Annotated in this window: 54 protein-coding genes and 4 tRNA genes (1 of these 58 cut by a window edge); 27 read left to right on the top strand and 31 right to left on the bottom strand. The window is 55.5% G+C overall.

Annotated features, from left to right (window positions below):
* On the top strand, positions 1–765 hold the 3' portion of the coding sequence (locus AB4090_RS05810) for a flagellar brake protein (protein ID WP_369572926.1). The gene continues 45 nt to the left of window position 1, outside the view; 765 of the gene's 810 nt are visible here — the last part of the coding sequence; its start codon lies beyond the left edge, outside the window; its stop codon occupies positions 763–765.
* 17 nt (positions 766–782) lie between these two features.
* Here the strand turns inward: AB4090_RS05810 and AB4090_RS05805 are convergent, their stop codons facing one another.
* Positions 783–983, bottom strand: a complete 201-nt coding sequence (locus AB4090_RS05805; RefSeq protein ID WP_369572925.1) for a hypothetical protein — start codon at positions 981–983, stop codon at positions 783–785.
* Positions 984–995: 12 nt separating this feature from the next.
* Here AB4090_RS05805 and AB4090_RS05800 point away from each other — a divergent pair, with 12 nt between their 5' ends.
* Positions 996–2,072, top strand: a complete 1,077-nt coding sequence (locus AB4090_RS05800) for a flagellar hook-length control protein FliK (RefSeq protein ID WP_369572924.1) — start codon at positions 996–998, stop codon at positions 2,070–2,072.
* The gene (locus tag AB4090_RS05795) at positions 2,047–2,331 is read left to right on the top strand and encodes an EscU/YscU/HrcU family type III secretion system export apparatus switch protein (protein WP_369572923.1); all 285 of its coding nucleotides are present in this window, start codon (positions 2,047–2,049) and stop codon (positions 2,329–2,331) included. Before AB4090_RS05800 ends, AB4090_RS05795 begins: the two co-directional genes overlap by 26 nt.
* A 74-nt stretch (positions 2,332–2,405) precedes the next feature.
* Here the strand turns inward: AB4090_RS05795 and AB4090_RS05790 are convergent, their stop codons facing one another.
* The 5 genes from AB4090_RS05790 to AB4090_RS05770 form a co-directional block, all read right to left on the bottom strand.
* Positions 2,406–2,558: a hypothetical protein gene (locus AB4090_RS05790; protein ID WP_369572922.1), complete on the bottom strand. Its 153-nt coding sequence runs from the start codon at positions 2,556–2,558 to the stop codon at positions 2,406–2,408.
* Between the two features lie 22 nt (positions 2,559–2,580).
* Positions 2,581–3,321 carry an META domain-containing protein gene (locus AB4090_RS05785; protein WP_369572921.1) on the bottom strand — a complete coding sequence of 247 codons (741 nt, stop codon included), beginning with the start codon at positions 3,319–3,321 and terminating at the stop codon, positions 2,581–2,583.
* An 83-nt stretch (positions 3,322–3,404) separates the two neighbouring features.
* Complete coding sequence (locus AB4090_RS05780; RefSeq protein WP_369572920.1) at positions 3,405–3,971, bottom strand: HdeD family acid-resistance protein; 567 nt, start codon at positions 3,969–3,971, stop codon at positions 3,405–3,407.
* 23 nt (positions 3,972–3,994) lie between these two features.
* Positions 3,995–4,507, bottom strand: coding sequence for an AAA family ATPase (locus AB4090_RS05775; protein WP_369572919.1), 513 nt, complete (start codon positions 4,505–4,507; stop codon positions 3,995–3,997).
* 126 nt (positions 4,508–4,633) lie between these two features.
* Positions 4,634–4,720 (bottom strand) — tRNA-Leu (locus AB4090_RS05770).
* Between the two features lie 38 nt (positions 4,721–4,758).
* On the opposite strand from AB4090_RS05770, the gene rnr reads away from it, so the two are divergent.
* The gene (gene rnr / locus AB4090_RS05765) at positions 4,759–6,996 is read left to right on the top strand and encodes a ribonuclease R (RefSeq protein ID WP_369572918.1); all 2,238 of its coding nucleotides are present in this window, start codon (positions 4,759–4,761) and stop codon (positions 6,994–6,996) included.
* Between the two features lie 24 nt (positions 6,997–7,020).
* Here the strand turns inward: rnr and ppk2 are convergent, their stop codons facing one another.
* The 3 genes from ppk2 to AB4090_RS05750 are packed head-to-tail and all read right to left on the bottom strand — an operon-like array spanning position 7,021 to position 10,372.
* The gene (gene ppk2, locus AB4090_RS05760) at positions 7,021–7,794 is read right to left on the bottom strand and encodes a polyphosphate kinase 2 (protein ID WP_369572917.1); all 774 of its coding nucleotides are present in this window, start codon (positions 7,792–7,794) and stop codon (positions 7,021–7,023) included.
* A 55-nt stretch (positions 7,795–7,849) separates the two neighbouring features.
* The gene (locus AB4090_RS05755; protein WP_369572916.1) at positions 7,850–9,436 is read right to left on the bottom strand and encodes a diguanylate cyclase; all 1,587 of its coding nucleotides are present in this window, start codon (positions 9,434–9,436) and stop codon (positions 7,850–7,852) included.
* 33 nt (positions 9,437–9,469) lie between these two features.
* Positions 9,470–10,372: a GGDEF domain-containing protein gene (locus AB4090_RS05750; RefSeq protein WP_369572915.1), complete on the bottom strand. Its 903-nt coding sequence runs from the start codon at positions 10,370–10,372 to the stop codon at positions 9,470–9,472.
* A gap of 587 nt (positions 10,373–10,959) precedes the next feature.
* Between AB4090_RS05750 and fliL the strand changes: the two genes are divergently transcribed.
* The 4 genes from fliL to AB4090_RS05730 all read left to right on the top strand — a co-directional run bounded on the left by fliL (position 10,960) and on the right by AB4090_RS05730 (position 14,122).
* Positions 10,960–11,460: a flagellar basal body-associated protein FliL gene (gene fliL / locus AB4090_RS05745; protein ID WP_369572914.1), complete on the top strand. Its 501-nt coding sequence runs from the start codon at positions 10,960–10,962 to the stop codon at positions 11,458–11,460.
* 12 nt (positions 11,461–11,472) lie between these two features.
* Entirely contained in the window at positions 11,473–12,333 is an 861-nt protein-coding gene (motA, locus tag AB4090_RS05740; RefSeq protein ID WP_369572913.1) for a flagellar motor stator protein MotA, read from the top strand.
* Between the two features lie 3 nt (positions 12,334–12,336).
* Positions 12,337–13,299 (top strand): flagellar motor protein MotB, encoded by a 963-nt coding sequence (gene motB / locus AB4090_RS05735; RefSeq protein ID WP_369572912.1) that lies wholly within the window; start codon positions 12,337–12,339, stop codon positions 13,297–13,299.
* Positions 13,300–13,414: 115 nt separating this feature from the next.
* Positions 13,415–14,122: a hypothetical protein gene (locus tag AB4090_RS05730; RefSeq protein WP_369572911.1), complete on the top strand. Its 708-nt coding sequence runs from the start codon at positions 13,415–13,417 to the stop codon at positions 14,120–14,122.
* Positions 14,123–14,144: 22 nt separating this feature from the next.
* On the opposite strand, the gene AB4090_RS05725 is transcribed toward AB4090_RS05730, so the two are convergent.
* A complete protein-coding gene (locus AB4090_RS05725) occupies positions 14,145–14,981 on the bottom strand; it encodes a hypothetical protein (RefSeq protein WP_369572910.1) in 837 nt (278 codons plus the stop codon).
* Between the two features lies 1 nt (position 14,982).
* The gene (xseA, locus tag AB4090_RS05720; RefSeq protein ID WP_369572909.1) at positions 14,983–16,323 is read right to left on the bottom strand and encodes an exodeoxyribonuclease VII large subunit; all 1,341 of its coding nucleotides are present in this window, start codon (positions 16,321–16,323) and stop codon (positions 14,983–14,985) included.
* Between the two features lie 85 nt (positions 16,324–16,408).
* Between xseA and trxA the strand changes: the two genes are divergently transcribed.
* On the top strand, positions 16,409–16,789 hold the full coding sequence (trxA, locus tag AB4090_RS05715) for a thioredoxin (RefSeq protein WP_369572908.1): 381 nt from the start codon (positions 16,409–16,411) through the stop codon (positions 16,787–16,789).
* On the opposite strand, the gene AB4090_RS05710 is transcribed toward trxA, so the two are convergent.
* Both AB4090_RS05710 and AB4090_RS05705 read right to left on the bottom strand, forming a co-directional pair.
* Entirely contained in the window at positions 16,786–16,956 is a 171-nt protein-coding gene (locus AB4090_RS05710; protein ID WP_369572907.1) for a hypothetical protein, read from the bottom strand. The two genes, trxA and AB4090_RS05710, sit on opposite strands and share 4 nt — an antisense overlap.
* A 12-nt stretch (positions 16,957–16,968) precedes the next feature.
* Positions 16,969–17,802 carry an energy transducer TonB gene (locus tag AB4090_RS05705; protein ID WP_369572906.1) on the bottom strand — a complete coding sequence of 278 codons (834 nt, stop codon included), beginning with the start codon at positions 17,800–17,802 and terminating at the stop codon, positions 16,969–16,971.
* 229 nt (positions 17,803–18,031) lie between these two features.
* Between AB4090_RS05705 and AB4090_RS05700 the strand changes: the two genes are divergently transcribed.
* Complete coding sequence (locus AB4090_RS05700; RefSeq protein WP_369572905.1) at positions 18,032–19,246, top strand: Nramp family divalent metal transporter; 1,215 nt, start codon at positions 18,032–18,034, stop codon at positions 19,244–19,246.
* A gap of 95 nt (positions 19,247–19,341) precedes the next feature.
* On the opposite strand, the gene AB4090_RS05695 is transcribed toward AB4090_RS05700, so the two are convergent.
* Complete coding sequence (locus AB4090_RS05695) at positions 19,342–19,518, bottom strand: hypothetical protein (RefSeq protein WP_369572904.1); 177 nt, start codon at positions 19,516–19,518, stop codon at positions 19,342–19,344.
* 451 nt (positions 19,519–19,969) lie between these two features.
* On the opposite strand from AB4090_RS05695, the gene ppsA reads away from it, so the two are divergent.
* The 5 genes from ppsA (at position 19,970) to atpC (ending at position 27,176) form a co-directional block, all read left to right on the top strand.
* Positions 19,970–22,372, top strand: coding sequence for a phosphoenolpyruvate synthase (ppsA, locus tag AB4090_RS05690; RefSeq protein ID WP_369572903.1), 2,403 nt, complete (start codon positions 19,970–19,972; stop codon positions 22,370–22,372).
* A 189-nt stretch (positions 22,373–22,561) separates the two neighbouring features.
* Positions 22,562–23,551 (top strand): 2-hydroxyacid dehydrogenase, encoded by a 990-nt coding sequence (locus AB4090_RS05685; protein WP_369572902.1) that lies wholly within the window; start codon positions 22,562–22,564, stop codon positions 23,549–23,551.
* A gap of 15 nt (positions 23,552–23,566) precedes the next feature.
* Complete coding sequence (locus AB4090_RS05680) at positions 23,567–25,993, top strand: phosphoketolase (RefSeq protein ID WP_369572901.1); 2,427 nt, start codon at positions 23,567–23,569, stop codon at positions 25,991–25,993.
* 41 nt (positions 25,994–26,034) lie between these two features.
* Positions 26,035–26,661, top strand: coding sequence for an alpha/beta hydrolase (locus AB4090_RS05675; protein ID WP_369572900.1), 627 nt, complete (start codon positions 26,035–26,037; stop codon positions 26,659–26,661).
* Between the two features lie 2 nt (positions 26,662–26,663).
* Positions 26,664–27,176, top strand: coding sequence for an ATP synthase F1 subunit epsilon (gene atpC, locus AB4090_RS05670; protein WP_369572899.1), 513 nt, complete (start codon positions 26,664–26,666; stop codon positions 27,174–27,176).
* A gap of 17 nt (positions 27,177–27,193) precedes the next feature.
* Here atpC and AB4090_RS05665 read toward each other — a convergent pair whose 3' ends face one another.
* Entirely contained in the window at positions 27,194–29,497 is a 2,304-nt protein-coding gene (locus AB4090_RS05665; protein WP_369572898.1) for a plasma-membrane proton-efflux P-type ATPase, read from the bottom strand.
* 385 nt (positions 29,498–29,882) lie between these two features.
* On the opposite strand from AB4090_RS05665, the gene AB4090_RS05660 reads away from it, so the two are divergent.
* Both AB4090_RS05660 and AB4090_RS05655 read left to right on the top strand, forming a co-directional pair.
* Positions 29,883–30,275, top strand: coding sequence for a hypothetical protein (locus AB4090_RS05660; RefSeq protein WP_369572897.1), 393 nt, complete (start codon positions 29,883–29,885; stop codon positions 30,273–30,275).
* Complete coding sequence (locus AB4090_RS05655) at positions 30,256–30,825, top strand: hypothetical protein (RefSeq protein ID WP_369572896.1); 570 nt, start codon at positions 30,256–30,258, stop codon at positions 30,823–30,825. The genes AB4090_RS05660 and AB4090_RS05655 overlap by 20 nt, the downstream gene beginning before the upstream one ends.
* A gap of 353 nt (positions 30,826–31,178) precedes the next feature.
* Here AB4090_RS05655 and AB4090_RS05650 read toward each other — a convergent pair.
* Positions 31,179–31,254 (bottom strand) — tRNA-Glu (locus tag AB4090_RS05650).
* 114 nt (positions 31,255–31,368) lie between these two features.
* Here AB4090_RS05650 and AB4090_RS05645 point away from each other — a divergent pair.
* A complete protein-coding gene (locus tag AB4090_RS05645; protein ID WP_369572895.1) occupies positions 31,369–32,901 on the top strand; it encodes a DHA2 family efflux MFS transporter permease subunit in 1,533 nt (510 codons plus the stop codon).
* A 2-nt stretch (positions 32,902–32,903) separates the two neighbouring features.
* Here AB4090_RS05645 and AB4090_RS05640 read toward each other — a convergent pair whose 3' ends face one another.
* The gene (locus tag AB4090_RS05640) at positions 32,904–33,815 is read right to left on the bottom strand and encodes a D-alanyl-D-alanine carboxypeptidase family protein (RefSeq protein ID WP_369572894.1); all 912 of its coding nucleotides are present in this window, start codon (positions 33,813–33,815) and stop codon (positions 32,904–32,906) included.
* An 83-nt stretch (positions 33,816–33,898) separates the two neighbouring features.
* Between AB4090_RS05640 and AB4090_RS05635 the strand changes: the two genes are divergently transcribed.
* The 3 genes from AB4090_RS05635 to AB4090_RS05625 all read left to right on the top strand — a co-directional run bounded on the left by AB4090_RS05635 (position 33,899) and on the right by AB4090_RS05625 (position 35,822).
* The gene (locus AB4090_RS05635) at positions 33,899–34,678 is read left to right on the top strand and encodes a sulfite exporter TauE/SafE family protein (RefSeq protein WP_369572893.1); all 780 of its coding nucleotides are present in this window, start codon (positions 33,899–33,901) and stop codon (positions 34,676–34,678) included.
* A 19-nt stretch (positions 34,679–34,697) separates the two neighbouring features.
* Positions 34,698–35,705, top strand: a complete 1,008-nt coding sequence (locus AB4090_RS05630; protein WP_369572892.1) for a trans-aconitate 2-methyltransferase — start codon at positions 34,698–34,700, stop codon at positions 35,703–35,705.
* 41 nt (positions 35,706–35,746) lie between these two features.
* Positions 35,747–35,822 (top strand) — tRNA-Ala (locus tag AB4090_RS05625).
* Positions 35,823–36,015: 193 nt separating this feature from the next.
* Here the strand turns inward: AB4090_RS05625 and glgP are convergent.
* Positions 36,016–38,541, bottom strand: coding sequence for an alpha-glucan family phosphorylase (gene glgP, locus AB4090_RS05620; protein WP_369572891.1), 2,526 nt, complete (start codon positions 38,539–38,541; stop codon positions 36,016–36,018).
* A 107-nt stretch (positions 38,542–38,648) separates the two neighbouring features.
* Between glgP and AB4090_RS05615 the strand changes: the two genes are divergently transcribed.
* Complete coding sequence (locus AB4090_RS05615; protein ID WP_369572890.1) at positions 38,649–40,031, top strand: dihydrolipoyl dehydrogenase; 1,383 nt, start codon at positions 38,649–38,651, stop codon at positions 40,029–40,031.
* A 24-nt stretch (positions 40,032–40,055) separates the two neighbouring features.
* On the opposite strand, the gene eno is transcribed toward AB4090_RS05615, so the two are convergent.
* From eno to AB4090_RS05555, 12 genes are all read right to left on the bottom strand, one after another.
* On the bottom strand, positions 40,056–41,351 hold the full coding sequence (gene eno, locus AB4090_RS05610) for a phosphopyruvate hydratase (RefSeq protein ID WP_369572889.1): 1,296 nt from the start codon (positions 41,349–41,351) through the stop codon (positions 40,056–40,058).
* Complete coding sequence (gene pyk / locus AB4090_RS05605; protein ID WP_369572888.1) at positions 41,335–42,804, bottom strand: pyruvate kinase; 1,470 nt, start codon at positions 42,802–42,804, stop codon at positions 41,335–41,337. Before pyk ends, eno begins: the two co-directional genes overlap by 17 nt.
* Before the next feature lie 7 nt (positions 42,805–42,811).
* Entirely contained in the window at positions 42,812–43,729 is a 918-nt protein-coding gene (locus AB4090_RS05600) for an aldolase (RefSeq protein WP_369572887.1), read from the bottom strand.
* Positions 43,730–43,741: 12 nt separating this feature from the next.
* Positions 43,742–44,707 (bottom strand): 1-phosphofructokinase, encoded by a 966-nt coding sequence (pfkB, locus tag AB4090_RS05595; RefSeq protein ID WP_369572886.1) that lies wholly within the window; start codon positions 44,705–44,707, stop codon positions 43,742–43,744.
* Positions 44,704–45,621: a bifunctional enoyl-CoA hydratase/phosphate acetyltransferase gene (locus AB4090_RS05590; protein ID WP_369572885.1), complete on the bottom strand. Its 918-nt coding sequence runs from the start codon at positions 45,619–45,621 to the stop codon at positions 44,704–44,706. Before AB4090_RS05590 ends, pfkB begins: the two co-directional genes overlap by 4 nt.
* A gap of 45 nt (positions 45,622–45,666) precedes the next feature.
* Positions 45,667–47,130: an MFS transporter gene (locus AB4090_RS05585; protein ID WP_369572884.1), complete on the bottom strand. Its 1,464-nt coding sequence runs from the start codon at positions 47,128–47,130 to the stop codon at positions 45,667–45,669.
* Positions 47,131–47,172: 42 nt separating this feature from the next.
* A complete protein-coding gene (locus AB4090_RS05580; RefSeq protein WP_369572883.1) occupies positions 47,173–48,432 on the bottom strand; it encodes an NRAMP family divalent metal transporter in 1,260 nt (419 codons plus the stop codon).
* Between the two features lie 161 nt (positions 48,433–48,593).
* Entirely contained in the window at positions 48,594–48,899 is a 306-nt protein-coding gene (locus tag AB4090_RS05575) for a DUF2459 domain-containing protein (RefSeq protein WP_369572882.1), read from the bottom strand.
* A gap of 332 nt (positions 48,900–49,231) precedes the next feature.
* Positions 49,232–49,648, bottom strand: a complete 417-nt coding sequence (locus AB4090_RS05570) for a DUF2459 domain-containing protein (protein ID WP_369572881.1) — start codon at positions 49,646–49,648, stop codon at positions 49,232–49,234.
* 98 nt (positions 49,649–49,746) lie between these two features.
* Positions 49,747–50,442 carry a CDGSH iron-sulfur domain-containing protein gene (locus AB4090_RS05565; protein ID WP_369572880.1) on the bottom strand — a complete coding sequence of 232 codons (696 nt, stop codon included), beginning with the start codon at positions 50,440–50,442 and terminating at the stop codon, positions 49,747–49,749.
* A 10-nt stretch (positions 50,443–50,452) separates the two neighbouring features.
* Positions 50,453–50,938, bottom strand: a complete 486-nt coding sequence (locus AB4090_RS05560; protein ID WP_369572879.1) for a VOC family protein — start codon at positions 50,936–50,938, stop codon at positions 50,453–50,455.
* A 41-nt stretch (positions 50,939–50,979) separates the two neighbouring features.
* Complete coding sequence (locus AB4090_RS05555; RefSeq protein WP_369572878.1) at positions 50,980–51,474, bottom strand: DsrE family protein; 495 nt, start codon at positions 51,472–51,474, stop codon at positions 50,980–50,982.
* Positions 51,475–51,959: 485 nt separating this feature from the next.
* Here AB4090_RS05555 and AB4090_RS05550 point away from each other — a divergent pair, with 485 nt between their 5' ends.
* The 5 genes from AB4090_RS05550 to maiA all read left to right on the top strand — a co-directional run bounded on the left by AB4090_RS05550 (position 51,960) and on the right by maiA (position 56,362).
* Positions 51,960–52,871 (top strand): extracellular solute-binding protein, encoded by a 912-nt coding sequence (locus AB4090_RS05550; RefSeq protein ID WP_369572877.1) that lies wholly within the window; start codon positions 51,960–51,962, stop codon positions 52,869–52,871.
* 117 nt (positions 52,872–52,988) lie between these two features.
* Positions 52,989–54,311, top strand: a complete 1,323-nt coding sequence (locus AB4090_RS05545; protein ID WP_369572876.1) for an OprD family outer membrane porin — start codon at positions 52,989–52,991, stop codon at positions 54,309–54,311.
* 221 nt (positions 54,312–54,532) lie between these two features.
* Positions 54,533–55,246, top strand: coding sequence for a cytochrome P460 family protein (locus AB4090_RS05540; protein WP_369572875.1), 714 nt, complete (start codon positions 54,533–54,535; stop codon positions 55,244–55,246).
* Between the two features lie 23 nt (positions 55,247–55,269).
* A complete protein-coding gene (locus AB4090_RS05535) occupies positions 55,270–55,488 on the top strand; it encodes a hypothetical protein (protein WP_369572874.1) in 219 nt (72 codons plus the stop codon).
* Between the two features lie 187 nt (positions 55,489–55,675).
* A complete protein-coding gene (gene maiA, locus AB4090_RS05530) occupies positions 55,676–56,362 on the top strand; it encodes a maleylacetoacetate isomerase (RefSeq protein ID WP_369572873.1) in 687 nt (228 codons plus the stop codon).
* A 355-nt stretch (positions 56,363–56,717) separates the two neighbouring features.
* Here maiA and AB4090_RS05525 read toward each other — a convergent pair.
* Positions 56,718–56,793 (bottom strand) — tRNA-Lys (locus AB4090_RS05525).
* Between the last annotated feature and the right edge of the window lie 181 nt (positions 56,794–56,974).

Here is a 56,974-nt window from a genome sequence, read left to right as displayed (position 1 = left end):
GAGTTCCAGATCGGTACGGGAAGCAAGGCGCTGCATATTATCGCGCGTATTTCGCGTGAGCACCTTTTCTGCACGCTCTTCTTTGCGGACCGTGATCACAGTTATACCTCCATGCTCCTGCCAAATGCCAATTCGAACACCTTGGCTCTTGACCTTCCTCTTGATCTGCCAACGCAACTCAGTTTGGGCGCTACGGTCACGGTATTGGTGCGTATTGACGGGGTGATCACTGGTTTTCGTTCGACTCTACGCGAACGAACCCAGGAGGAACTCCTGATTGACTTCCCTGATGCCCTTTATCAGATGCAGCGCCGACAGGTCTACCGGGTACCACCAGCAATAGAAGACCCTGATCAGGTATCGATTACCCGCCAAGGCGCCGAAAAAATGCTTGGTACAATGCAGGACATCAGTATCGGCGGTTTGCGCGCTCTTTTCCGTCCTGCGCCTCGAGATTTTCCGGTTCAGGCCGGGGAATTTTTCCCTGATGTCCGGTTTCAGCTGCGTCAAGACAACGAGCTGTCGCTCCCTGCGACAGTTCGTTTTTCGGATCTGCACAGCCAACGGGGAGATGCCCTTATCGTTGGTCTTGAATTCGCAGAGGCTCCCACCACGATCCGAGAAATCATTGCCCAGTATGTTCAGGCACGCGATCGCGAGATTCTCAAGGCACTTGGGATTGGTCTCGGCGGTACTAGAACTACTGATACCGCGGAGAAAACTGCGGGGTTGGGAAGAAAGCTGCGTCGCTGGTGGCAGGGTTAGCTTTGTTTTTCTTGATTTTACTGTTGTTTCTTGGTGTGCTTTTGCAAATTGTACTTGCCTGGATTTGGTATGGGCACCCGACAGATTCGCGTGCACTGCACTGGCACAAGTTGTGCCGTCAGGCCAAACTCCTTGCGAGAGAGGGGTTTGTCGTTAGTGAAATCGCGCAGCGCATCGGCATAGGAGTTTCTCACGCCGAGCTGATTCTCCGTCGGCAACGGTAATTTCCTGTGTCCACTACTGCCCCCGGGAACCTCCTAGATCAGCTGACCGCCGTGCAGGGGCGTGCGTTGCCAGGAAGCGGCGCTGGGGGCGGGAATTTTTCATCGCTTATTGCCGCTGGTACGCTGGTCTCTGGGCAAATCGTGGGCCATTCTGGTGAGCAAAGCTTGGTCCGTGTGCGCGGCCAGGATTTTTTGATGCAGCTTCCAGAACGTTGGCCGAGTAATGTTCGTCAGCTTTCTTTGGTCTACCTTGGTGGTCAGGATCAAGCCAAGTTTCTCCTGCTACGGCCCCAGGAAGCACAGGCCTCGCGCGACTCCAATCTATCGCTCCTCACCAGAACGATATTCGCCTCGGCAGAGGGACGTGCGCCTGCGACGCTTTCCCTTCTTAGCCTCGATGCCAGCGGGCAAATTTCGGGGGGATCCTTGGCTAGCGCACTACAAAGTAGGGTTGAAGGCAGCGGGATGTTTTATGAGAGCCATCTGCATGCGTGGGTACAGGGAAATTATCCTTTACAACGTTTACTACAAGAGCCACAAGGAAAATTAAGTGCGCTGCTCAGTAGTAACGCCGTGAGCAAGGAGACGCCGAGTCTGTTCTCTACCAACACCGTTATGGTTAGATCTTGGCAGGGAGAGCAGGCACTTGGCATGTACTCGCAGATAGCCGCGCAGGGCTCGCCCCCGCTTACCGTGCCGGCGGCCTTGCAAACGCTGGTACAGCAGCAGGGGCAGGCATTGCTCCAGCAGCAGATGATATGGACGGTAGCGGTATGGCCAGGGCAAAGCGCCTTATGGACGGTGAGCCGTCGCGACGCGGACGCTCGCAACAAGCAACACGCAGCGGATGAACTAGAGCGTTGGGATAGCAGGTTGGAAGTGGATTTGCCATCTTTGGGACACCTCGACGCGCGCTTACGTCTACAGGGCGAAACCCTAGGATTACGCTTGCGGGTGGCACCGCAAGCAGTGGCGGCCCTGCAAAGCGCAGTTGAGAAATTGCAGACAGCCTTCGCAGCCCATGGCTTGCAATCGAACATTATCGTGGAGCCAGAAAATGAGCGAAGCACGCGGCCGGAATAACAAAAAGACTGCCGTGGCCCTGCGCTATCGTCCGGGGGATGCAGCGCCGGCGTTGGTGGCCAAGGGACAGGGATTGATTGCCGAGCAGATCATTGCCGCGGCAACATCGGCCGGGGTCTATGTACACCAATCGCAGGAGTTGGTCGGCTTGCTCATGCAGTTGGACTTGGATAGAGAAATTCCCCCGAAACTTTACCAAGCGGTGGCAGAATTGTTGGCTTGGGTATATCGCCTGGAGCATGAGCATACTGTTCGCTGACATAGCGAAAACTTAGGGCTCTGTTTTTCTGCACAAGTGTAACGCTTTTGTGGCCTTGCTGCCGTGCGCGGAGGCTACGTTTCGTTGGAGATCGATTTGTGGCGCCCATTTTCTTGGCGTGTGTGCAGGGCACCATCATCTGCCCATCGGTAAATAGTCTTGGTGACCTTGCCGGTGAGCAGGCTGGCATTTTGGGTGCTGATCCAAATGGGTGCGGTGTTCTGCAAGGGTTTTATCCCTTTTTGGTACTTACGGATGTTCTGGCTGTGGTGCAGCGATAAAACTAGTCATTACCGTGCCTTTGGAATTCAGCAAGAGAAGTTTTCCTTGGTCAAAGCGAAATGCAGTGGTCATTGTCAATGTTTTAGAAAACGCCTGATCGACGGTCACATCCATACACGCCATACGCGTAGATATCATCGGTCCAAAGTGTAGTTTATGATCTTTCGCCACGGTATAACTACCCGCAATCCGATTACAGCCGTCCCATCCGCTTACCCGCTGTGAATCGGGCAGAAAGACGATGTATGGTGCCTTGCCTCCGGCACCAAGTACAGATTTGGCTCCCGCCAGGGACTGCAACTGCCAACGGAAACTGGCATAGAGTTCGTGCGTACTGGAAAGTTCGCTGACTTTGTGCAAGCGCCAGTGTTGGTCGCCAATGGGAGGTATGGGTTGCCCATTGGCCATGAGTGGTAATAATCCATTTTCCTGTACTTGATAACGAGTCAGATGGCCATGTTTGTTGAGCAAGTCGACTACTCTACCTCCATCAGTCCACTGAAATTGTCCGGTCTCCCGGAAAATCCCTGAATGATCAGCATACTGGCGGGTCAAGAAATATTTTCCATTTTTTTCTAGGACTATGGTAACGCGAATTTCCGAAACATCGGCCCCTGGCAAGTCGCCAGCGTAGCTGCCTTGCCAATCTAGGGCTGTTTGACTCGTGCTTTGGTCAGGAACAGCCATTGCGGTTGTTGTGTTTTCCATGTTGGCACAAGCACTGAGGGTAAAAGCTGGCAGAAAGGCAAGAGTCAGTACCTGAAGTTTCATCCGTTGTTCTCCTTGGGTGTTTATGCTTGATTGTTGCCTCCGCCTTTTAGGAATCGGCTTAATAATAATAACGCGATGCCATCGAAAATCAGGTTGATGCCGACAAAAATACCAACTAAAACCAACGATCCACCTGGCCAAGTCAGCAAGAACAACAAGGCAATGAAGACATCAACGATACCGCTGAAAATGAACCAAGGGCGGCCGATACCACCAGAGCGTTGATGTGCGGTAAAATTACGGTAGGCATCCAAAAGAAAATACAGAATAAACAGTAACCCGAGGCTGGCGATCCCGGCAGCGGGTTCCCAAACGATGATGAGGCCGGTAATGAGTAACAGCAGGGGCCGCAGCCAGTCGGAAAAATGCCGTTGGCTATTGCCATAGATGTGCACAGACCAAAAAATGCCGCCGAGAATCAAAATAGCGGCGACGATCCCGACGGTGAGGGTGGAAAGAAATACCGGGCTGATGAGGCCAATGAACCCGACAACGATGAGAAGTATTGCTACCGGACGGGTGAATTTCCCTAACCGTTTCTGCTCTGCCTCAATGATGGTGGAGAGATCTGGCGGTTTGAGGTTCATGTTTTGACTCCGCTAGCAAGTACCTATACTTCTAGCTTAGCACAGCTTGCGCTTGCTGCCTCCAACGCCCGCCAATATGCATCTTCTGGACGAAGCCGCTGAATTTGTTCGCGCAATACCGCTGCACCAACGGGGTAATTACGGCTTTGGTCGTGGCGGATCAGTTCTACCAGGGGTTGGGCGGGAAAATACTGCAATGCCATTTCCCGAACACCCAACTCTGCCATAAGGGTCGCCTCGCGTGCCAATTGCTCGGGGTCGATGTGGGTGTCCGCTAGTACCAGCACGTCTGTCTCCAGTAGGCCCTGTACCCGTTGCAACCAACGCTCCTGAATCTCGCTTTCTTGCTTTGTGTCCCAGTCGGCCCAGGAAAATGGGGTATTGTGTCTCTCGGCATGTAATTCTCGGCGCAACTGATCCCGCTCAAGAATTTGTACTTGTACGTGCGGGAAGCGACGGCTAAGACCTTGTGCCCAGGTCGATTTGCCCGACGCGCTAGTTCCTGCTGTGAAGAGTACCAAAATTTCCGGATTCATCGCTGATTTCTTTGTAGGTGGATGCCCGCCATACGCGGGTGCATGGACAAAAGTCTCGCCTTCAGGGATAGTAAGGCAAGCACATTGCAAACATTGAATGAAATGATCAAAAAAATTCTAGGAGAGTGGTACCGAGGACTGGATTCGAACCAGCACAAGCTTTCGCTCACTAGGACCTGAACCTAGCGCGTCTACCAATTCCGCCACCTCGGCAATAACGCGCATCATCTATTAGCAAGGAGTTTTTGTCAATGCCGGAGCAAGAGTCGCCCAGCCTGTCCCTGCCAGAGCGGGACCCCATGTATGAACGAGAAAAAGAAAAATATGAGCGCCCCATCGTCAGTCGCGAATTCATTCTGAGTTATCTTGAAGGATTAGGGCAGCCTGCAAGACTGGAAGATCTCATCGAAGACCTGGATGTTACTGAGGAAGATCAGGAGGCGTTGCGGCGACGCCTGCGCGCCATGGAGCGTGATGGCCAGTTACTGCGTAATCGTCGTGGGGCCTATGGCCTTGCTGCGGCGATGGAGCTAATCCGTGGTTCCGTCATCGCCCATCCCGACGGCTTTGGTTTTCTCTCGCGCGACGATGGTGGCAAAGATCTGTTTCTTTCCCCACGCGAAATGCGCAAAGTTTTTCATGGCGATCTCATTCTCGGTCGAGTGGTCGGAGAGGACCGCCGGGGGCGCCTCGAGGGCTCCGTTGTACGGATCCTTGAGCACGCGCTAACCCAGGTTGTGGGACGGTATCATGCTGACGGCGAGAGCCGCTATGTAGTGCCCGAGGACCGCCGGCTCAGTCAGGAGTTTGCGGTAACTGGCAGCGGTGCGCTAGCGCCGGTGCATGGTCAGATCGTGGTGCTGGAAATTGAACTGTATCCCGACGGGCGCAATCTCCCCGAAGGACGCATCATCGAAATACTTGGCGAGCATATGGCACCAGGGATGGAAGTGGAGATTGCGGTGCGCAGTTATGGTCTGCCATTCCAGTGGCCGGAGGCCGTGGAACAGGAAGCAGCCTTGATCGCGCCAGAGGTTCCTGAAGAGATGAAACAAGGTCGTCGCGACCTGCGCGCTCTGCCTTTGGTGACGATCGACGGGGCCGATGCTAAGGATTTTGACGATGCCGTCTATGCGGAACGTCTGGCCGAGGGTGGATTTCGGCTCTATGTTGCCATTGCCGATGTGGCAAGTTACGTGCAACCGGGTTCGGCGTTGGATCAGGAGGCACAGCGCCGCGGCAACTCCGTATATTTCCCGCGCCGCGTCATTCCCATGTTACCCGAGGTGCTCTCTAACGGCCTCTGCTCGCTCAACCCGCATGTAGACCGCCTCTGCATGCTTTGTGAAATGGAAATCGACACGCAGGGCGAGGTACAGCGTTTTCGCTTTGCGCGTGCTGTGATGTGCTCACAACGACGCTTTACCTATGATGAGGTGGCCGCGTTTGTAACCGGTCAGGTTGCCGCAGAGGGGCCGGATGCGGATTTACTAGCGCATTTGCAGAGCTTGCATGCACTCTATCACGCCCTGGCGAAGGCGCGCGAGGAACGCGGCACCATCGAATTCGATAGCCAGGAAAGCCGGATTCTGTATAACGAGCAGGGGCGGATTGATGCCATCGTACCGCTGCAACGCAACGTCGCGCATCGCATGATCGAAGAATGCATGCTGGCCGCGAATGTGTGCGCGGCACAGTATTTCCGCATCCATCAGTTTCCCATGCTGTACCGCGTGCACCCCGAACCGAACACCGACAAGATCGAAGATCTACGCCGTTTTCTGGGGGAGCTAGGGGTGCCAGTGCGATTGCCCACACGCCCGCGTAGTGCCGACCTCGCGCAAATCATTGAGGCGACGCGTGAGCGCGCTGATGCCACATTGATCCAAACCATCATCCTGCGCAGCCTGTCGCAGGCATTTTATACTGTTGATACCAGCCTGCATTTTGGTCTTGCCTTCCCGGCGTATACCCATTTTACCTCGCCCATTCGCCGGTATCCTGATTTGTTGGTGCATCGTGGCATTCGGGAAATGCTGGATGCGGCGGCGGCGGAGCGACCGGTCAAAGTACCCCCGATCGCGGAGTTGAAAGACCTGGGACAGCATTGCTCCATGACGGAGCGCCGTGCCGACGAAGCCTCGCGCGAGGCCGTGCAGTGGCTGAAATGCGAATTCATGCTCGACAAAATAGGCAACGAGTACACGGGTATCATCACCGGTGTGACGGGTTTTGGCCTCTTTGTTGCGCTGCGCGAGGCGTATGTTGAGGGGTTGGTCCATATCAGTACCCTGGGTACCGATTACTATCATTTTGATGCCAAACACTATCGTATTGTTGGCGAGCGCAGTGGTGAAATCTTCCAGTTGGGTGAGGAAGTGCGGGTGCGGCTGGTGCAGGTGAATCTGGACGAACGCAAGATCGAGTTTGAGCGGGTAGTTGCGGAGGGGGAGGGGAGCAGCGGACGCCGGAGCCGTCGTCGTGGCTGAGGCGTGCTGCGCATTTGGGCGTTATTAAGAGGCAATACTACCGTTTTCCACATAGCTCGGATCGTAGTCAAAGATGATGTTGCGATCCGGGCTCACCAACTCCGTATCTTTACCGTCGTACTCCAAGCGCAACAAGGTATCCTTGATAATTTGTAAACGTGCCATTTTTTTGTCGTCGGCGCGCACAATGGTCCACGGGCACAGGGTACTGTGGCTACGCGCAAACATCTCGTTGCGTGCCTTGGAATAGCTTTTCCAGTGCTTCACCGCCTGTAGATCAATGGGGCTGGTCTTCCATTGTTTTAGCGGATCATCTTCCCGTGCTGCTAGGCGCGCCTTCTGTTCTTTCCGGCTAATGTCTAAATAAAATTTGCGGAGATGAATGCCCGAGCGCATCAGCATACCCTCGAGTACTCCCACTTCCTGAAAAAATTCCTCAAGTTGTTTTTCTGTACAAAATCCCATCACCCGTTCCACACCAGCGCGGTTATACCAACTGCGGTTGAACAATACGAATTCCGCCGCTGCGGGCAAATGTGCGATGTAGCGTTGAAAATACCACTCGGTCTGCTCCCGATCCGATGGTTTGGGTAGGGCAACTACGCGGGTTTCCCGTGGGCTCAGATGTTCGGTAATGCGCTTGATGCTACCATCTTTGCCAGCGCTGTCGCGCCCCTCCAGAATGATGAGGATTTTATCCCCGCGGCTGATGATATGCCGCTGCAGTTTGACGAGCTCTACCTGCAGGAGGTGTAACTCTTCCTTGTAGTGCTCGTGTTTTTCTATGTTCTTACTCATCTCAATTCCTCGGATGATTCTGTCTTATTAGTTGTAGATCTCGTATGGGATCGCGTCAAGTCGATCTTGCATTTCCTGGGGCTTGCTCGTTGTCGTTGAGATAAATCCTTTGGCGCCCATCTCGCTTGGCCCGATACAAGGCGTGGTCAGCAGCGGAAAGCGCGGATTCTAGGTTGGTAGCCGGTCGCCATCCTACGATCCCGGCGCTGAAATTTACCGTGATGTGCTGCTGGTCAGTAGTCACCAAAGGGTGCGTGCGCAGAGTGCTTTGCAGGCGTTCCAAAATTTGTATGGCAAGTTTGGGAACCGCGCCTGGCATGAGGACGACAAATTCCTCACCGCCATATCGAGCAATTGCATCTTCCGTACGTAGGCTTTGGCGCAAAAGTCCAGAAAAATGACGCAAAATTTCGTCCCCTGTTTCGTGTCCAAAACGATCGTTGATTTTTTTGAAATGATCGAGATCTAGTAGTGCAATACTGAGAGTACCTTTTTGCCTCTCAGCCCGCGCCGTTTCTCGTTCGAAGACGAGATGCAGTCCGCGACGATTGAGCAGGTGGGTGAGAGGGTCTTCATGCACCAGGAGGTTGAGCTGGGAAATCTCTTCTTCCATGTCCTGTACGCGACTACGTGCCCCTTCTAATTGTGCGCGAGCTTGGCGCAAAGCGTCGCGAGAATCGCGCAACATGTCTTGTAAACTTCGGCTGCGCTCAACCAGTTTGCCAACCAAGCTGCGAATATGCTTTGGGTCGTCACTGCGTTCGATCTCCGTACTTATACGCACGAATTCGTCATAGGTATCACTGCTTCCTTCGCTTAATGTCTCGATATATTGGAAGACGAGTTGCAGAAGTTCCTGAAGTGCCCGGTCTACGTCGGTGACGGGCGCGCGGCGTTGTTCTTGCCGATAGAGTAGTTCCGTCAATCCGGAGAGTAGTTCTTGTGCTTGCAGCGCGGTTGCTGGCGGTGTGCTGAATGCCTCACCTAGCGTTTTTAGTTGTTCGCTAAACCAAGGGTCTTTGGTGAATAACTCGGCACTCCCCGAGAAGAGCAAGCGTAATGCGCGACGATAGATGTCCTGAACTTTCTCTTTCTCAATCTCATCATCGTCCAAGCGCTCCCAGAGATTCCGTAATAGTTGGATAAAGTCTTGAGCAGGCGCACCATGATTAGACAAAAGGTTATCAACGGTTTCAATTATGGCTTGCCCTCGGGAATCATTTTTAAGCGGAACGGTGAAGCCGGAACGTAAGCCACGGACCCAGATCTGCTGCATAGCATTGGAATTTTCGTTGGGCTCTTCAGTACCAGAACTCCCTCGAGTTGCCAGAGTTCGCCAACGCTCCACAAGCTTCACCATCGCCGCGAAGACTGCGGCATCTTGCTCTTTGGTGAAAAGCTCATTTCGCTGCTGAATTTTTTGTAAGTGGCTGAGCCCAGCTTGGCTACGATCCCATTCCTGCAGAAAATTCTTTAGGGTCTCTTTCCAGGCATTTGGTAATGCTTGCCCAGCAGTATCGCTTTCAGCACTGAATATTTGATTGTAGACAAGGCGATAGTTTTCGGGGTCGGCTGGTAGGTTTTCCCGCAGTAAGGCCTTTAGGACGGAAATTCCAATCTCTTTCGGATCGTTTTCGATCATGATTTATAAGCCGTGCGTCGAAATGGGAGACTATCATGATGATACGGCGTGTTGATGATTTGCGAAAGTCCCGGCGGAGCCCAACATTGCTTTGCCGCGCCCGTCGGCTTTGGCTTGATAGAGCGCTGCGTCCGCTGCGGCGAGAACACTTTCGAGAGCGGCGTTCGGTCCCAACGCTGCAATTCCAATGGAGATGCTCAGCTGGAAAGGAACCCCATCGTCAAAATATAGTCGCGTAGCAGCAAGGCGCTCACAGAGTCTATTGGCATTTTGTAGCGCGCAGGATTCCTCCATTCCGGGAAGGATCAAGATGAATTCTTCCCCACCATAGCGATACACGCCGTCGTAGGGGCGTAGGGCTCCTCGCAAAAAATCGGCCACTGCACGCAATGCTTGATCCCCGGCGAGGTGCCCATGCTGGTCGTTGAAGGTCTTGAAATGATCCAGGTCAATGATGGCGATACAAGCGGCCGCACCACGTAGAACTCTCGATTCCTCACGCAGGAGATCCTTCGCAAGGCGTCGTCGATTGGGTAGACCGGTTAGTGCATCCGCTTCACTTTGTGCACGTTGGCGCTGTATTGATTCGTTCCAACAATCGTTCTGAAACTGGGTGACTTCACGAATGAGTGTTCGGTTACAGAGATCCTGTCGGTTTTTTGACGTTTGTGTGGCCCGTAGCTTATGCAGCAGTTCGTGACACTCTCTCTCCAGTGATGCCCAAGCGCTGCGGTCCTCTTGGTCGAGAGAGGCCTCTGGATCATGCAGAGAGCGCATCAGTGCCCGCTCTGCCGTGCTCGTCTCCCCCTGGTCCAGCCATGCAGACCAATAGATGCTCCAGGCGTTGATGAGCCTATCTAATGCATCTTGGTAGAAGTCCTGACTTTCTGTAGCCATCCGCAGGGACTTGGGCTGTTGCCATGTGCGCGTTTCCATAAAGCTGATCCTCTCACGACAGTATGCAGTCCTAAGCATAAGCCGTGCCAGTTTTTTTCTGAGAGGATTCAAGAAATTTCCCAGATGTGCCGCTATTCGCTTCAATGGTCGACTTTCCCGAGGTGAAAGGTGTTGAACAACTTGCGAGAGGATGGGAAATATGGGCAGAAATCTGGAGGTTACGACAAGAGAGATGTCCTGCCTTTAGTGATAGTTGGGGTTGAGCAAAGCCTGCGACGGGTGCAGACGCGCGCGGGTTGCAAGGCAGCCCTTGAGCCCTGGCCAGAGCTCGCCCATGCCGAGCGGATTGTGCAGCATCAGCTTGCTCAGCTGCCACCCTGCTGGGCACGAGACCGGCAAAATCTTGCCGATCGACTATGTAGGTTACTGCTATTGCGTTTTGCCCATACTCGGATTTTTGCGGACACAACAGCACTGGAGCAGTGCCCTGCGATTCTATTGGCTTTATCTCGGGTGTGGCGGGGAGAAAGCATTGTTGAGCAAGAGCAGAGCGTGCACACGCTTTCTCTCGGATAGTTGGGCTTGTAGTATCAGAAATTGTTTTTGCACAGGGATTGGCACGGAAAATGTCAGGAAAAGAGAAAGCAGGTAAGGGAAAAATACTTCTGCTGGCAATCATTGCAATTTTATTGCTGCTGATTGTCTCGGGCGGCGTCTGGTGGTTTATGCTGCGCGCAAGCGCTCCACCAAGTAAGGCGCAGTTGATGCAGGAGCGTGCGCAGCAAACCAAATTCATCGACCTGGGTTCGCTGGTAACTAATCTGCAGAGTAATGATGGTGGAACGCACTACATACAAGTAAAAGTGGAGTTAAAGACGTATGACGCAGACTTGGATAAAAAAATTCAAGCCTATTTGCCAGAAATTCGAAATCAGATATTGCAACTACTCGCAGCACAGCAAGCTGATAAAGTCAGCGACCCGAGTGTTCGGAGTCAGCTGCTGAGCAAAATAAAAACAGACGTGAATCAGGTTTTGGAAACTGATGGTGGCGCATTGCCGGATCCGTCGGGTAAGTCGCCGCCACCAGTCGTTGCCGCATATTTTAGTAGTTTTGTGGTCCAGTAAGCGGAGAGCGATATGTTTCTCATCATTGGTTATGTGATTGCGCTTGGTGCCATCTTTGGTGGATTCGTGGCAGAAGGCGGAAAGCTTACTGCACTCATTCAACCTTTTGAAGCCCTCATGATTATTGGTGGGGCATTTGGGGCGTTTTTTGCTTCCACTTTTCCCAGAAGCTTTAAGGCAGTGTTGAAAATGCTGCCCCTGGCGCTCAAGGGAAGCAAATACACTCGTGCTGCTTACATGGAGTTACTGAGCCTCTTGAACGAAATTTTTGGCCGTATTCGGCAAGGGGGATTGATGTCCATAGAAGCTGATGTCGACGACCCACAGAACAGCGAAGTGTTCAAGAAATACCCGGTAATTTTGGGAGACCATCATGTTTTGGAGTTTCTTACCGACTATCTGCGGCTCATGGTAGGTGGCACACTCGGCGCTTTTGAGATGGAAAATCTCATGGATGTAGAGATCGATACGCACCACCGGGAACTGGAAGTACCCATCCATGCACTTACCCGTGCGGCGGATGGCATGCCAGCTTTCGGTATTGTTGCCGCAGTGATGGGGGTGGTCAATGTGATGAGTTCGGTGGACAAACCCCCTGCAGTATTGGGAGAGCTTATCGCCGCAGCCCTGGTAGGAACATTTCTTGGTATTTTGCTGGGATATGCAGTTGTGTCACCTATCGCCGCGCGAATGGAAGACCGTGCTGCTGAAAGCAGCAAAATGTTGGAGACCATTAAGGTTGCCTTGCTCGCGACAATGAACGCATATCCGCCGCAGGTTGCCGTCGAATTTGGGCGGAAGGTCTTATACTCCACTGAACGACCGAGCTTTCAGGAGCTTGATGCTCATTTGCGGGATTTAAAGGGCAAATAAGCGATGGCTGAAGGGAAAAAAGACCAACCCATTGTCATTAAACGTATCAAAAAAGGCGGTGGTAGCCACGGGGGTGCGTGGAAAATTGCCTACGCGGATTTCATTACCGCGCTCATGGCCTTTTTTCTGCTTATGTGGCTATTAGGATCAACGACCAAAGCTACTTTGCAGGGGATTGCGAACTGGTTTAAAAATCCTGAGCGCGTTTCGCTCATGGGAGGGCCAGGGACCGGTTCTTCTAACTCCATACTCAATGGTGGTGGTAGCAACCTGAATAAAACGGTTGGCCAGGTGCAGCGTGGGCAGAAAAATCAAACAATACCAAGTCCCGAGGCCCCAGGTTCTACTGCCCAGGAAATTGATCGACACAACTTGGAGCGTTTGAAACAAGAGTTGGAAGCGCAGATTCGTGAGAATCCCGCTCTTGCTGCATTTCGAAAACAATTGTTGATTAACATTACCCCGGAGGGTTTGCGCATCCAAGTGGTGGATAGCGCCAAACGATCAATGTTTCCTAATGGTAGTACCGAGCTGGAACCCTATGCCCGCGTGATTTTTGAGGCGATTGCGCCAACTCTTAATACTCTTCCGAATCGGGTAAGTATTACCGGGCACACTGATGCTCTACGCTATCTAAATGAGGGACGAGGGTATAGCAATTTCAACTTGTCCGCCGGCCGAGCTAATTCGGTGCGACAAATTATGGTGCAGCATGGCTTGGCTGAAGCAAAGATACTCCGTGTCATGGGTATGGGGGCGGCGGTGTTATTCGACCGTCAGAATCCTGACTCACCACTAAACCGGCGGGTGACGATTGTCGTGCTCAGTAACACCGCATCCGATCGGATCATCAAGAATCAGCAAGCAGTAATGACGGTGAGTGGAGCTTCTTCCGCGAACGTTGCCCTGCACAGCGTGGTGGAAACTACGCGCTCGTCACCTCCGGCAGAGAAGCTGGCAGGGTAATAGGTTTCTTCCTCGTTTATGGCTATGTTATCGTCTCATCCTGATAAGCCAGCACAATCACCCGCAGGAATGCCTGGGGAGTAGAGCTTGGCCAGAGAATGGGAGGAAGCTGATAATGGGTAAGCCTGATCCTCAGGGGGATACCCTGATCGGCGACGCAATAGTCGAATACCTTCTATATTTACGAGAGAGCGCGGGCGCGATTGCCCTGAGCGATCTAGGCCATGGGATTCATAGCATCGGTCGAGTCGTTCGTCTTTCCCCTACGGGCGTGACAATTTCCTGTCAAGACTTAGGTGGGAGCGATATCAAGTTGTTGGTGGCTCACTACGAGCCTAGCCGCTCGGTTCATTTTCTCCTACAGGATGGTAAAGAAGCAGACCCCGGTTTTTGGGTCTTCCCTTACCCGGGTAGTATTCAGGTGCGTCAGGAACGTAGGAATCTGCGGTACACCCTGAACAACGCAGTTCTTGCGTGTTGGCACAGCCCGTGCAGTACGGAACTGGTACGCGGAGATGTGGTTGACATCGGGCTGGGGGGATTCCTCGCGAGTATTTATGTCTCGAGTGAACAGCTCGCAGACACCGGGGGCTGTGAGGAAGGCGATCAAGGCGTGGTCGTTCTGCGCCGCGATGATCTGCGTGAGTGGAGGGGGCAAGCGGAACTCCGACGCCGTGTGCTCCTTGATCCGCCCTCCGACGAGAAAAAAGGTAAACATACCCCCGAATTTGTGTTGCTTGGTTTTGCTTTTCAGTTCGCTGACCGGCAGGCAATGAACGAGTTGACGGATTTCTTTCAGGGTATCCTGGGTCCGATTGCCTGAGTGGATTCTCAGCTTGCGAAAATCAATGCGGTAGGCTGGGTACCGCGTGCGCCTTGCGCACGCGCTGGCGTTGGGTCTGTCGCTGTTTGGGCAAGCCAAAAGTTTCTTTGGCAAAGCACCAACCAAAGAGTCCTACCCAGAGCAAGAGCATGACAGATAAGGCGGCAACCAGTGCCGCAGCGGCCGGTTGATGGAGAATGTTGGCTAGGTAGCTGATGGCACCCTGCAATAGCAGGCTGGCAAGCAGGAATACTAGCCAGATGCGCACGTTACGCAATACCGCCAGAAAACCGGCCAGGAGAGCGAGATAGCCCTGCCGCGCCAGGCCGAGCACGACCGCGCCCACGGAGAGCATCAGGAATACGTTGCCGAGCAGGGTTTGCGCATTGCCGAGACTGTTGCTGAGGAGGTTCTTAAGCCACAACGGCAGGCTTTCCCAAGCATGGGTATGCAAATTTTTCAGGGTGGCCGCCGAAGAGATATGGTCGTGTACCAAAATCCCTTGCAGATAGTGATGCAGAGACCAGAGCAACAAAAGAATGAGGAAAACCAGGAGCGCGAGGGCCACGCCGAGGCGAATTAGGGGCAACCAGGGTAGGTCGCGAAAGGCCAGAAGCAAATCACGTATCTGCCAACTGCCAAGTTCTACGGCCATGGCGGTGGCAAAAATGAGAGCAGTTTCCAGGCAGGCGAAGGGGATGGTCAGAATCAGTGGCTGGTGACTGAGATTCAGCAAAATCAACAGTCCCGAGAGAAAGGTGAAAGCGACGGGAGCCTCCTTTTGCAAAGCCCAAGACTCTTTCGACCAGCGAACAAACCAGCCCGGTGGTACGGAATGTGGCTGCAGTGTCGATGCCACCCTAGTCCTCTCGTTCCAAAACCTGGCTGCGTAGGCGACCGTGCCATAGCTGGATATCGATCTTTGCCCCAAGCTCCACACTTTCGCTCGCGCGAAGCACATTTCCATTGTGATTGCGTACTATGGCATAGCCTCGTTCGAGAACGGCAGTGGGACTCAGGCCACGCAGGCGCAAGCGATGCCGGTCCACTTCCTGTTCCTGCTGGCCAAGCTGGCGCTGGATGGCAAGCCGCAGGCGCGCACCTAGTCGCTGGATCTGCTCCGCGTGGAGACGAAAAAGTCGTTGGGGGTCGAGGCGCAGCAGCCGGGCGCCGAGTGTATTCTCGTGTTGCTCCCAGCGTGTCAATTCCAGGTGGATTTGCCGTCGCAGGCGCTGTTGCAGTTGAAAAACTTGCGCCTCTTGCTGCCGCAGGATGGTGCTCGGATTGCGCAGGCGGGCGCGTAAGTGGTCCAGTCCTAGGGTGGCTTCGCGCAAGTGGCGCTCCATGCCGCGCTGCAGCTGCTGGCGTTTGCTGTGGATGCGTTGTTCCCATTCCACGCGATCTGGGCTGATGCACTCTGCGGCAGCGGTAGGCGTGGCGGCACGCCAATCGGCAACGAAGTCGGCAATGGAAAAGTCGATTTCATGCCCGATACCGGTCACCACTGGCAATGCACTGGCGTGGATGGCGCGGGCGATCCGTTCATCATTGAAGCACCACAGGTCTTCCGCGCTACCGCCACCGCGGGCGAGGATAATGAGGTCCTCGGTCGTGCGCCGATTGGCGGTCTCCAGCGCGGCAACAATCTGTGCTACCGCAGCGTCCCCTTGTACTTGCACTGGGTAGAGCAAAAGCTCTAGCAGTGGCCAACGCTTGTCCAGGGTGACGCGGATATCGTGCCAGGCGGCACCTGTCGCCGAGCTAATGACTGCCACCCGGCGCGGATTCTGCGGCAGCGGGCGTTTGTGTTCGTTGGCGAAGAGCCCTTCTGCCGCAAGCTTCTCTTTGATGCGCTGAAATTCGGCTGCAAGGTTGCCAGCGCCCAGCTCTTCCATCTGCTCGACGATCAGCTGAAATTCTCCACGCCCCTCATACAAAGTCGGCTGCGCGACGACCTGTACCTGCAGACCATCGCGGGGGCGCCAGCTCTGCAGGCCATTGCGGTTGCGAAACATCGCGCAGCGCACCTGTGCTTGGGCATCCTTGAGAGAAAAATACCAATGCCCAGAACTCGGGCAGGCAAAATTGGAGATCTCGCCCTCCACGCGTAGAGACGGAAAGTTCCCTTCAATGATCTCGCGCACAGCGCTATTCAGGTCGCTCACCCGCAGAATCGGCATTGACGTGGCGAATTCGCTCATTTGTCCTCATCCCTCGGCATTTGCCTTGACCTTACGGGGAGCAGGTCTTATGGTCAACCAAGAATTCGCTACGCAAGGAGGCCTCATGGCCGTTGTCGAACTGACGCAGGACAACTTTGAACAGATCATCACCGGTAATGAGATGGTTCTGGTAGATTTTTGGGCGCCTTGGTGTGCCCCGTGTCGGGCCTTCGCGCCCATTTTCGAGGCCGCGGCCGAGAAGTATCCAGAGGTAATCTTCGGGAAAGTGAATACCGACGAAGAACAGGAATTGGCTGGCGCCTTTCAAGTGCGCTCCATTCCGACGTTAACGATTTTCCGGCAACAGATTGGTATTTTCTCGCAGGCCGGTTCCCTGCCAGCAAGTGCTCTCGATCAGGTTATCGAACAGGCCAAGGCCTTGGATATGGAGCAAGTGCGGGCCGAGATTGCCGCGCAACAACAGGAAGGCGAGGCACAGCACTAAGATCCATTTTGTGTCGGGGCGCTCGTACTGTGCTGCGTAGCCCCGGCCTTACCGATACCGGCTGGCTGAATACTGGTGAAGCCAATGATCACCAATGCCACCATCGCCACGGCCCAGAGTAATAAAAACAAAAACATCAGTAGGCTAGAACGCTTGGGCTTCTTCACAAAGTCTCCTTGTCACCAGACATTTACCTGGCGTACACCGAGGAAATGCATGTTCAGTGGGATCTCAATCCTTCGCGTTTGTTTCCGCAGTTGCTCCGAAAACCTGGTGTAGGGGAAGGACAGTCGAATGATTTGCTCCGCTGCGGCGTCGAGCTTGGGGTTGCCAGAGGAATGCACCATGATAATGCGCTGTAATCCGCCCTCGGGATTCAACACCACCTTGACCTTTAAATTGCCCACCATTTCACCGGGGTAGTTCAGGTCGCCAATGCGTTCCAATTTTTGAATCCAGCCGGCAATGTAAAAATCGGCTGCGGGGGTTTCTGGATTGCGAAATTTGGGCAAAGCAGGACTCGTCGTCGCACTGCGCGCGGCATTGTCTATTTGCTCTTCCAGACGACCAAGGCTGATGTGCGGGACGGCTTTGCTGGTGGGGGCGCTACTCGGTGCCGGGGAGATCTGGCGCGGCGCAACCTGCTCTACCGGTGCTGGTTGTGCGCTGGGCCGCGGTACGGGGCGGATCTGTGGGCGCGGCTTGGGCACAACCTGCGGCCGTACGACGGGATGTGGTACCGGCTGCTCCCGGCGTGGCGTAGGTACAGCCGGTTGCACTTTGGCCGGCCGGCTTGGGGCGACGTGCCGAGTTGGCTCGGGCATGATCTGAAACGTCTTGTATTTTTCTTGCTTTCCCTGCAGTGCGAGATGTTTGGGTGGGATTTGGTAGAGGACCAAGAAGAGCAGCAGCGCGATCAGAAGGGCTGCGGGCACAATCCACGGTAGCAGACTGTCGCTCCAGTGCGGCTTCCCTTCGGGAACCAAAAAATAAAAGTGACTGCCGACGCTCACCCTACCACCCACCAAGTCTCTTGGAACCTAAGCATGGTGCAAGATTGAAGCATCCACTGCTCTGAGTAAAGCCGGAGAGATCATTGTTCATATTTTTTCTGGCGTTGTATGCGGTCCGTGATTTCTCATTATCACCTCGATAGCCTAAGCTTATAAAAGGTCACTTATTATGACGAAAGTCTGAGCTGCGTCTTTGGCTGAGTCCATTGCCCCTCCACAGGATCATTTCATGAGCAAGGTCAGGGATTGGCTGAAGGCACTGGGACCCGGGCTCATCACGGGTGGCGCCGGCGATGACCCGTCCGGGATTGTTACCTATTCTGTGGTTGGTGCCACCACCGGCTTTTCCCTGCTTTGGCTCATGTTGCTCAGTACGCCCATGATGATCGCCGTGCAAAGCATCGCCTCGCGAATTTCCATCATTACCGAGAAAAGTCTGCCCGAGATCATCACTTCGCGTTTTTCTCGGCGCACTACCATCATTGTCATTAGCGCCTTGGTGATCGTCAATGTCATCACCATTGGCGCAGACCTTTCGGGGATGGCAACGGTACTCGGTATTTTGACCGGCACCAGGCCCGGTCTCTTGTTAATCCCGGTAACGGTGCTGATTGCCTACCTGGTAATCTTCAACACCTATCGGGTGGTCAAGACAGCACTTCTGGGCCTCACCCTGATCCTGGTGGTATACGTCATCTCTGCCCTGCTCGTGCGACCAAATCTACAGACTCTGCTGGTTAATACCTTCGTCCCTCACTTCAGCTTCAGTTCGGGCTATGTACTTGCGGCGTTGGGCTTATTGGGGACGACCATCTCGCCATATATGCTGTTCTGGCAGGCAGCCGAAGAGCGTGAAGAAAAGCGCAGCGTGGTGCAAGCGGCAGAAGCAGATTTCGATACGATGGCCGGCATGCTCTATTCCAATTTGGTGGCCTATTTCATTATCGTCTCCGCAGCTTTGGTCTTGTACGGTAGGCGCCTACCCATCCAGACGATGAGAGACGTTGCGCTGGCTCTGCAACCCCTGGGTGGGGAATATACCTTTGCCCTGTTCAGCGCCGGCGTGCTGGTGGCGGGTTTTTTGGCGATCCCCGTCCTGGCAGGTTCTAGCGCCTATGCCATCGCAGATACCTTTGCTTGGCGCGAGGGCATGGACTACAAGGTCTCGGACGCTCGGGGATTTTATGCAGTGTTCCTGGGCTCACTCTTGGTTGGCGACCTCATCTACCTGTCTCCCGTTTCCACGGTAGATGCCCTGTATTTCAGCCAGGTATTGGATGGCGTCTTGCTGCCCTTCCTGGTTGCCCTCCTGCTGATTCTGGGCAACGACAAGAGGATCATGGGGCAACATACTAATTCTTGGCTCAATAATGTATTTGGCGTATTGACCTTGTTGGTGAGCTTGGCTTTGTCCATCATCCTGTTCTACAGGCTGATATTTTGACAGAGGTGATGGTTGTGCAGGGCGATAAAAATTACCGCGCCAATTTCTTTGCCTATGCCAGAATCAGACGTAATCCCCTGCTGCCGATCTCCTCACTACGCACTGTTCAGGACAGCCGGTTTCAACGAGCAGATCTGCAGACTGAACGGCATGTCAGGTGTCCAAGAGAGTGACCCGCGCTTGGTGTCGGGAAGTGTAGCCACCAGATGGGTGTTGCAGCTTGCACAGCGGATGGCTACCGAGGTATCCAAACCCATTTGGGTCAATTCCATAGAATCTCCAATTGCCCGATCTAGAGCCCGGAGAGTCGGCGTGCTCAGCAGGCCTTTTCGCGCGTCGTTGCGCGATCGGCCTTGCGCTGCCGACCAGATAATAGGCCCCAGCCGTCCCGGTCACCGGCACACCGCCACGCCCTCGTTGGGGCGCAGACGGCGCACTCGTCTCCCGAATGACTCGACGCCAACCATGCGGCACAGCACGCGCCTGCACTCCCGGCTTCGCGGTCGCTTCGGCGGATGCAGTTCGCCGCGTTGCCTTCTGGGGACTACTCGCCCCCACTTCGCTCTCCTGGCTCGCAGTGATGGTTCGCTATGTACACACTAGGACCCCTGGATCCTTTTTGCGAAATCCACTGCTGTGGTCTACCTTGAAAGGGTAGAAAAAAATATTGCGAGGCGTTTATCTTGAATCCGCCGGTTTCATCGGTGCTAGAGGAGGGAGATAATGAACACATTCCAATACATCCGGTTTTTTTCTGAGATCGGTATTCACGATGTCCCCCTGGTCGGCGGGAAGAACGCCTCCCTGGGTGAGATGTACCACAAGCTCTCAGGCGAAGGCATCCGTGTTCCTTACGGCTTTGCCATTACCGCCGACGCCTATCGCTATGTGCTGGATGCGGCAGGCGCCTGGGACGCACTGCATGCGGCGCTCGACGATCTTGATCCCAACGATGTGCGCGATCTGGCACGGCGTGGTCAGCGGGCGCGGGAAATTGTGTACGGAGCAGGCCTGCCCAACGATCTGTCAGCGGAGATCCTCAGCGCGTATCGCCAGCTACAGGAGCAGTATGGTGAGGATCTGAGCCTCGCAGTGCGGAGTTCGGCTACTGCCGAGGATCTGCCCACTGCCAGCTTGGCCGGACAACAGGACACCTATCTCAACATCTCCGGCGATGAGAGCCTGCTGGATGCCTGTCGGCGAGACTTCGCCAGCCTCTTTACCGACCGCGCGATTCATTATCGCGTCGATCAGGGATTTGATCATTTCAAAGTGGCTCTCTCAATCGGGGTGATGAAAATGGTACGCTCCGATCGTGCCGCCTCTGGCGTAATGTTTTCGCTGGATACGGAGTCGGGCTTTCGCGACGTTGTCTTCATCACCGGCGCGTACGGATTGGGGGAGAATGTCGTGCAAGGTGCCGTAGACCCCGATGAATTCTATGTGCACAAGCCGACTTTTATAGCCGGGCATCGCAGCGTGCTGCGTCGGTCGCTGGGCGATAAGGCATTGAAGATGGTTTTCGTTGCCGGAGATACTCAGCGCACGACCCGCAACGTTCCGACTCCCAAGAGTGACCGAGAACACTTCTGTATTGCCGATGCGGATGTCCTGGAATTGGCGGATGCCGCCATCAAAATCGAAAAGCACTATGGTCACCCCATGGACATGGAATGGGCCAAAGATGGTCTTGATGGCCAGGTATATCTGGTGCAGGCCAGGCCGGAGACGGTTGCCTCGCAACGGCGGGCCAGTGAGATCAATCGCTACGTGCTCGACGGTAAAGCAGAGGTCGTAAGTACGGGTCGCTCCGTTGGCGAAAAGATTGCCAGTGGACAAGCGCGGGTGATTGCCGATGTAGCGCATCTCCCCGAATTCCAGGTCGGGGAGGTGCTTGTAGCCGACACGACCACTCCCGACTGGGAGCCGGTGATGAAAAACGCTGCTGCCATTGTCACCAATCGTGGTGGTCGCACGTGCCACGCGGCGATCATTGCCCGCGAATTGGGGATCCCCGCTGTAGTAGGTGCTGGCGATGCTACCAGCGCAATACCGAGTGGTAGTACCGTGACCGTATCTTGTGCGGAGGGGGATAGCGGTAAGGTCTATCGTGGTGAAGTGCCATTTCATGTGGAAAAGACAGAAGTGGGAGATATCCCCCGTCCTGCCACCGGCATCATGATTAACCTGGGGAATCCGGAAATCGCCTTCAAGACCTCTTTTCTGCCGAATGACGGTATCGGTTTGGCGCGCATGGAGTTCATCATCAGTGAATATATCAAGGCCCATCCCCTGGCCCTACTCCACCCCGACCGCGTGAAAGATGCCGTGGCACGCAAGAGCATTGATCAATTGCTTCGGGGTTATGCGAACGGAGAAAGCTTTTTTGTGCAGCGTTTATCTGAGGGTATCGGCACCATTGCGGCAGCCTTCTGGCCCAAGCCTGTGGTTGTGCGCATGTCGGACTTCAAGTCGAATGAATATGCCAGTCTGATCGGTGGCGTCGATTTCGAGCCAGAAGAATCCAACCCCATGCTCGGGTTCCGCGGTGCGTCGCGCTATGCCCATCCTGCGTATGCCGAGGGCTTCCACTTGGAATGTCTGGCGATGAAACGGGTGCGCGAGGAGATGGGGCTGCGCAATGTCATCGTTATGTTGCCTTTTGTACGGCGGATCAAAGAGGCGGATGACGTGCTCGCCAAGATGGCCGAGTTTGGCCTCCAGCGCGGCGACGAGGGCTTGCAGGTCTACGCCATGTGCGAAATCCCGAACAATGTGATCCTGATTGACCAGTTCGCCAAACGCTTCGATGGTTTTTCCATCGGTTCCAATGATCTCACCCAATTGACCCTGGGTGTAGACCGGGATAGTGAAATCGTTGCCTTTGATTATGACGAGCGGGACGATGGCGTAAAGGAGATGATCCGTCTGGCTGTCGAGGGATGTCGGCGCAATGGCATCCATTCCGGCTTGTGCGGCCAAGCCCCCTCAGATTATCCAGAAATGGCCGAATACTTGGTGGAATTGGGCATCGACACCATGAGTCTGAATCCTGATACCGTCATTGCCACCACCCAACGAGTACTGGAAATCGAGGCGCGTCTGGGCCGCAAGCCGGCAGGCTAATGACCGGCTCGCTATGGTCTATGCTTGATGAAAAGGTTGGTTTTGGTTCCTCTACCTCGTAGGAGATATCGCATGGAAAATTCCGCACAAGAGCGAGTTTTCCTTGATCTGCGCCGCAGGGAGAAGTGTCAAACCAGGAAAGCATAACGTAAGCGTATTCTAATTGGATAACTTCTAAGGGGGTGTCTGATGCGTTGCTTAGTAACCAGTAGCCGGAATTATGATCAAGATTTTTTGCTTGCCGCAAACAACGGGCGACATGAGCTGGTTTTTACCGAGACCACTCTTATCGCGAATACGGCCTTCATGGCACAGGGGTTTCCCGCGGTTTGTCCCTTTGTGGATGACCGTATCGATCAAGATACGTTACACACCCTTGCCAAACTAGGTACCAAATTGCTCGTCTTGCGCAGTACCGGATACAACCACGTGCATTTACCCACGGCCAAACAATTGGGAATGACCGTGATGCGGGTACGGGAGTATTCCCCGTACGCGGTGGCGGAATTCGCCCTTACCCTGATGCTTTCGCTTAACCGCCACTTGCACAAGGCTTATAACCGAATTCGTGAAGGTAATCTTCTCTTGGACGGCCTGCTGGGCTTCGACATGCACGGCAAGACGGTTGGTATTGTTGGCACCGGGAAAATCGGTATGGCCTTGGCGCGGATCCTGCGGGGCATGGGGTGCCATGTACTGGGCTATGATCTGTATCCGAATCCAGATGCGCAGGAACTGGGGATGGTTTACCTGCCCTTGGAAGAGTTGTTACGACAGAGCCAGATCGTGAGCCTGCACTTACCGCTCCTACCGGAGACGCAACATCTATTGAATGCAGAACGTCTTGCGTTATTGCCGAAAGGCGCCATGGTGATCAATACCGGCCGTGGTGGTCTCATCGATACTGTGGCATTGATCGGGGCGCTCAAATCTCAGCATTTGGGGGCGGTCGGGCTGGATGTGTATGAAGAAGAGGCGGAATTGTATTTCCGCGACCACTGCGATGACATCATTTGTGACGATACCTTTGAGAGATTGTTGACTTTTCCGAATGTGATCGTCACTGGTCACCAAGCATTTTTTACGCGAGAAGCATTGCAAACCATCGCGGCGACCACCATACAAAATCTCACTGATTACTGTGAGGGGCGCAGTAACGATAACGTGGTGTTTGCCTGAAGCAAGGAGGGCAGAATGATGTCGGATTTGCAGGAAATTACCGTTTACGGCCCGACACGCGCCAGCATCTCCGGATCTCCACTGAGCGACGAGGAACTTGGTCGGATCCATGCCTACTGGCAGGCCAGTCTCTATCTCTGCTTGGGGATGTTGTATCTGTTGGACAACCCCTTGCTCGAAGAACCACTACAACGCCAAGATCTCAAGCCTCGTTTGCTAGGACACTGGGGTTCGGACGCCGGCCAGTGTTTCACCTATATCCACTTCAATCGCTTGATTCAAAAATATGATCTCGATGCGATGTACATCGCCGGCCCGGGCCATGGGGCCCCGGCCATTCTCTCGCAAGCCTACCTGGAAGGAACCTATTCCGAAGTGTATCCCGATATCACTCAGGACAAGGAAGGCCTGCAGCGATTTTTTCGCCAATTTTCCTTTCCCGGTGGAATCGGCAGTCACGCTACGCCAGAGGCACCGGGAAGCATCCATGAAGGCGGAGAACTTGGGTACAGTCTCTCTCATGGCTTTGGTGCGGTATTTGATCATCCCGATCTGATCGCCTTGACGATGGTGGGAGACGGCGAAGCAGAAACCGGCCCTTTGGCGACAAGTTGGCATAGCAACAAATTTCTCAACCCTGTGACAGACGGTGCGGTACTCCCTGTTCTCCATTTGAATGGTTACAAGATCAACAACCCGACGATTCTTGCGAGAATTAGCCATGAGGAGTTGGCGGATCTGTTCCGCGGGTATGGATATACTCCCTATTTCGTGGAAGGAAGCGAGCCAGGCAGTATGCATCAGGCCATGGCTGCTACCCTGGAACATTGTGTACTCGAGATTCGCCGAATCCAGACACAAGCGCGTCAGCATGGCCAACAGGAGAGAGCGCGCTGGCCAATGGTCATTTTGCGTAGCCCCAAGGGCTGGACCGCGCCGCGGCAGGTCGATGGTCACTACCTGGAAGGTTTTTGGCGCGCCCATCAGATCCCCCTTCCCGATGTGGCCAGCAACGATGTCCATCTCGCCTTGTTGGAATCCTGGATGCACAGCTATCGACCAGAGCAGCATTTCGGCCGGGAGGGACGTTTGCGCCCCGAGCTGCGCGCCTTGGTGCCACAAGGTAGTCGCCGAATGAGCGCCAACCCTGTAGCTAACGGCGGTTTGCTCCGGCGACCATTGCGATTGCCGGATCTTTCCGAGCATTCCATCGCCGTAGCGCAGCCTGGACAAGGCTCTTGCAGCAGCGTACGGACTTTGGGTGGCTACCTGCGCGAGGTCATTCGCTGTAATCCTAACAATTTCCGCGTTTTTGGTCCGGACGAAACCCAATCCAACAAACTTGATGCCATTTACGATGTGACAAATAAGGTGTGGGAAGGGGTTTCTTTTCCGGAGGATGCCGATGGGGGGCATCTGGCGCCACAAGGACGCGTAATGGAGATGCTCAGCGAGCACACCATCGAAGGTTGGCTGGAAGGCTATGTACTGAGTGGGCGACATGGATTTCTCAATAGTTATGAGTCATTCATTCACATCATCGACTCGATGGTCAACCAACATGCCAAATGGCTGGAAAAGTGTAATCAGGTCTCCTGGCGAGCTGACATCTCTTCCCTCAACCTCCTGCTCACGGGCCTAGTGTGGCGCCAGGACCACAACGGCTTTACCCACCAGGATCCGGGCTTTTTGGATGTGGTGGCGAACAAAAGCCCGAGTGTTGTTCGTATCTACTTGCCTCCTGATACCAACTGTCTGCTCTCGGTGGCGGAACACTGTTTGCGCAGTATCAATTACGTAAACGTCATGGTCGCCGACAAGCAGGACAATCTTCAATACCTGACGCCGGAAGCGGCCCAGATTCATTGCAGTAAGGGTATCGGGATCTGGCATTGGGCGAGCAACGATGTCGGCGAAGAACCAGACGTTGTCATGGCCAGTTGTGGTGACCGGGCCACTTTGGAATCCCTGGCCGCCACGGCTTTGTTGCGCGAATACTTTCCGGAGCTGAAGGTTCGCTTTGTGAATGTCGTTGATCTCTTCAAACTGCAACCCGCCAGCGAACATCCTCATGGCCTCACCGATCGCGAATTCACAGCACTATTTACCAACAGCAAGCCAGTGATTTTTAATTTTCATTCCTATCCGTGGCTTGTCCATCGACTCACCTATCGGCGACCCAACCAACACCATATCCACGTCCGTGGTTACAAGGAAAAGGGAAACATTAACACGCCCCTGGAACTTGCAATCCTGAACCAGACGGATCGTTTTAGTCTGGCCATTGATGCCATCGACCGCATCGCTTCCCTCCAAGAGCGCGGCTCTGGTATTCGGGACCGATTGTTGGATCAACAGTTGGTGTGTAAAGACCATGCATATCGATATGGCATTGATCGCAAGGACATCAGTGCCTGGACGTGGCCTTATCCATCCCCCTGATCTGCGCGGCAAGCCCATAGCAGCGAATGGAGACAGTCAAAATGAACGACCTACGTATAGAAACCGCAGATCATGTAACCATCGAAGCAGATTGGTATCCTGCCTCTCAACCGTGTTGCATTCTTGCGCATGGGAAGGCCTATGAGAAAGGTGCCTGGCAGGACTTGGCCGGTCACTTGCAGGATTGGGGCTGGTCATCCATTGCCGTCAATTTTCGCGGATATGGGGCATCAGAGCGTGGGGATGGTACCAGCTTTGACCAGGATCTTGTCGCTGCCATTAACTATGCCAGCGCTAGGCAAGCCAAACCCTTGGTATTGCTGGGTGCTTCAATGGGGGGTGCCGTGGTGCTGAAGGCACTGGCAACCTCCGAGACCAGCATAGATGCGGCAGTTTTACTGTCTCCGGCGGGGGGCGCGGAATATATGGCGGCAGTAGCGGGGAAGATCTCCTCACTGCAGTTGCTTTTTAGTCGGAATGAAGAATACGCAGCGATCGCGCGCGATATCGCGCTTCGCAGTCCCTGCCTGACTTGGCTACGACAGTGGCCGGGGATCCTGCATGCACATCGCCTGCTTGATGACCCGCATACGGGTAGCGCTGTGCGTGAATGTATACACAGCTATCTGGATTTTTGTCGGCAGTCGCTCAATTCCGAGGAAATGTAACCATGGTAGATGCAAAAAAAGTTTTTCCGCTGCAAATAGTCGACGTTCATGGTCTGGTGTATTCCGGACAATGTGTTTTCTTGGTTCTGCCCGGTGAGCTTGGAGAACTGGGTATACTCGCACATCACGCGCCCCTCTTGACCATGTTACAAGCGGGGGAAATGCGCATGCATCTGGTAGATGGCAGCATGGAAGTGGCATTCCTCGAAGGAGGCTTTGCGGAAATCCAGCCCAATGGGGTGACGGTTCTTGCTGATGTGAGTCTCCGCATTCCGGACCTGAATCCCACTGCTATCAAAGAAAACATCGAGAACGCCAAGACTGCAGTTGCCGAAAATAAACATAGCGAGATAGATTTTCTGAACGCCGAGCAGGAGCTTAGACGCGAGCTGGCCAAATATCGCGCCTATCAAAAATACGCTACCATCCCTCCAGATGAGAAAAATGAATACGATTGGCAACGACCACCGGCACCCGAGGCGCCAAAGATCCATCCCTCAGCCCTGGAGGACTGATTTTCCCGGCTATCGACTTACCTGGTGAGATGGCGCAGCAAAGGAACCTTGATCTGATCCAATAGCAGCGTGTAGATCATGGTTGCCAGAAGCAGCGCTCCAACGAGTTCGGCGGGAACAGGTGCTAACAGCCAACCAAAGATGGCCAGGAGACTGACGATGACGATGTCGACCAGGCTCGCAATGGCCAAAAATTTGCCGGGACTCGCTGCCCACAAATGGCCTCGTTCCCGCACCAAAAATACATTGGCGAGCCCGGAGTAGACTAAACCGAGAAAGTCCAGGCTCTGCACGGCGCCTTCGGGTAGATGCAATAGGAAACGTCCGCTGAGATAGACAGCAAAGATATAGAGCAGCCAAGCCCCCGCTACGGCCAGAGACGACCAAATCAGTGTTTTGACATTCCAGCGATCGGGCTGCATCGATGGTCGGACATTGTCCTCAGCGAGGGACATGGTGACGAAATCATTGGCAAAGAGGAGGAGGAGGACGAGGAGAGGAGTCACGACGAAGCGATCGAAAAGCAGGAATCCCAGACTCAAAAATAGCGCCACCTGAAATACTTTTACGATCTTGTTTAACGTGTAGGTGAGCATGCGCTGATAGACCCGTCGACCGCTCATGACCGCCGTGAGCACACCCTCCAGACCGGGAGTGGTCAGCACGATACTGGCGGCGGCTTTGGCGACGTCCGTGGCGCTTTCCACTGCCACGCCCATTTCCGCCTGTTTCAATGCGGGGGCATCATTGACGCCATCGCCCGTCATGCCGACGATCTTGCCCTTTTTTTGCAAGGCCTGTACCAAGTGAAACTTGTCTTCTGGGAACACGCCGGCGTAGACCCCGCAATCCTCGCTCTGGGCATCGCGCGCACAGACGCTGCCACCGATGCCCAGCGTTTGTGCGACATAGGTGGCGGTTGCCACGCTATCGCCGGTAATCATGCGCACGTGTACGCCAAAATTCTGTAATTGCTGGATCACCTTCGCAGCATCGGGGCGGACCGGATCGGCTAGGGCCACGAGCCCCAAAAAGCGCGGTGTGCCGACCGGCCCAGCCGCGATTGCCAGGACACGCGCGCCGTTGCAGGCGAGCTCTTGGGTCGCTTTTTCCCAATCCTTCTCGCGACAGAGCGGCGCTACAATCTGCGGTGCTCCCTTGATCGCCTCCCAGCTCTCTTGATTTTGCGTGAATTGCCCCGCCGAACGCTTACTACTGGGGTCAAAGGGTAGGAATCCGGTACGCGCGGGCCGCGTAACCTGAGCAGCAGTGGCGGCGGTCAGAATGGCAAGGTCCAGAGGGTCCTGCGTGGAACTGTCGCTGGCCATGGCTGCCATTGCCAATAATTCCGCTTCTTCCACCTGTGGCCATGGCGAGGTTTTTTCCAGACTCAGCAGATTCTGCGTCAATGTTCCAGTCTTGTCGCTGCACAGATCCTGCATGGCAGCGGCTTCCTCGATCGCCGCCAGGCGTGTTACCAAAACCCCTTGCTGCGTGAGGCGAAGTGAGGCCAGGGCGGTGGCCAGGGTAAAAGTGGCAGGCAAGGCGACCGGCACGGAAGCCACGAGGAGAATCAAGGCAAAAGGCAGAATGGTGGCAAGAGAAATGCCCTGTGCCATAGCGTAGGCAAAGATTGCAAAAACTAGAAACACATCCATCGCCACCAAATAGCGGACAATGTGCAGCACCAGTTCTTCCAAATGGCTTTTGGCGCCGGCATTGCGCACTAGCTCGGCCGTTTTGCCGAAATAGCTGTGTGCCCCTGTGGCCGTTACCGTGCCCGTTGCTTCACCGCGGCGAATGATAGAGCCGGAATACAGGGAGTCGCCGGGATTTCGATCTACCGGGATGGATTCGCCGGTGAGGGCCGACTGGTCTACCAGCAGGTTGCCATCTGCTAGCTTGAGGTCGGCTGGAACGATATCCCCGAGGCGTACATGAATGCTGTCGCCGGGAACCAACTCGGCGGCTGGCAACACCTGCCAGGCCCCATCGCGGCAGACACGTGCCTGTATGCGTAAGCGCTCCCGTAGCATGTCCAGCGCATTCTGCGCTTTACGTTCCTGGCTGAAACCTAATAGGGCATTGAAGAGCAACAGTAAACCAATGATGATTGTCTCCGGCCATTTGCCGAGAATCGCCTCCAGGAGCAGCGTCGCTTCCAGCATCCAGGGCACTGGCGCCCAGAATTTGTGCAGTAATAAAAGCAGCGTGTTCGGTTTCTTGTCGACAACCTCGTTGCGCCCATATTGTGCCAGAAGTTGTTTTGCTTCATCGCTGCGTAACCCGGTGCAGGTCGATTCTTGGGTATTTTCTGTCACGGAAAATATCTCCTGTCTCGCGGAACCAGCCTCTGATGATCTATCAATCATACAAATTTAGTTTTTGTTGGGATGAGGCGTGGGATGTAATCAGATACTAGACGATGATTATCCAGATTGTGACGGCTTATGCAATTAATAAAATTACCGGAGATCTTTTCATGGCCAGAAAAAAGGCTCTAGGTTTTCACCTAGAGCCTTGATTTTATTTGGCGTCCCCAGGGGGTTCGAACACCAGTTTCCGCCGTGAAAGGGCAGGCGGCCATGGCAACCCTGCAAGCCGCTACCCAAAAGACGTGGTGTTCTGGTTGTGACATACCAGCTCAGGAGGCGGTATTATCCCCCACTGGAGTGGTACGGGGACGCCTAAAGGGGGAGTGTGGGAATGTCGATCTCTCAGGAAGACATCCGACTTGTGGACGCGGACTTGATGCGCCACGACGCCAAGAGCCTGGCCCTGTTCCGGGCGATTTATGCAAAGCTCATGGCGGTGCCGGATCGGGATGCGGTGCTTCGCGCTGCCCAGGCGTGGGCGCGGCGCTTCTCCCAAGAGCGCCCCAATGACGCGGCGCTGTCCGAATGGATTGGTATTCTGGAACGGGCGCTCGCCTCTGATGCGGGCATGGACGCGATGGTCGAGCGGATGCTTGCCAAGGATGACCATGCCATCACCTTGCGGAGCAGTTCGCCCTTTGCTGGCGTCCTGACAGTAAAAGAGCGGACAGCGGTTTTGCTACGCTTTGAGCAAGAGTGGAGAGATGACCGAAGAACAGCTTGAACACCTGATTCGTGCGTCGGGTGCCATCGTGGGGGATCACGCCGTTGTGGTGATCGGTAGCCAGTCGATTTTGCCGTGGTTGCGTAAATTGGCCGGCAAACCTCCCCGCAGTTGGCCGGGCGTCTTTACGCTTTCTACCGAAGCAGACATCATCCCGATAGACAATGATGACCACAAATCTGACCTTATCGACGGGTCGTTGGGTGAGGATTCGCACTTTCACCAGAGTTTTGGCTATTACGCCCAGGGGGTTGCCATGGAAACGGCCAAGGCACCAGAGGGGTGGTTTTCTCGCTGCTATCCATTGGTCAATGAAAACACCCACCGAACGATTGGGTATTGTATGCACCCGGCGGATCTCTTTATTGCCAAAACTGTCGCCAATCGTGAAAAAGATGGCCCTTTTCTGGACGCCATGATCGAGCAGGGCTTGGTGAAGGAATCCGCCATCTTGCATGTGTGCGGAAAGATTCCGGGGCTATCCACTGAAGAAGTTGATGCGGTGAAGGGCCGGATCGCTGGACGATTCCATCGCGTGCGAGCGTATTAGTCCGCAGGGAAACCGTCGAAAAGTCTGCGCAAGGTCATCGCACCTCGCGGGGCTCTCCGGCCTTGGTTTTAAACACCGGAAGCACCCCAGTCGAGCAATAGGCATGGAGCCGTCTTGCCGTTCCGCCCATTCGGCAGCTTCCGTTAGCCGACTTTCCTTATCCGCCCGTGCCTGTAATCGTCTATCCCACTTGTCTTGTACCTTGGGGCGGCGGGTATGCAGGTTTCCGTTGTGGTCGGTTCGCTCGGCGAATGTTGCCATAGAGAATACCTGTGGGACCGTGGCTTACTGTCCCTAAAAAGCAAATCGCAAAGAAAAGGCCCTAGCTTTTACGCTAGAGCCTTGATTTTATTTGGCGTCCCCAGGGGGGTTCGAACCCCCGTTACCGCCGTGAAAGGGCGGTGTCCTAGGCCGCTAGACGATGGGGACCTGGAAGCGCGCACTTTACTCGGAAAGAATTTGTGATGCAATAGACCTGTGATGCAATAGACCTTGCATACCGACCGATCGGTCAGTAGACTTGCGCAGATCTGGGGAGGGCCCATGAGCGAATTCGAGAACACTTCCGTAGTGGCCATTACGGTGGCGGTTATGTTGGCAGTGGTCATGCAGGTGCTCGACTTGACCATCGTCAACGTGGCCCTTACCTATATGCGGGGCTCCCTACAAGCCAATAGCGACCAAATTACCTGGGTTCTCACCAGCTACATGATCGCCAACGTGATCCTTCTTCCCCTTACCGGCCTCTTGGTGGAGCGTTACGGCCAACGTACGGTCATGCTGTGGAGTGTGGCGGGTTTTGTCGTGGCCTCGGCGCTTTGTGGACAGGCGCACAGCCTGCCAGAGATTGTCCTTTGGCGTCTCCTGCAGGGGTTTTTTGGTGCGTCCCTGGCACCAGTGGGCCAGACCATCATGCTGCACGCCTACCCCGCGCGCAAGCGAGGGCAGGCGATGGCCATTCTTGGCATGGGGATTATGCTCGGCCCGATTTTGGGGCCGACGCTGGGTGGCTGGTTGACCGATACCTTGAGCTGGCGTTGGGTATTTTACGTTAACATCCCTTTTGGCATTCTTGCCTTTGTCTTACTCCAGGTGGTACCAAATATTGGTCGGAGTGAGCATCCGCGACCCGTAGATTGGTTGGGGTTTACTCTCATGGCACTGGGCTTTGGCGCCCTGCAGGGGGTGCTGAGTCTGGGTAACGAGGATGACTGGTTCAGCTCCCACACCATCATTGTTCTCGGCCTGGTGTCCGTCCTGGGGCTCGCGTTTTTCGTGTGGCGCTCACTTTCGGTGGAGCATCCCGTGGTGAATCTGCGCTTGCTGAAGGACGCCAACTTGTCTCTCGGAAGTGCTGGGATTGCCATCTTCGGCCTTGCCTTGTTTGGTGCGATGGTCATTTTGCCGATCATGCTTGAAGACCTTTTTGGTTATGAGGCCTTTACCACGGGCTTGGTGATGGCGCCGCAGGGTGTTGGTGCAATGATTGCCATGATGATTGCCGGGCGGCTCTTGTCCCGCAACGTCAATCCGCGGAATATTGTTTTGCTTGGCATTGTTTTTGGCGCTATCGGGAGCTGGTACACCACCAAGTACAACCTCGACATCAGCATGGCGTGGGTGATCTGGCCCTCCTTTATTCGTGGCCTGGGCCTAGGCCTAGTCAGTATCCCACTCTTTACTTTGGCCTTCTCGACGATTGCTAAAAAAGATCAGGCTGAAGGTTCCGGCATCTTTAATCTCATGCGTACTTTGGGCGGCAGTATTGGTATCGCTATCGTATCGACGGTGATGACACAAGGAAGGCAGATGGGCTGGAATCAAATGGGAGGATACATCAATCCATTCAACCCCGCCTTTCATCGGTTTATCGCGGCGATGGGTATGGGAGAAAGCCCGCGCGCGTGGCAGGTATTAGGGCATGTGGTGGTTTTGCCCCAAGCCGGGATGCGTGGGGTGCTCGATGCCTTAATTCTGGCATTTTACAGTTTTCTGGTCTTGATTCCTCTGGTGTTGCTCTTGCGCAAGCCGCCGGAGCCCACGGAGAGCGAGGAAAAAGTGGCGCCTGGGCACTGAGATTATTGCTCTACGGCGGTATTCTCCAAGCCGGCGCTAGGTAACCATAGGGTACGGGCAAAGCCCCAGTCGAGAAGCTTGAGCCCCGCCCAGGAAGCCTTCCAGAAACCACGGCCTTCGTCGGTGAAAGATGGAACGCCCAATACGACGGCAATCAATTTTACGTTGCCTTGGGTGCCAGTCACTACCAAGCAGTGGCCGGCGGCATCTGTGTAACCGCTTTTCATGCCGGTAACGAAGGGCACGCGCCCAACGAGCAGATTGGGATTGGGGTTGGTGATGCCCGCGTAGGTAAAGTTTTCGTGATTGAAAAAATGCATGAAATTTGGGAAGCGCTGCATAATGTTACGAGTGAGGACGGCCTGATCGTAAGCACTGGAAAAGTTGTTGGGATGTGGCAGGCCGTCAGGATTGTTGTAGGTGGTGGAGAGCATGCCGAGGCCTTTAGCTGTGGTATTCATGCTTTGTACAAAATTGGGCACCGTGCCGCCGACCATGACGGCGGCTTCTACAGCAGCATCATTGCCGGAGGGCACGGTCATGCCCAGAATCAGCTGCGCCAGGCTGAACGGCAAGCCGGCGCGCAGAAACATCGATGAACCTCCCGTCTGCAGGGCCGCAGGGCAAGGCGTGTACTGGCCGTGCAATTGCAAATGCCCGGCATTGATATCTTGAAAGAGAAGATACAGGGTCATCAACTTACTCAGGCTGGCAATGGCATAGGGCTTGTATGCGTTTTTGGCGGCCAGGATTTGTCCGGTTTCGGCGTTTATGAGGATGTAGGAGCGCGCGTCGATGGGGGGCAGAGAAGAAACGTCTTGTGCCTGTGCCTGAGTTTCCAGACCTAACAGGCAGGAAAGGGAAAAAAATAGGAGATACAATAGGTTGCGAATCTTTTTCTGCGCCGGGGCCATGGCGGTACCGCTCCATGCTAAAGTAATGGATTAGAGTTTAGGCGTTTTTCTCTATTTTTCAATAGATTTTTCTGGAGGTAGGTATGTATTCTCTGGCTGGGTTCCCTGCTACTGCCAGTTTGGCCGCCAGCGGCCTGTGGGGACATCCGATATTGTGGGCCATTGCTGCCTTCATTGTCTTCCTCGCCTTTTATGTGCGCGGCGTGATTGGCTTTGGTTCTGGCCTGATTTCGGTAGCATTGCTGACGTTGTTGTTCCCCATCAAGGAAGTCGTGCCGGTGGTTTTGTTGCTTGATCTGCTGGGTTCGGTGCTTCTCGGCGCCTATGATTTCCACGAGATTCGCTGGCCGGAACTACGCTGGCTTGTTCCGGGAAGTTTGCTCGGCCTCCTCGTGGGCGCCTTTATCCTGGCCGATAGCAATGCCCAGGATCTGACCCGCTTTTTAGGGTTGTTTATCCTTGCCTATGTCGCCTACGCTACCTTGCTCAAGCCAGACAAGTTGCCGCGCTTATCCCTGCCGTGGGGCTTGCCGCTGGGTACCTTTGGCGGGGTTATTGGCAGCCTCTATGGTGGTGGCGGGCCACCCATTGTTGCCTATCTGCAGATGCGCCATCTCGACAAGCGAGCCTTCCGTGCAACCTTCCAGGGCATTGCCTTGACGGACAATATCGTACGCGGTCTCATGTATTTTTTCCTCGCCCTGCTCACCGGGCCATTGGCGCTAGGGTTCCTTCTCTTGGTTCCACCTACCTTACTTGGGCTATGGGCCGGGAATCATTTGCACTTTAGAATTAATCAAAAGATATTCTTGCGTGTTACCCTGATCGTGCTAGCCATTGTTGGCATCAAATATCTCGTGTGACGGAAATAAGGAGCGACTCATGATTTCAGCAGAAGAGCTGCGAGCCCGGTCCCAGGGGGCCATGTCCCTGCATATCGCCTTTATTGGTGTGGTGAACGGGTTGTTTTCTACCTTGCATCGTTTGCAGTCGGCGACTCCTGCCGCCCTGGCAGAGGCGACCGGTCTGGATGCCGGTTATCTGCAGCGCTGGTGTGATGCTGCCTATGCCTTTTCCTGGCTGGAGAAAGAGAAAGATTCCTTTTCGTTGAGTGAAGATGGCGATAGCATGCGCCCCGAGCGTGCGGATAGCCGTATGTCAGCCGCAGTGGGCACGGTGCTGAGCGCCCATATGGCAGAGCGCGCTGCGGGCCTGATGCGCACTGGCGAGCGACCCGGCGAGAAGGTGCTCGCTGAGCGTGACACCATCCTGCCATGGTTTGGGATCATGCTCGAACACAATTTCCGTCGCACCTTCGAAGAAAAAATCGTTCCCCATATTGCGATTTTTGCGGAGATGAATGCCCGTCAGGGATTTGCCGTGGACTTGGGTTGCGGGAATGGCTGGTATCTGCGGGCCTTGCTGGGCAAATGCGCACAGTTGCGCGGCTTGGGTTTGGATGGATTTGCCGAAAACGTGCGTCAGGCCAGTGCCTTGGCAGCGGAGGAGGGGCTGTCCGAACGCTTACACTTTGCCGAAGGTGACATTCATCAGTTCCAGCTTCCGGAGCCCGCCGACCTGATTGCCATGAATCGGGCGTTGCATCACGTATGGGAAGAGGGTGGTGAGCTGTTCGCACGCCTGCACGATGAGCTACGGCCCGGTGGTGCCTTGGTGATCTGGGAGCCTGCCTGGCCGGATGACACGATGGTCCTGCGCGAACCGGCTTATCGTGGTATGGCTTTCCAAAACCTGACGGAGCACGTGCAAGGAAATCACTTCCTGCGACCAGCAGAAATTTCTGACGCCCTTGCCTCGGCAGGTTTGCTCGCCACCATTCACCCCATTGGCAGCGATGTGGTCATCGTCGGGCGGCGCAACGGCGCTTGACAGCAGGGGCGGCTTTTGGAATAGTACGCCGACCAGAAATTGGGGCTATAGCTCAGCTGGGAGAGCGCTTGAATGGCATTCAAGAGGTCAGCGGTTCGATCCCGCTTAGCTCCACCAATATAGAAAACGAGTTACGCTGTTTGTGCGTAGCTCGTTTTTTTATGGAAAAGACGCGATTTCATATGCTTCGGTAAAATTGCCTGTCTGTAGGTAGAGCCCCCGGAAGTGTACATACAGTCCCGGCTAATCGATCACTGGCAAAGACATCAAATAGCACTTCGCTGAAGATGATCCAGTTTTGCTCCCTATCTTAGCGGTACCAAAGAATGGCGTTATTTTCCAGCGGCACCCTACACAGCGGATGCCGCGCAACAACGCGTGGGGTATAATCTGAGACCGGGCGGCGTTTGGCGAGATTGCAGCGATAGGTAAAGCCATTGACTGCGCCGGCCAAGGACTCCGAGCGCTGCATTGGATGCAATTCGGGAGCCGAACTCTCTATTCCATTGGCAAACAACTCCACCTGAACCATTTCCGGCGGAATATCATCCAGATAGACATGCATTTGGAATTGAAACTCTGCGCCGCTATCCTCGCAGTGTAGTTCGCCAAAGCGCAATCCGTGCCAGTGCGCCCGCAAGTGATTCTGCCACGCGCAAATGCCTTGCAGTTGTTTCTGGGAGGATCGCTCGCGTAGCAGTTTGGCTGCGGGCAAATACAGTTTTTCTACGTATTCCTGCAACATGCGATGGCTACTGAACTGCGGTGTCAGTTCAGCCATGCTGGCACGGATTTTCGCTACCCAATCGCATGGGCAACCACTATCGTCGCGCCCTTGGTAAAAAAGTGGGGCAATTTCCTGTTCGATCGTTTGATAGAGATGCTCTGCTTCTTGCCGATCCCAGGCGGGGTCGGCATTGTGCTCGTGGCGGTCGCCCAAGGCCCAGCCGACCTCCGAGCTATAGGCCTCCGCCCACCAGCCGTCCAATTCTGAGAAATTCAAACCGCCGTTGACCAAAACCTTCATACCGCTGGTACCGCTGGCCTCCCAGGGCCGCCTAGGGGTATTGAGCCAGACATCGACACCCTGTACCAGTTGCGCGGCGACGAGCATGTCGTAGTCGGCAATAAAAACGACATTGTGGAAGATGTCGGGATGACGGCGGAGAAATTGCGTCCACTCCTGAATCATCGCCTTGCCATCACCATCACGCGGATGTGCCTTGCCGGCAATCAGTAGTTGTACCGGATGGCGCGGGTCGCTAAGGATGCGATACAGACGTTCTGGATCGCTGAGCAGGAGGTTGGGGCGTTTGTAGGCAGTAAAACGGCGCGCAAAGCCAATGGTCAGGGTGTTGGGATCAAGAACCAGTGCTGCAGCGTCGATCTCCTCCTGCGGGCGGTGCGCCATGGCGAGCTGGCGTTGCAGGCGATGCCGGGCAAAATCGATGAGATGCTGGCGCCCTTGTCCGCGCAGTTGCCAAATCTCCGCATCACTCACGCCGCGAAAGTGTGCGCTGATTTCCTGCAAATCTTCCAACCAGCGCGGGGCGCCACAGTGTTTCGTCCACAGGGCATCGGCTTCCGCATTGTCCCAGGAGGGAACATGGACGCCGTTGGTGATGGCGGAAACCGGTACCTCGTCTGTCGGCCAGCGCGGGAAGAGGGGCTGAAATAGTTGCCGGCTCACCGCCCCGTGCAACGCACTGACACCATTGACCTGGATGCTTCCGTGGATGGCCAGCCAAGCCATGTTGAAGGGTTCGTGAGGATCCTCGGCATCGGCACGGCCCAGTCCCAGAATGTGCTGCAGGTCGACGCCAAAAACCTCTGGTGCTCCCTCTACATAGCGGGCGAGAAGTTCTGGTGCAAACCGGTCGAACCCCGCCGCTACCGGGGTGTGAGTAGTGAAGACATTGCCAGCGCGCGTGGCATTCAATGCACACTGAAAATCGCTGCCATGATCCTGCATGTGGCTGTAAATGCGCGCGAGGATGGCGAAGGCGGCATGACCTTCATTCAGATGGCAGACATCCACTTCCATGCCCAAATGACGCAGCAAGAGCCATCCACCAACACCGAGACAAATCTCCTGCTGCAGCCGCATTTCCGGCCCACCGCCATAGAGCTCTGCAGTGATGCCCCGGTCGGCAGGACTGTTGAGTGGATCATTGCTATCGAGGAGGTAGAGAGGGACTTCTCCTACTTGGGCCTGCCAGGCGCGCAGAATTACCTGGCGACCGGGGAATGATAACTCGAGGCGTAGCCATTGACCTTCTTCGTCGCGCACCGGCACTACGGGTAGCTGCGTAGGATCGTTATAGGGGTAGAGCTCCAATTGACGACCACAATCATCCAGATTTTGGCGAAAATATCCTTGTTGCCAAAGAATGCCGATGCCGACCATGGGCACGCCGAGGTCACTGGCAGTTTTCAATACGTCGCCGGCGAGGATCCCGAGGCCGCCGGAGTAAATGGGCAAGGCCTCGGAAAGACCAAATTCCATGCTGAAGTAGGCAACGCGTTGCAAGAGCGAGGAGGATACATTTTTCTGAAACCAGTGCTGGCTGCGACTCTCCTGGCGATGACGCTGTAGGTGCTCTTGCAATAGGGCGAGAAACTCGTGGTCGTGAGCGAGTTTTTCCAATTTGTTCGCTTCCAGATTCTGCAATAGCAGCCAGGGGTTGCGTGTCCTTTCCCAGAGACTGCCATCAAGTCGCTCCCACAGTGCATCGCTGCGGTAGCTCCAGGACCAGCGCAGGTCCAGGGCCAGTTCGGTGAGCCCATCCAACGCTTCAGGCATCTGTGGCAAAACATAGGACGGCGTAATTTTCATGATGAAATCCTCCAGCACTCGCTATTCAAGTGTAGAACACGCGCCCGCCGAACAATGGCGCAGCGCGCTATAATCATACAGCATATAATCAGATTAGGAGATCAGATATGACTGAAGAGGAAGTGGATTTGCTGTGTATCGGTGCAGGGGGCGCTGCGTACCCGGCGGCATTTCGCCTGGCGCGTGCCGGGCGCAAGGTACTCATGATCGACCCCAAGGGGGTAATGAGTGGCAACTGCTTATACGAGGGTTGTGTGCCGTCCAAGGCTGTACGGGAGATGGCGGCATTGGCAGGGGAAGCGCAGCGCTTTGCCGCTCCCATCGGGATGGCCGGCAGCTTGTCTCCCAGTTACACGGCCATTGTGCAGCACAAGGATCATGTGCAGAAACGTCGGTATGCGCAACATGCGCAAGAACTCGCGGGTCAAGCGGGGATCGAGTTGCGCAAAGGCATGGCACGCATCCTCGATCCCCACACGGTGCAGATTGACGATGATCTAGGCAGCAAAAAAGTTCACTGCCGGCATATCCTTATCGGCAGTGGTTCGGATGTCTTCATACCGGCCATTCCTGGTGCAGAGCATTGTCTGACCAGTCATGATCTCTACAAGCCGGACCCCGCGCTGCGTGACTTACCTAGCCGCATGATCGTTGTCGGCGGGGGCTATATTGGCCTCGAAACCGCCTCTTTTTTCGCGCAACTGGGTAGTCAGGTGACGCTCTTGCAGAAGGGTGGGCAGATCCTCAACGGCATGGACCCGGTTATGGTGGCATTGCTCCAGCCCTTGCTGCCCAAGGCGCTGCGTATCTTGACGGACGTGGATGTACAACGAATTGAGCGCCAGGGAGATCTGCGCAAAGTGGTCTGGCAACAGGCTGGACAGCAGGAGAGCGCCGAGGCTGAGGCCGTGCTTTTGGCGGTCGGACGTCATCCGGTAATCCCCGAGGGCTGCGACGATCTGGGTATTGCCTTCGATCATCATGGCATTCAGGTGGGGCCGAGCCTGCAAACCCGGTATCCGCATATTTATGCCGCTGGCGACGTCAATGGTCGGGTGCCATTGTTCCATGCAGCGGTGCGACAATCGCTGGTCGTGGCGCACAACATCCTGGGTGGAAATCAGCCGTTGGATTATGCGGATTTCCATACGGTACCCACGACGATTTTTACTCTGCCGGCAGCGGCCTATATCGGCATCACCCCGGCCAATGCCCAAGGGCGGGACCTGCTGGTGGGACACTACGATTTTGCGGAAGACTCGCGTGCCCAGATCCTGGAACGGATGGACGGTGAAATCCGTCTATTCTTCGATCCATCATCCCTGCGCCTGCTGGGTGGCTGGATTGTGGGTATTGATGCCGGCAATCTGATTGGTCAGATCGGTACGGCGCTGCAGCTCGGCGCGACAGCCTACGACCTTGCCCGCTTTGCCGACCAGCATCCGATGTCGGCAGAAGGGATCGGCAAGGCCGCCCGCAGTCTATTGTGAGACTGCGGACGGGTAGTGCCCTTATTAACGTGCGGCGGGGTGGATGAAGGCTTGGGCACCAGCGAAGGTAGCGGCGGTGCCCAATTCTTCTTCGATACGCAGGAGCTGATTATACTTGGCGACGCGCTCACCGCGGCAGGGTGCGCCGGATTTGAGGTGACCGGTGTCGAGGGCGACGGTGAGGTCGGCGATGAAATCATCGGTGGTTTCGCCGGAGCGGTGCGAGACGAAGGCGCCCCAGCCGTGGAACTGCGCGAGGCGTGCGGCGGCGAAGGTCTCGCTGACGGTGCCGATCTGGTTCAGTTTGATGAGCACAGAATTGGCAATGTTGTCGTGAATGCCGCGGGCAATGATCTCCGGGTTGGTGCAGAAGATATCGTCGCCTACCAACTCGATGCGGCTGCCGAGGCGCGCGTTGAGCTGCTTCCATGAGTCCCAGTCATCTTCTGCCAAACCATCCTCCAGCAGCACGATGGGATAATCGTCTACGAGTTTGACGTAGTATTCGATCATTTCTTCGCTGCTGATCGTGCGATTTTCGGTGCGTAGCTGATACTTGCCATCCTTGTAGAACTCCGAGGAGGCGGGATCGATGGCAATGCCGCAGTCCTTACCGGGGGTGAAGCCGGCTTTCTCGATCGCGGTGAGCAGCAGATCCAGGGTCTCGTGGTTGGAATGGACCGCCGGGGCAAAGCCGCCCTCGTCTCCGACACCAACGCTCAGATGTTTTTCCAGCAGCAGGCTTTGCAGCACGTGATAGATCTCCGCTCCCCAGCGGATTGCTTCGCGGAAGGACTCGGCGCCAAACGGCACCAGCATGGTCTCCTGAAAATCCGCCCCCTGCCAGTGGGCATGGACGCCACCATTGAGGACGTTGAGGCAGGGTACCGGCAGGCGGCTGGCACTGGGCCCGCCCAGATAGGCATAGAGAGGCAGATCCTTGCTCTCGGCAGCAGCGCGCGCGCAGGCCAAAGACACCGCGAGCAGGGCATTGGCCCCCAGGCGAGACTTGTTGTCGGTACCGTGGAGGCCGAGCAAGGTATCGTCGATCATCTTCTGCGCACTGGCATCCAGATCGATGAGATTGGGGGCAATCTCTTCTTCGATGTGCTCGATGACTGCCCGTACGCCCTTGCCAGCATAGCGCATGGGGTCCTGGTCGCGCAGCTCCAGGGCCTCGCGGCTGCCGGTAGAGGCGCCCGATGGCACGGCGGCACGGCCGCGGCTGCCATCGGCGAGCAATACCTCGGCTTCGACGGTGGGGTTGCCGCGCGAGTCGAGAATTTCGCGCGCGATGATGTCTTCAATCAGGCTTTCCATTGCTGTCTCCATGGCTGTAGAAGGGTACTTCCGGTACGGCGAGGTCAATGACCTCCAAACGATTGGTGCCGCCAGGGTGACCCTGGCTTGGCCCTTGGGTGAGAATGATATGTCCCTTTTGCCAGCTATTTTCGCGCAACCAGTCGCGTATCGCCGTTTCCCAGCTTCTGCTGCCGGGGTCGAGAAGGAGCGGGTGGACCCCGGAATAGAAGCAAAGCCGCTGGCAGGTGTCGGCGTGGCGGCTGGGAGCCAGAATCCAGGCAGCGGGGCGCAGGCGAGCGATGCGTGCTGCCGTGGCCCCGGTTTCGGTGGGGGTGACAATGAAGACTGGCTGCAACATTGCCGTTGCCGAGCGCACATCGCAGGCAATCACCGCCTCGACGGGCATCTTTTGTACTTTGGGGCAGGCAAGGTCGCGGGCGGTAAATTCCGAGCCTTCGATGTCGGCGGCGATGCGCGCCATCATCCGCACACTTTCCACCGGATACTGTCCCATGGCCGATTCTTCCGAGAGCATGACGGCGTCACTGCCATCGAGGATGGCGTTGGCGACATCCGTTACCTCGGCGCGGGTGGGACGGGCGTTCTGTACCATCGACTCCAGCATCTGGGTGGCGGTGATTACCGCTTTTCCGGCGGCGCGCGCCTGATGAATGATCTGTTTCTGTTGTCGGGCAATGCTTGGGATCGGGGTTTCTACCCCAAGATCACCGCGCGCCACCATGATGGCATCGCAGGCGGCGAGAATTTTGGGCAGGTTGCGCACGGCGCGCTGGCGTTCGATCTTGGCGACGAGAAAGGGCGCATAACCCTGCTCGGCGGCTAGGCTGCGGGCGTGCTCTAGGTCGCTGGCCGTTTCGACGAAAGAGACGCTCAGGCCATCGACGCCCAGGGGCAGGATGGCGCGCAGGAGTTCCTGGTCATGTTCGGTGAGGGCACTACCGGCAAGCAGCAGACCAGGGAGGTTGACGCCCTTGTGCGAGCGCAGTTCGCCGCCAATCAGGACGCGGCACTGTAATACCCCTGCTTTTTCCGCGTCGACCCGCAGGTGCAAAAAACCATCGGCAAGGAAGACGTCATCCCCTTTGCGCAGTGGGCGTGCCAGATTTGGTAACTCCAAGGGCAAATAGCGTTGATCCTGCTCTTCGCGATAGGCACCCGGTCCCAGGCGCAGGCGTTCGCCCTTTTTCAGTTGAATGGCCTGGGGGAGGGTACCAATACGAATCTTGGGGCCGGGCAGGTCCGCCAGGATGGCCACTCGCTTGCCGACGCGCTCGGCGGCCGCGCGAATGCGTTGAATACGCTGTGCGTGCTCGGGGATACTGCCGTGGGCGAGATTGATGCGTGCCACATCCATCCCAGAACGCAGCATGGCCTCGAGGATGGCGCTCTTGTCCGACGCCGGGCCGATGGTACAAACGATTTTGCTCTTCTGCGGGGGTAAGCGGGCCATGATCGCGTCACTTCTCCTGCAAAAGGGTGAGGGCATGCTCCAGACCGCGGTCTTCTACCACCAGACTGTGAATTGCCCGACAGAGGGCGATAGCCTCTTCCTGGCTGCGCTGATGGACATTACGACCGGTGGCACAGCCAGCGCTATGCCCCTCGCGCAGTTGCTCGTCTAGACGGCGCAGGAAGTCTTCGGGTTTCACTTCCGAGCCGCCCGCGCATACGACTTGGGTACGCCCCGCCGCGGCCACGGCTTCCCCGAGGAGCCTCGCTTCCGGGATACCTTGTTCGTTGAGCGGCGGATTCACTTTGACGAAATCTGCTCCCAGGCAGGCGACCAAACCGGCAGCACCGGCGATCAGGTGCGGATCTTGTTCGTGCTTGCCAACCGCCTTGCCCCGCGGGTAGGCCCAGATCACCGCGAGCAAGCCCAGATGATGGGCGTCGTGAATGAGCTGCGCCGCCTCCGTCAACATCTCTGCCTCGAACTCCGAACCGGGGTAGAGGGTATAACCGACCCCAACGACGGGAAGCCCGGCGTACTCTATGAATTGCGCAACCTGCGCCATGCTCTGCCACTGGCGGCTACGCGGGTCGTGCTCGGCCCCCGGCAAGAGGTGGGTCTTACTATTGAGTTTGAGCAGGTACGGAATCTCGGGATAATCCACCCCGTACTGCGCCACTAGGCCGAGCTGGGTGGCAAAGCAACCAACCGGTGCCTGGCTCGCGATGCGAAATAGATGCTCGGGATCGGCATCGTCCACGGCCACTTGGCCACCAACGAAATCGTCGTTCAGGTGCTCTACTTTTTGGTCCCCCGCCATCAAAAACAGGCGTCCGGAGCCCTGGGTGATGCGCTTATAGTTTTCCTGCCAGCGCTGGCTGGCGGCCTTACTGATGCCGATGGGTGCAGTGCGTTGGGTGTTCATGGTGTTCTCCTTCTACAATGCGAGACTCTCCACTTCGATTTGCCGCAGCAGAGGGTCGAGGTCGTTGTGGGCAAAAAGTCCGGTACCGGGTTGCGCTGCCGTGGCACTGCCACAGGCCACGGCTAGGCGTAGGGCCTCTTCTGGGCGCTGATCCTGGGCAAAGGCGGCGACCAGCCCGGCCACCATCGAGTCGCCAGCACCGACCGTAGAGCGCACGGCAATGGCAGGAGCGCTGGCAAAAAACCCCTGCTCAGGCCCGATCAATAGGGCGCCTTCGCCACCCAGGGAGACACAGACATAGTCGATGCCCTTTTGCTGTAGTTGGCGGGCGGCCTGTATCAGGTCTGCGCGGCGCGGCAATGCCTGGCCGGTCAACTGCCGCAGCTCATAGGAATTGGGCTTGATCAGAAATGGACGGGCGGCAATGCCCTGTTGCAGGGCCTTGCCGTGGGCGTCCAGGACGACCCGTGCGCCTTGCTTGCGCAGCTCTGCAATCATCTGCGCATAAAAGCCCTGCGGCACCCCCGGGGGCAAAGAGCCGGTGAGGACCGCTATCCCGGTTCCTGCCAGAGCCGCAATTTTGTCGCGCACATCCTGTAAGGCCATGGCGGAGAGCAAGGGGCCTTGTCCCGTCACCTCGTACTGGACCGCCGGTTCCTGCTGGAGCAGGGTGGCATTGATCCGCGTTTCGCCAATCACCTCGATACAGTGGGGGTCATCCAGACTATGGCGGAGCAAAGTCTGCAAGAGGCGACCAATGTGCCCTGCCACCACACAGCAGCTATGCGCGCAGACGAAGAGTTCCTTCAGCGCCTGTGCGACGTTGATGCCGTTGCCACCGGGGTCGAAGCGGGTGCTGGTCGCATGGGTCTTCTGGTCGGCTAGTAATTGTACGAACTCATAACTAACATCTACCGCCGGATTCAGGGTCAGCGTGACGATGTCGGCGCAGGGGTGACAGATAGCGTCGTCGCTCATGCCGGCTCCCTGGCAGAATGCAACAGGGCCGCCAGTGCTGCTGAGACCAAGCGCGCCCGCGGCGGGTCGGCACGTGAGGTAAGGATGATCGGCACCCTGGCGCCCATAACGATGCCGGCCAGGCTCGCGTTGGCGAGATATTCGAGATCCTTGGCGAGGATGTTACCGGAGACCAAGTCCGGCACGAGGAGGATGTCCACGTCTCCGGACACGGCACTGTGAATCCCCTTTATCTTCGCAGACTGCGCCGAGATGGCATTATCGAAGGCCAACGGACCATCGACGATGGCATGCTGGATCTGTCCGCGCTCGGCCATCTTCGCCAGACAGGCGGCGTCCACTGTGGACGCAATGGCGGGATTGACCGTCTCCACTGCCGACAGCACCGCGGCCTTGGGCTGCTCGATCCCCAGAATCCGCGCCAGATCGATGGCGTTTTGCAAAATCGCGGCCTTGGTCAAGAGATCCGGACCGATGTTGATGGCGGCATCGGTAATGAGCAGGGGCTTGTGATAACTCGCCAGCTCCGCTACAAAGATATGGGACAGACGCCGATCCGTGCGCAATTTGGCCAGAATGGGGTGCAGGAAGGCATCACTGTGGATGTGGCCTTTCATGATGGCTGCTGCTTCGCCACGTTCGACCATCTGCACCGCTTCGTCCGCCGCGGCTTCGCTATTCGGGACATCAACAATCCGAAAAGACGGGCAGTCACCGGTATCGTGCTGCAAGCTCGCCAGCAACTCGCGGATCCGTTGCGCATTGCCGAGGAGGATTGGCTCAACGATGCTCTGTGCCTTGGCGGCACAGGCGGCTTCGAGCACCTCTTTTTGCCCGGCATCCACTACCGCCACTGGAATGTCATCCAAGGGTGCTACCTGCTGCAAAATCGCATCAAAATGAGAATAGGACATGCAATTCTCCGTTATTCTGGCGAAACTCTTTTCGAAAAATTTGTTCTAGCCGACCACCTGGCGAGAGCGCAAACGCAACAACCCATGGTGTTCCTCCAAGGTCAGGCCGTGACCCTCCACGCGGAAAGTATAGGTCAAAATTCCGCCAAGCAGGCTCAAGAGCGCCATCCCCAGCAACACAAGGCCTACGCCCAGGTCTTGTTGCAGTATCGGCAAGAGGAATACCGCCAGCGTCGCACCAATCTTGGCGAAGGCGGCGGCAAAGCCTGAACCCAGGGCACGCACCTGAGTAGGGTACATCTCGGTGGGCAAGATAAAGGTGGTGGCGTTGGGTCCGACCGTCATGGTGAAATTGTAGAGGGCAAAGCCCAAGAGCAGCGCAAAAAAGGACCAATGTGCTGTAGACGCCTGCCAAACTAGGAACAGACCCAGGGCCATGCCGAGAAAGCCGCTGATTTGCATCTGCATACGCCCAAAACGCGGCACTAGCCAGAGGGCGGCGAAGGCACCGGCCAGCAAAAAGAGGTCGATGCCCCCCGTATGCAAAGTGTTGATCCAGTCTTTGTGCCAAGTGGGAAGGTCGCGGGGCAGAGTGCTAACCGAAGCGAAGAGAATCGGGGTGAAGAGGCCGATACCGTAGGTTGCCATGTCCATCAAAAACCAGGGCAAAGTGACGAGCAAGGTGCGGCGGCGGTATTCCGCGGTAAATAAAACGCTCCAGCCAATTTTGGACGCCAGCGGCGTTTTGCTTACTTCATGCACTTGCGTACCCAGTTCGATCGCCATCCGTTGCAGCTCCGCTACGCGCTGTGGCACGAAGCGGGTCAATTCTTTGGCGGCAATCTGGTTTTTGCCATGGGCCATGAGCCAACGCACGCTCTCGGGTAGATACCAACGACCCAAAAAATAGGGCAGGGTGAGGATCGCCTGCGATGCCATCAGCCATCGCCACGCCGCGCCGCCCCCATGCAGGAGTAACAGAGCGATTCCGGCACTGAGCAACATGCCCAAAGGTTGTAAAGCCATAGAAGCTGCCAGCATGCGCCCACGATGCTTTTGTGGCATGAACTCCGAGATGTAACTGCTGCCCACGGGAAAGTCGCCGCCTACCGCAATTCCGAGAAAGAGTTCTCCCAGAATCAACAGGGTTGTGTCCGGCGCGAGACTGAGCCAGATGCCAGCCAGCAGCAAGCCAAAGGCATTGGCGATGAGCAGGGGGCGGCGGCCAAAGCGGTCGGCGAGGTGTCCGCTGACAAGTGCACCGATGACGGTGCCACCCATGAGGCTCGCAGCCGCGACCCCCATGCTGCTAGGACTGAGAAGAAAAGGACCGCGCAATAGAGGCAAGCTGATGCCCAACACCATCATACTGACGCCACTAAGCAGCGGCCCGGCTGTTGCCAACAGCCACAGGCGATAATGCACCGCAGACAAACTCGCCTGATCGAGTATATCCGCCATCGCCTGATGCTGCGGGTGGACTTTGGCGATGGCTATGTGTTTTTTCATGGAGAGAGCATAAGGCGCTCCCTCTGTACGGGCAATGCGGCGTTACAGCCCCGGAATACTGGTGACGCCGCCGTATACGCCGAGCCCAGCGCTGACTCCACCCAGGGCTAGTACCAGCCAGAAATACCAACCGCGCAGACGATGCTCGCTGGGGAGGGCCTTGACCGCCAGAGCTATCAGAAAGCCCAGAACCAAGGGAAGAAGCAGAGCGTTCATTACCTCCACGGCGATGTCGAGGCTGACCAGATTCGGGATAAAGACCACGGCGACGGCACCGGCAATGAGCACCAGCGTATAGGTGCCATAAAACCAAGGTGCCTCCTTGGGATGGTGTTCCAAGGAGTGCTTGAATCCCGTCACTTCACCCCAACCCCAGGCCGCTGCCAGTGTGGCGACGATAGCGGCAATCATACCGGCACCCACGATTCCCAAAGAGAAGACGACCCGTCCCCAGGCTGTGCCAAGGAAGGGGGTGATGGCCTCAGAGAGTTGTTGTACGGTATTCAAAGCGGCGTTGGAATTGGATAGACCAATGGTGGCAGCGGTGGCGATCAATACTGCGGCCATGATCAGCTGGGTGATTACCGCGCCGATGCCAGTATCCCAACGGGCATGCCGATAATCTTCGGCACGCAGCCCCTTGTCGGCCACTGCCGACTGTTGATAAAAGATCATCCACGGCATGATCACCGCGCCAATATTGGCGGCCACCAGCATCATATAATCACGGTTGCCCAACTCCACTTGCGTAAGGCCATGGAGTAAGCTGCTCATGTCTGGATGAGCAGCCCAGGCGATCCCGAAGAATACGACTTCAAAGGCACCAAAAATCAGGGCAATGCGTTCCACGCGCCGGTAAGAGCCAGTCATGACGATCAACCAAAGCGCGCCTGCCCCCAACACCACGCCAACCGGCCGTGGCAAACCGAACAGCTCACTGACGCCAGCTAATCCAGAAAACTCCGTGAGCAGAGCACCAGCACTGGCGAGACTCAGTCCGGTTACGGACACGTAGGCCCAGTGTTTGCCAAAACAGTCTGAGATCAGTTCGCCGTGACCCTTGCCAGTAAAGATGCCCAGTCGCACGGTCAGCTCTTGCACTACGTATAAGATTGGCATCAGCACCAGTTGCAGGAGGAGAAGGCGATAGCCCCATTGGGCGCCACTCTGTGCTGCCGTAATGACGCTGCCAACGTCGGTATCTGCCAGCATGACCACCAAGCCGGGGCCCAACACAGCAAGGAAGGTGCCCAAGCGACGTTTGTGCGGGAGTTGTTGTGAACTATCTTGTACGGCTGCCATGTTCTGCGGACCTCAGTGTTCATAGAAATGATAACGCGAATGATTATCAAAACTAAGGTGGAAGTCAACGGCCAAGATCCCGCAGTCTCAACGGGTCGCTTTGCCAATTTTTCTGCAGCACAAAGGGGAGCTTCGCAATGTATGCCACTGCCACCGATGTATTATCGCGTTTCTCCCAACAGCAGGTGATGCTCTTGCAATCGCGAAACTACCTGTCCAGCGGTAAAGACGCCGGAACCGGAGACGTGCAGGCCGGCATAGTGCAGCCCCTGAATCGTCCAGCGGTTGCAAGTATGAAATAGATCATAGGTGGCAGAAGAGCGAAAAAACCAAGTATGGGGCCAAAAATTGCACGGCAGTGGCTGCAATTTTTCATTCCTAAAGTTTATGTAACGCGCGACATAATCCACCAGCCGCGCGAATTCATGCCGTCGGAGGCGTATGGAAAACAGGCGAACGGTTGGCAACAAAGCGGCTTCTACGTCGCGCGTGTTTACACCTTGAATACATACGATGCTGGTGGAGGGAAAGCAGGAGAGTTGGCGTGCTCAGCAGGCCTTTTCGCGCGTCGTTGCGCGATCGGCCTTGCGCTGCCAACCAGATAATAAGCCCCGGCCGTCCTGGTCACCGGCGTACCGTCACGCCCTCGTTGGGGCGCGGACGGCACACTCGTCTCCCAAATGACTTGTCGGCAACCATGCGGCACAGCACTCGCCTACACTCCCGGCTTCGCGGTCGTTTCGGCGGATGCAGCTCGCCGCGTTGCCTACCGGGGACTACTCGCCCTCGCTTCGCTCTCCTAGCTCGTAGCGATAGCAAGAAAAGTCTTGATTGCGCCTGGGTTGGCAGACATGTAGTAGGCCCTGTTCCCCCAACCCACTAAAAGATAGCGCGCATTGGGATACCACGGCTTCAGTTCTGGAAGAAAACGAAAAGTAGTTTGCGCCGGGAAGGCATAGCCCGTATGCCAACCGGTATCCACCAGATATATCTGGTAATACTGGTGGTGCAAAATTGGCGTCAAGGGCTGAACGCCAAGAGGGACGGGGGGAGTGGTTGCACAGCCGTTTAGAGTCAAGACACACAAAAAAATCAAGGGTAGGGGGCGGAAGCCGAACTGCCTAAGCGTTGCTGAAATCCAGGCAAAAAACGCCGTGAACCTGATCTTCGTCGGGCCAAGGGCGGGATAAGCAAGATGATGGCGGGCTGCCTGCATATCTCTTGGGACCGAAGCGAGCCAGAGGAGTTCTGTCCTATGGCGACCGCAAGCGACGCTGAGGATTCACACCGTAACCTTTGCGCCATGGCCACAAATCAAAGCCCATCACGAAACCCCTTAGAGATATGTGATCCATCGCAGAAAGGCTTGTTCTTCGACGCGCCACATCGGCACAGCGTAACGCGATTACGGACCTCGTAGGCAAAACCATCAGCGCCATAGACCTGAACGTAGCCACGGAGCCAAATCGGGCCAGAGCAATGTTGATCTGGGTCCTCAATCAGCGCGATAGAAGGCTCGAAGGCCTTCTCAATGGCCTCACCGGTTTTGTTGTCCCAGGCGACGAGCCGACCCGATGGACAATCACAGGTCTGGGTAACGAAATGCTGCTGTGAAGCTGGGTGGTCTGTCTTCAAGACGAGATTCCAGACTTGCCCATGGGGATCACAAAAACGTGCGGCTGAGCACAGGCTCTCAGCATCGGTGAGCGACATTACCGGACCCTGTATGCGCTTTGTCTGGGTCAAATACGGTCGGCGATCCGCTATTTCCGTGCCGTCAAAGCCCACTCGTTGATGCGAGCCATCGCAGAAGGGTTTATTTTCGCTATGTCCGCAGCGACACAAGGCATATTGCGCCTGGCTAGGGAAGCTCCGTCCTGGCTCCCAGCGTATAGATTCCCTCTCAGCATTTGTGCCAATCGTCTCCACGCTAAGTGGTAGCCCTCCCGACACAAAATAAGGTCCATCCGCGGTAATTTCCACTTTCGCTGTACTGTGATCCTTGCTCATTATAGTGCTCCTATAGTTGGTCCTTGGCTGTAGCCCCTAGTCCCATCCGCGTAAGATAGGACCCTCTACCGCCATAGGATTTTTGTGAGGATTCCACGTAGTATCTGGCCTCAATCTGGTTTTCATCCGGGTCGCAGAAATAAACGGAGATTCCCTCGCCTCGGGCCCCATTGCGAAGCATGGGGCCTGCTGTTAGAGGAATGTCATGCGCGCGGAGTCGTTCTCGCAGACGCTGCCATTCTGGGTGAGAGAGCGCAAGACAGAAGTGATTGAGGGTACCCCTGGCAGGATCAGGATGATCCCCGGGGTCGGGCTTAGGATGGGGGAACAGATCGATGATTGTCTCAGCGTTGACCCGAACCGAGGGAAAGGGAATTTGTCCAGACCGAAACTCCTCCACTCGTAGTGCTGGAAGCCCAAGGATTTCGGAATAGAATCGGAGAGATTCGTCCGCATCACGAACATTCAAGGCTAGATGATCCAAAACCCAATCCATGACACCCTCCTTGTATTTGCAATTCCCAAGAGGCTGGGGGTTCAGTACACGGGAACGAGTTCATACCCTTTCTCTTGATAAGCGATCACGGAAATAAACCCGCTTTCAACGGGATGTACCTCTGCAATCAGGCTTTTGGGGTGTACGTCCATTCCCTGCATGGCGACGCCGCAAGCCTGAAATGCTATCCCTTGTTTACTGAGCTTCACAATTTCTTTTTGCAGGTCAGCGACACTCCTCTCTTCCATATAGGAAATCCCGCGCCGATCCTGGGTCAGGAATGCCACGTCTGGGCCAATGAACACCATGATAAAGTGTGGTGTGACGTGTTGCTGTATGAATTGCTTCCTAGTCAGGCCGATGACCTGGACAAGATGATCTACCGCCCCAGGATTATTGATATTGACCAGAAAAATGGCCTTAGCCGAATGTAAGCCAGAAAGGGCTGCCGAGTCATTGAGCGAACTGGCAATTGCGTGGGAGGAAACAGTGAGTATTGACAATAAAATAAAAACTAATATTCTGATTTTTCTCATAGACGTTCTCCTTACGTATGTCGCTTTGGCCAGCACAAGAATAACCAAAAAAAAAGCGCCCGGATGATTCCTAATCTGTTCTCAGTATAGTCGGGAAATGGCTGAATCGGACGACTTTAAGCGTAACCCCAAGAGTGAAGAGGTCACAGAGTTCTGGACGGAAATCGAAAAGGCTTTGCGCTAGCCCCTCTTGCGGTCCTGTTGCTGACGGCGCGGAATGCTGGGATTGATTGGCGTCCGCTCGTGATGGAATGCTGAAATCCTTTGTTGACTCATTGCCGATTAGTGGTGTGCATCAAGCTTTACCGCAAATGGGCCAATTTGTGGTAGCGATGCAGGATCCTCGCAGCACCCGTCCAGCCCATGCCAGTAGAACGCACCGACGCCACAATCCGTCTTTATTGGGTCATCGTTATATTTTACTAGACACGCTGGTAAACCTCGCTATATACATATGAATACAGATAGTCGCCAAGGAGTTCCCTATGAAGTTACCTCGTTTGCACCTGGCCGCCCTTGCACTGGGCGCGTGCATGGTATTGCCCGTAGCCGCCCATGCCTCTAACAAGATTTTTGTGACCTTTGCTGGTTCCATGGGCAATGTTATGAATCTGCATTTAGGCCCGGCCTTTGCCAAGGCTCATCAAGTAGAGTTCCAGGGGGATGGGCAGGGTGCTTACGGCCTTGCGCATCTGATTGCCGGACATCAGCTTACTCCCGATGTGTTCATCTCTATTACTCCTGGCCCCATCGAGGTCTTGATGAAGGCCGGACTTGCCAAAAAAGCCTATCCGGTTGCCAGTACCCAGATGTGCATTGCCTACAGCCCCAAAAGTCCATTTGCGAAAGATTTCGCATCCGGCAAGATGCCCTGGTACAAGATTCTGGAAATGCCGAATGCAGCCTTCGGCCGCACCGACCCCAAAACCGACCCGCAGGGCCAAAACATTGTCTTTACCATGCAACTGGCCGAGCGCTACTACCACCAACCCGGTTTGGCTACGAAAATTCTTGGCCCCATTGAGAATCCCCAGCAGATCTTTAGCGAAATGTCCTTGCTGGCACGTTTGAAAAGTGGCCAGATGGCGGCCTCCTCGGGATACCTGAGCGCGGTAAAGTCGTTGCATTTGCCGTACATTAAACTGCCGGTGGAAATCAATCTGAGTGACCCGGCGTACAAGAAATCTTGGTATGACAAGGCTGGCTTCAAACTGAACGTGGATGGCAAGGAAAAGACCGTCACCCCGCAGCCCTTGGTGTTTTATGCCGTCGTCCCCACCGATGCCCCCAACCCCAAGCTCGGGGAAGAGTTTATCCAGTTCCTGCAAAGCCCAGAGGGGCAGAAGATGTTCCACGACGATGGCTATAGTGCACCCAAGGGCGACCCTCTCGGCTAATATGAGGACACTCCGTACCGCATAGGCAAACCATATTCGGCCTGTTTTTTGAAACAGGCTGTTTTTCTCCTTACCGCTATATTTATTTAGATATCAAAAATACAGGAGTGTACTCTCATGAAACGCAAGAACATCGCGGCAATCGCAGTTGCTAGCTGTGCCCTCGCCGGAGTTGCCCAGGGCGAAACCCTGAGCCAGTTTTTTGCCCAAAGTACAATCGACGGCCAAATTCGTTCCTATTATTTCAGCCGCCTGTATGGCACGCCAGACACTCCCAATGCCTATGCCTATTCTCTCGCCGGACGATTGAATGTGCTGACGGCACCATTCCTGACCGGGTTCCAGGTGGGGGTGAGTTTCTACACCGCCAATGCCATGGGAACTTTGGCCAGCAACCCAGATCGCGTCGACAAAACCCTGATGGGCGATCAACCTTCCGTCAATGCGCTCGGACAAGCCTATATTGAGTACTCCGATCCTTGGTTTCAGGTGAAGGTGGGCAATCAACTGGTAGATACACCGTGGCTAAATCGTGTGGGGGGACGAGTCATCCCTGTCACTTACCAGGGCGTAACCGCGCAGGTTTATCCCATGCACGGACTGACTCTGGAGGGGGTGCGGATTTTCCGTTGGAAGGATCGCACCACCGATAACTTCTATCGCGACAATCTCTATTATCCTGGGCATTATGCTGGGGATTCGTTATACGGCGGACCCAATGTGTTGCCAAACGATACCCCAGCCAGCAATGGCGCCTTCGCCTTCGGCGCGCGCTATACAGGCTATGGAGCAAAAACACAGGCATGGTTCTACCAGTTCGATCAGTTCACCAGTCTGTTCTACTGGGCCGGCAGCTATCGCTTACCCATCAATGGGCCCGTCCAGCCCTTCCTGGCGGCACAATTTACCCGTGGCTGGGGTGCTGGCGAGGCCTTCGCCAGTACGGATACCACCCTATTCAATCAACCCGGCCAGGGGGTCAATGCCACCAGTTGGGGCCTAAAAGCTGGGTTTCACTTCCCCCACGGTAGCCTTTGGTACGCCTATGCTGCCACCGAACTGCACCCCGGTGCCCTGGGTGGTGGCGCCATCGTTTCACCATATACCGTCGGCTATACGGCAGATCCCCTCTACGTAGATGCGATGATTCAGGGCCTCGTTGGGGTGGGGCCAGGACATGGCTGGCGGGTGCGCGCAGCCTACTGGCCCATTCCAAAGCAATTACAACTAACCGCAGGCTTTTCGCAATTCAACACCTATTTTTCCGGCGACAGCAACTGGACCCACTTCAACGTTAGCTACTTCCCCGAAGGATTTCTGAAGGGACTATGCCTACGAGATCAAGTGGAGGTCGGTAACGGTGGGGTGACCGGCCTCTACCCCGGCGCCGGTCAACATTCCTTTGTCTACAACCGGGTGATGTTCACCTACAAGTTCTAGCGGCTCATCCGAGAGCGTCATCAGTCTCACAAAAGCCCCTCCTTAGGGGCACTATTCTCTCCCCGCGCCCCATATCCCGAGCATTGACGGTGATGACGTGAGTTATCTCGCGTGAAGTGCCCATCTGCCTCCCCGTTCCCGCACCTGCACTTATTTCTACCGAGCATTATTCGCTTTTGAGTGGACCAGGTAGGTTTGCAAACAGTGGGTATCGGGGTGGGTTGGGTGTTTCTGGAAGAGGATTCAAGCAAAAAATCCACGCAAAGGTCCACACAAAGGTGTTTTCAATCTTCGTGCTTGGGTTTACATTCGGTAATGAATCGTTGAGGGCAGCCATCATGATCAAATTTGCCGCACTATCTCTTGCATTTAGCATTGCCGTTGCCGGGCTGGGTACCGCCTGGGCTAGCTCTACTGATATTCCCAGCCCTCAAGCCCTCTGGCAGCAGATCCAGGTACTGCAAAAGGAGCATGCCATCATGCCCGAGAGCCGTACTTTTCAGGCAGGCTCCCGGATCGTAGACGTCCACACCACTGATCTCGCCAGCGCGGCAGCGATTCAGTCCATCAAAAAGGCGGGAGGGATTGTAAAGGTCAGCAAATATGAGAACGGTAGCCTTCTGGTGAAAGAGAATTACAACCAGGAAAAGAAGCTGACTGGAGTCACCGCCATGCTCAAGGCCAAGGGCTATGATGCCAGTGACCGAAACTGGGTAATGGCAGCCTACAAGCCTGACGGTACGGTAGCTGCTTTTGGCAAGATCGGTTCTTGTATTGCGTGCCACGTGATGGTGAGCAAACAGGATTTTGTCTTTGCACCACCCCCTCAGCAATTGCTGTCGGTAAAAACCTGGAAGGCGTTTTTTCCCAAACAGGAAATGAACCCGGTTTATGTGACCATGATCAAGACCCACCCCAAAGCTGTAGTGAATTGAACACAGACTCTTAGGAAACCCTCATGCGCAAAATCATTGCTGTCGTCCTGGGCATTTTCGGGGCTCTGGTATTGTTGTCTGGACTACTGTTCTTTCTGCAAGGCACTGGGTTGTTTCCCTACCCACGCACGAGTTTTATGATCAACGAGCAGATCTGGGTGATCCGCGGAGCCATCTTGTTTATTCTGGGGTTTCTCTTGATGTTCCTGGCTCGTTGGCTGCGGCGTTCGCGCAGCCAATGATAGGCATTTACGGCGATCTGCTAATGACTATTCCCCGCACGCGCGGAATGAACTCAGGGGAAACCGGTGCAAAAAGGGGAAGGATGGGTTGCTGTGAGACAGTCTGCAGGCATGTCACTGAGGATTCCCGCGAGGGTGTACTGTGCTAGAGTTATGGCACCTCTAATACCCAGCACCGGTCCCGCCCATGCCAAAAGAACGCACCGAAGTCCCAATAGACGCCACTCCCCAGTTAGAGCTTTACGGTTTTTGGCGCTCATCCGCGACCTTTCGAGTGCGAGTCGCCTTGCACTGGAAAGGGATTGCGGTGACGGAGCACCCCATCAACCTGGCTGCAGGGGAACAAAGGCAGGAGGAATATCTGGCCCTGAATCCTATGGGGGCAGTGCCGACCTTGGTGGACCAGGGGCGGGTCCTGACCCAATCCTTAGCGATTCTCGAATATCTGGAAGATAGCTATCCCCAGCCACCCCTTTTACCCACTGAACCATATGCCCGCGCCTGGGTACGCGCCCTGGCAAATCTGCTCACCGCCGATACTCACCCGTTGATCACCCCGCGAGTGATGAGCTATCTCCAGCAGCAGACAGCCTGGACCGCAGAGCAGGCCCGCGCATGGCAAACCCACTGGTTTCATGACGGCTTGCTGGCTATAGATCGCAAACTCATGGCCGATGGGTTGAGTGGAGATTTTTGCTACGGCGGGGAAATCACTATTGCTGACATCTGCTTGGCCAGCATTGCTGCAACTATGGATGCCTTGAGCATTGCCTTACCCGAGACACGGCTTGTAGCGCCAATCCTTTCCCGCTGTCAGGCGTTAGAGGCCTTCCAGCGAGCGGCGCCACGCTTGCAGGTGGGGGCGCCGCAGTGAGCCGGCGTATCACCAGCTTGGGGAAAACCCACGAACGCGAATGGAGAACTGGGTGCAATCTCCCCCATCCCGCTCAACGAACTACGCCCACGATGGTCTAGAATGTGCCCCAAGGGGAGAATGTCATTTGTTCGGGGTTAGACTTCGTGGCGCTTCGATTTCCGGGATGGCTCCGCACGCGGACTCTCTGCTAGAAATGAATAGCCATTTAGGCATTGGCTTAGCACTGTAACTTGGTCTGGCAGGCCGCTAAACGGTATCAGTAGGCGTCACGTAACCGCACAGGGACGCACCTGCAAGGTAAACGTGAAACCTGAAAAACTTAGGAGATTATTTACTAACATAATGTTTTGATTGGTGGGTTGTGAGGGGATCGAACCCACGACCCGCTGATTAAGAGTCAGCTGCTCTACCAACTGAGCTAACAACCCAATGCGGCGCATGATACCAGATTAGGGAGGAAAGGCAAGAACTAGCCTCTTCCAATGACACATGAGCCTGAAGGGAGGGCGTGATTCCAAGGTGAAGTGAGCCTGAACGGTCTGAGTTTGGGATCATCGGAGGATGATCGTGACACTCAAGACACAAAGACTACAGACCCTCGACCAGATC

Origin of the sequence: Acidithiobacillus sp. IBUN Pt1247-S3 (genome assembly GCF_041146875.1) — a bacterium.
In the GTDB taxonomy this organism is placed as follows: Bacteria; Pseudomonadota; Gammaproteobacteria; order Acidithiobacillales; family Acidithiobacillaceae; genus Igneacidithiobacillus.
Note: the sequence above shows the minus strand (reverse complement) of the source record. Positions and strands in the feature narration are given on the sequence as shown.

Coding starts and splice junctions, on each gene's coding strand:
- AB4090_RS05780 (WP_369572920.1), bottom strand. CDS start 3,971: ATGAACCTCAAACCGCCAGATCTCTCCACCATCATTGAGGCAGAGCAG.
- AB4090_RS05570 (WP_369572881.1), bottom strand. CDS start 49,648: ATGCAGGCAGCCCGCCATCATCTTGCTTATCCCGCCCTTGGCCCGACG.
- eno (WP_369572889.1), bottom strand. CDS start 41,351: ATGGAAAGCCTGATTGAAGACATCATCGCGCGCGAAATTCTCGACTCG.
- AB4090_RS05680 (WP_369572901.1), top strand. CDS start 23,567: ATGATGTCGGATTTGCAGGAAATTACCGTTTACGGCCCGACACGCGCC.
- AB4090_RS05560 (WP_369572879.1), bottom strand. CDS start 50,938: ATGGATTGGGTTTTGGATCATCTAGCCTTGAATGTTCGTGATGCGGAC.
- AB4090_RS05645 (WP_369572895.1), top strand. CDS start 31,369: ATGAGCGAATTCGAGAACACTTCCGTAGTGGCCATTACGGTGGCGGTT.
- AB4090_RS05615 (WP_369572890.1), top strand. CDS start 38,649: ATGACTGAAGAGGAAGTGGATTTGCTGTGTATCGGTGCAGGGGGCGCT.
- ppsA (WP_369572903.1), top strand. CDS start 19,970: ATGAACACATTCCAATACATCCGGTTTTTTTCTGAGATCGGTATTCAC.
- AB4090_RS05550 (WP_369572877.1), top strand. CDS start 51,960: ATGAAGTTACCTCGTTTGCACCTGGCCGCCCTTGCACTGGGCGCGTGC.
- AB4090_RS05695 (WP_369572904.1), bottom strand. CDS start 19,518: ATGGAATTGACCCAAATGGGTTTGGATACCTCGGTAGCCATCCGCTGT.
- AB4090_RS05580 (WP_369572883.1), bottom strand. CDS start 48,432: ATGGCAGCCGTACAAGATAGTTCACAACAACTCCCGCACAAACGTCGC.
- fliL (WP_369572914.1), top strand. CDS start 10,960: ATGTCAGGAAAAGAGAAAGCAGGTAAGGGAAAAATACTTCTGCTGGCA.
- AB4090_RS05590 (WP_369572885.1), bottom strand. CDS start 45,621: ATGTCCTATTCTCATTTTGATGCGATTTTGCAGCAGGTAGCACCCTTG.
- AB4090_RS05660 (WP_369572897.1), top strand. CDS start 29,883: ATGTCGATCTCTCAGGAAGACATCCGACTTGTGGACGCGGACTTGATG.
- AB4090_RS05565 (WP_369572880.1), bottom strand. CDS start 50,442: ATGAGCAAGGATCACAGTACAGCGAAAGTGGAAATTACCGCGGATGGA.
- AB4090_RS05775 (WP_369572919.1), bottom strand. CDS start 4,507: ATGAATCCGGAAATTTTGGTACTCTTCACAGCAGGAACTAGCGCGTCG.
- pyk (WP_369572888.1), bottom strand. CDS start 42,804: ATGGCCCGCTTACCCCCGCAGAAGAGCAAAATCGTTTGTACCATCGGC.
- ppk2 (WP_369572917.1), bottom strand. CDS start 7,794: ATGAGTAAGAACATAGAAAAACACGAGCACTACAAGGAAGAGTTACAC.
- rnr (WP_369572918.1), top strand. CDS start 4,759: ATGCCGGAGCAAGAGTCGCCCAGCCTGTCCCTGCCAGAGCGGGACCCC.
- AB4090_RS05600 (WP_369572887.1), bottom strand. CDS start 43,729: ATGAACACCCAACGCACTGCACCCATCGGCATCAGTAAGGCCGCCAGC.
- AB4090_RS05630 (WP_369572892.1), top strand. CDS start 34,698: ATGATTTCAGCAGAAGAGCTGCGAGCCCGGTCCCAGGGGGCCATGTCC.
- maiA (WP_369572873.1), top strand. CDS start 55,676: ATGCCAAAAGAACGCACCGAAGTCCCAATAGACGCCACTCCCCAGTTA.
- AB4090_RS05585 (WP_369572884.1), bottom strand. CDS start 47,130: ATGAAAAAACACATAGCCATCGCCAAAGTCCACCCGCAGCATCAGGCG.
- AB4090_RS05655 (WP_369572896.1), top strand. CDS start 30,256: ATGACCGAAGAACAGCTTGAACACCTGATTCGTGCGTCGGGTGCCATC.
- AB4090_RS05700 (WP_369572905.1), top strand. CDS start 18,032: ATGAGCAAGGTCAGGGATTGGCTGAAGGCACTGGGACCCGGGCTCATC.
- pfkB (WP_369572886.1), bottom strand. CDS start 44,707: ATGAGCGACGACGCTATCTGTCACCCCTGCGCCGACATCGTCACGCTG.
- AB4090_RS05555 (WP_369572878.1), bottom strand. CDS start 51,474: ATGAGAAAAATCAGAATATTAGTTTTTATTTTATTGTCAATACTCACT.
- AB4090_RS05545 (WP_369572876.1), top strand. CDS start 52,989: ATGAAACGCAAGAACATCGCGGCAATCGCAGTTGCTAGCTGTGCCCTC.
- AB4090_RS05535 (WP_369572874.1), top strand. CDS start 55,270: ATGCGCAAAATCATTGCTGTCGTCCTGGGCATTTTCGGGGCTCTGGTA.
- trxA (WP_369572908.1), top strand. CDS start 16,409: ATGGCCGTTGTCGAACTGACGCAGGACAACTTTGAACAGATCATCACC.
- AB4090_RS05755 (WP_369572916.1), bottom strand. CDS start 9,436: ATGATCGAAAACGATCCGAAAGAGATTGGAATTTCCGTCCTAAAGGCC.
- AB4090_RS05795 (WP_369572923.1), top strand. CDS start 2,047: ATGAGCGAAGCACGCGGCCGGAATAACAAAAAGACTGCCGTGGCCCTG.
- AB4090_RS05675 (WP_369572900.1), top strand. CDS start 26,035: ATGAACGACCTACGTATAGAAACCGCAGATCATGTAACCATCGAAGCA.
- glgP (WP_369572891.1), bottom strand. CDS start 38,541: ATGAAAATTACGCCGTCCTATGTTTTGCCACAGATGCCTGAAGCGTTG.
- xseA (WP_369572909.1), bottom strand. CDS start 16,323: ATGAGCGAATTCGCCACGTCAATGCCGATTCTGCGGGTGAGCGACCTG.
- AB4090_RS05785 (WP_369572921.1), bottom strand. CDS start 3,321: ATGGAAAACACAACAACCGCAATGGCTGTTCCTGACCAAAGCACGAGT.
- AB4090_RS05685 (WP_369572902.1), top strand. CDS start 22,562: ATGCGTTGCTTAGTAACCAGTAGCCGGAATTATGATCAAGATTTTTTG.
- AB4090_RS05640 (WP_369572894.1), bottom strand. CDS start 33,815: ATGGCCCCGGCGCAGAAAAAGATTCGCAACCTATTGTATCTCCTATTT.
- AB4090_RS05635 (WP_369572893.1), top strand. CDS start 33,899: ATGTATTCTCTGGCTGGGTTCCCTGCTACTGCCAGTTTGGCCGCCAGC.
- atpC (WP_369572899.1), top strand. CDS start 26,664: ATGGTAGATGCAAAAAAAGTTTTTCCGCTGCAAATAGTCGACGTTCAT.
- AB4090_RS05730 (WP_369572911.1), top strand. CDS start 13,415: ATGGGTAAGCCTGATCCTCAGGGGGATACCCTGATCGGCGACGCAATA.
- motB (WP_369572912.1), top strand. CDS start 12,337: ATGGCTGAAGGGAAAAAAGACCAACCCATTGTCATTAAACGTATCAAA.
- motA (WP_369572913.1), top strand. CDS start 11,473: ATGTTTCTCATCATTGGTTATGTGATTGCGCTTGGTGCCATCTTTGGT.
- AB4090_RS05750 (WP_369572915.1), bottom strand. CDS start 10,372: ATGGAAACGCGCACATGGCAACAGCCCAAGTCCCTGCGGATGGCTACA.